53 protein-coding genes and 2 tRNA genes (2 of these 55 only partly in view) are annotated in these 56415 nt (G+C 65.1%); 39 read left to right on the forward strand and 16 right to left on the reverse strand.

Going from position 1 to position 56415, the window contains the following annotated elements; all coding sequences use genetic code 11:
• The 4 genes from fabB to DDE75_RS04030 form a co-directional block, all read right to left on the reverse strand.
• Positions 1-68 carry the beginning of a beta-ketoacyl-ACP synthase I gene (gene fabB, locus DDE75_RS04015; protein WP_108501101.1) on the reverse strand. The gene continues 1162 nt to the left of window position 1, outside the view, so the window shows 68 of its 1230 coding nt (coding positions 1-68); it begins with the start codon at positions 66-68; its stop codon lies beyond the left edge, outside the window.
• Positions 69-94: 26 nt separating this feature from the next.
• Positions 95-604: a bifunctional 3-hydroxydecanoyl-ACP dehydratase/trans-2-decenoyl-ACP isomerase gene (fabA, locus tag DDE75_RS04020; protein ID WP_108501102.1), complete on the reverse strand. Its 510-nt coding sequence runs from the start codon at positions 602-604 to the stop codon at positions 95-97.
• Between the two features lie 106 nt (positions 605-710).
• Positions 711-1586, reverse strand: a complete 876-nt coding sequence (locus tag DDE75_RS04025) for a glycosyltransferase family 2 protein (protein ID WP_108501103.1) — start codon at positions 1584-1586, stop codon at positions 711-713.
• Positions 1586-2269, reverse strand: a complete 684-nt coding sequence (locus DDE75_RS04030) for a hypothetical protein (RefSeq protein ID WP_211659294.1) — start codon at positions 2267-2269, stop codon at positions 1586-1588. Before DDE75_RS04030 ends, DDE75_RS04025 begins: the two co-directional genes overlap by 1 nt.
• Positions 2270-2375: 106 nt before the next feature.
• Between DDE75_RS04030 and infC the strand changes: the two genes are divergently transcribed.
• From infC to DDE75_RS04050, 4 genes are all read left to right on the forward strand, one after another.
• Positions 2376-3017, forward strand: coding sequence for a translation initiation factor IF-3 (infC, locus tag DDE75_RS04035; RefSeq protein WP_245894610.1), 642 nt, complete (start codon positions 2376-2378; stop codon positions 3015-3017).
• Positions 3018-3095: 78 nt separating this feature from the next.
• Positions 3096-3572 (forward strand): dUTP diphosphatase, encoded by a 477-nt coding sequence (gene dut, locus DDE75_RS04040; RefSeq protein ID WP_108501105.1) that lies wholly within the window; start codon positions 3096-3098, stop codon positions 3570-3572.
• On the forward strand, positions 3572-4594 hold the full coding sequence (locus tag DDE75_RS04045) for a HesA/MoeB/ThiF family protein (RefSeq protein WP_108501106.1): 1023 nt from the start codon (positions 3572-3574) through the stop codon (positions 4592-4594). Before dut ends, DDE75_RS04045 begins: the two co-directional genes overlap by 1 nt.
• A 53-nt stretch (positions 4595-4647) precedes the next feature.
• Positions 4648-6672: a M3 family metallopeptidase gene (locus DDE75_RS04050; protein WP_108501107.1), complete on the forward strand. Its 2025-nt coding sequence runs from the start codon at positions 4648-4650 to the stop codon at positions 6670-6672.
• Positions 6673-6760: 88 nt separating this feature from the next.
• Here DDE75_RS04050 and DDE75_RS04055 read toward each other — a convergent pair whose 3' ends face one another.
• The gene (locus tag DDE75_RS04055; protein ID WP_108501108.1) at positions 6761-7321 is read right to left on the reverse strand and encodes an SH3 domain-containing protein; all 561 of its coding nucleotides are present in this window, start codon (positions 7319-7321) and stop codon (positions 6761-6763) included.
• A gap of 166 nt (positions 7322-7487) precedes the next feature.
• Here DDE75_RS04055 and DDE75_RS04060 point away from each other — a divergent pair, with 166 nt between their 5' ends.
• Complete coding sequence (locus DDE75_RS04060; RefSeq protein ID WP_108501109.1) at positions 7488-8492, forward strand: 2-hydroxyacid dehydrogenase; 1005 nt, start codon at positions 7488-7490, stop codon at positions 8490-8492.
• A gap of 3 nt (positions 8493-8495) precedes the next feature.
• Entirely contained in the window at positions 8496-9638 is a 1143-nt protein-coding gene (locus tag DDE75_RS04065) for an MFS transporter (protein WP_108501110.1), read from the forward strand.
• A gap of 7 nt (positions 9639-9645) precedes the next feature.
• Here DDE75_RS04065 and panB read toward each other — a convergent pair whose 3' ends face one another.
• Positions 9646-10455, reverse strand: a complete 810-nt coding sequence (panB, locus tag DDE75_RS04070) for a 3-methyl-2-oxobutanoate hydroxymethyltransferase (protein WP_108501111.1) — start codon at positions 10453-10455, stop codon at positions 9646-9648.
• Between the two features lie 15 nt (positions 10456-10470).
• On the reverse strand, positions 10471-11316 hold the full coding sequence (gene panC / locus DDE75_RS04075; RefSeq protein ID WP_108501112.1) for a pantoate--beta-alanine ligase: 846 nt from the start codon (positions 11314-11316) through the stop codon (positions 10471-10473).
• 175 nt (positions 11317-11491) lie between these two features.
• Here panC and DDE75_RS04080 point away from each other — a divergent pair, with 175 nt between their 5' ends.
• Positions 11492-13984, forward strand: coding sequence for a GcvT family protein (locus DDE75_RS04080; protein WP_108501113.1), 2493 nt, complete (start codon positions 11492-11494; stop codon positions 13982-13984).
• Positions 13985-14079: 95 nt separating this feature from the next.
• Here the strand turns inward: DDE75_RS04080 and DDE75_RS04085 are convergent.
• From DDE75_RS04085 to uvrA, 4 genes are all read right to left on the reverse strand, one after another.
• Positions 14080-14154, reverse strand: a tRNA-Gly gene (locus DDE75_RS04085).
• Between the two features lie 182 nt (positions 14155-14336).
• Positions 14337-14411: transfer RNA gene (locus tag DDE75_RS04090), tRNA-Gly, on the reverse strand.
• Positions 14412-14517: 106 nt separating this feature from the next.
• Positions 14518-14886, reverse strand: a complete 369-nt coding sequence (locus DDE75_RS04095) for a DUF4260 domain-containing protein (RefSeq protein ID WP_108501114.1) — start codon at positions 14884-14886, stop codon at positions 14518-14520.
• A complete protein-coding gene (gene uvrA / locus DDE75_RS04100; RefSeq protein ID WP_108501115.1) occupies positions 14883-17741 on the reverse strand; it encodes an excinuclease ABC subunit UvrA in 2859 nt (952 codons plus the stop codon). Before uvrA ends, DDE75_RS04095 begins: the two co-directional genes overlap by 4 nt.
• A 233-nt stretch (positions 17742-17974) precedes the next feature.
• Between uvrA and DDE75_RS04105 the strand changes: the two genes are divergently transcribed.
• The 25 genes from DDE75_RS04105 (at position 17975) to trmB (ending at position 43095) form a co-directional block, all read left to right on the forward strand.
• Complete coding sequence (locus DDE75_RS04105) at positions 17975-21409, forward strand: pyruvate carboxylase (RefSeq protein WP_108501116.1); 3435 nt, start codon at positions 17975-17977, stop codon at positions 21407-21409.
• A 223-nt stretch (positions 21410-21632) separates the two neighbouring features.
• Positions 21633-21998 carry an NADH-quinone oxidoreductase subunit A gene (locus DDE75_RS04110; RefSeq protein WP_108501117.1) on the forward strand — a complete coding sequence of 122 codons (366 nt, stop codon included), beginning with the start codon at positions 21633-21635 and terminating at the stop codon, positions 21996-21998.
• A complete protein-coding gene (locus DDE75_RS04115) occupies positions 21989-22522 on the forward strand; it encodes a NuoB/complex I 20 kDa subunit family protein (protein ID WP_108501118.1) in 534 nt (177 codons plus the stop codon). The genes DDE75_RS04110 and DDE75_RS04115 overlap by 10 nt, the downstream gene beginning before the upstream one ends.
• A gap of 2 nt (positions 22523-22524) precedes the next feature.
• Positions 22525-23142, forward strand: coding sequence for an NADH-quinone oxidoreductase subunit C (locus tag DDE75_RS04120; protein ID WP_245894611.1), 618 nt, complete (start codon positions 22525-22527; stop codon positions 23140-23142).
• 4 nt (positions 23143-23146) lie between these two features.
• A complete protein-coding gene (locus DDE75_RS04125; RefSeq protein ID WP_108501119.1) occupies positions 23147-24385 on the forward strand; it encodes an NADH-quinone oxidoreductase subunit D in 1239 nt (412 codons plus the stop codon).
• A complete protein-coding gene (nuoE, locus tag DDE75_RS04130; protein WP_108501120.1) occupies positions 24385-25305 on the forward strand; it encodes an NADH-quinone oxidoreductase subunit NuoE in 921 nt (306 codons plus the stop codon). Before DDE75_RS04125 ends, nuoE begins: the two co-directional genes overlap by 1 nt.
• 68 nt (positions 25306-25373) lie before the next feature.
• Complete coding sequence (locus DDE75_RS04135) at positions 25374-25952, forward strand: helix-hairpin-helix domain-containing protein (protein ID WP_335672031.1); 579 nt, start codon at positions 25374-25376, stop codon at positions 25950-25952.
• Positions 25952-26164: a DUF5337 domain-containing protein gene (locus tag DDE75_RS04140; RefSeq protein WP_108501121.1), complete on the forward strand. Its 213-nt coding sequence runs from the start codon at positions 25952-25954 to the stop codon at positions 26162-26164. The genes DDE75_RS04135 and DDE75_RS04140 overlap by 1 nt, the downstream gene beginning before the upstream one ends.
• A gap of 27 nt (positions 26165-26191) precedes the next feature.
• Positions 26192-27487 (forward strand): NADH-quinone oxidoreductase subunit NuoF, encoded by a 1296-nt coding sequence (gene nuoF, locus DDE75_RS04145; RefSeq protein WP_108501122.1) that lies wholly within the window; start codon positions 26192-26194, stop codon positions 27485-27487.
• Between the two features lie 107 nt (positions 27488-27594).
• Positions 27595-28002, forward strand: coding sequence for a DUF5333 domain-containing protein (locus tag DDE75_RS04150; protein WP_245894612.1), 408 nt, complete (start codon positions 27595-27597; stop codon positions 28000-28002).
• Between the two features lie 10 nt (positions 28003-28012).
• The gene (gene nuoG, locus DDE75_RS04155) at positions 28013-30025 is read left to right on the forward strand and encodes an NADH-quinone oxidoreductase subunit NuoG (RefSeq protein WP_108501123.1); all 2013 of its coding nucleotides are present in this window, start codon (positions 28013-28015) and stop codon (positions 30023-30025) included.
• 4 nt (positions 30026-30029) lie between these two features.
• A complete protein-coding gene (locus tag DDE75_RS04160) occupies positions 30030-30803 on the forward strand; it encodes a hypothetical protein (RefSeq protein WP_108501124.1) in 774 nt (257 codons plus the stop codon).
• A gap of 18 nt (positions 30804-30821) precedes the next feature.
• Entirely contained in the window at positions 30822-31853 is a 1032-nt protein-coding gene (gene nuoH / locus DDE75_RS04165) for an NADH-quinone oxidoreductase subunit NuoH (RefSeq protein ID WP_108501125.1), read from the forward strand.
• A 2-nt stretch (positions 31854-31855) separates the two neighbouring features.
• Complete coding sequence (locus DDE75_RS04170) at positions 31856-32041, forward strand: hypothetical protein (protein ID WP_108501126.1); 186 nt, start codon at positions 31856-31858, stop codon at positions 32039-32041.
• Positions 32041-32532 carry an NADH-quinone oxidoreductase subunit NuoI gene (gene nuoI / locus DDE75_RS04175; protein ID WP_108501127.1) on the forward strand — a complete coding sequence of 164 codons (492 nt, stop codon included), beginning with the start codon at positions 32041-32043 and terminating at the stop codon, positions 32530-32532. Before DDE75_RS04170 ends, nuoI begins: the two co-directional genes overlap by 1 nt.
• Entirely contained in the window at positions 32529-32942 is a 414-nt protein-coding gene (locus DDE75_RS04180; RefSeq protein WP_108501128.1) for a carboxymuconolactone decarboxylase family protein, read from the forward strand. Before nuoI ends, DDE75_RS04180 begins: the two co-directional genes overlap by 4 nt.
• On the forward strand, positions 32939-33541 hold the full coding sequence (locus DDE75_RS04185) for an NADH-quinone oxidoreductase subunit J (RefSeq protein WP_108501129.1): 603 nt from the start codon (positions 32939-32941) through the stop codon (positions 33539-33541). Before DDE75_RS04180 ends, DDE75_RS04185 begins: the two co-directional genes overlap by 4 nt.
• A 69-nt stretch (positions 33542-33610) precedes the next feature.
• A complete protein-coding gene (nuoK, locus tag DDE75_RS04190; protein ID WP_042248542.1) occupies positions 33611-33916 on the forward strand; it encodes an NADH-quinone oxidoreductase subunit NuoK in 306 nt (101 codons plus the stop codon).
• A gap of 6 nt (positions 33917-33922) precedes the next feature.
• On the forward strand, positions 33923-36031 hold the full coding sequence (gene nuoL, locus DDE75_RS04195; RefSeq protein WP_108501130.1) for an NADH-quinone oxidoreductase subunit L: 2109 nt from the start codon (positions 33923-33925) through the stop codon (positions 36029-36031).
• A 1-nt stretch (position 36032) separates the two neighbouring features.
• Complete coding sequence (locus DDE75_RS04200) at positions 36033-37586, forward strand: NADH-quinone oxidoreductase subunit M (RefSeq protein WP_108501131.1); 1554 nt, start codon at positions 36033-36035, stop codon at positions 37584-37586.
• Positions 37587-37596: 10 nt separating this feature from the next.
• Positions 37597-39063 carry an NADH-quinone oxidoreductase subunit NuoN gene (gene nuoN, locus DDE75_RS04205; protein WP_108501132.1) on the forward strand — a complete coding sequence of 489 codons (1467 nt, stop codon included), beginning with the start codon at positions 37597-37599 and terminating at the stop codon, positions 39061-39063.
• Complete coding sequence (locus tag DDE75_RS04210; protein WP_108501133.1) at positions 39032-39829, forward strand: biotin--[acetyl-CoA-carboxylase] ligase; 798 nt, start codon at positions 39032-39034, stop codon at positions 39827-39829. The genes nuoN and DDE75_RS04210 overlap by 32 nt, the downstream gene beginning before the upstream one ends.
• 1 nt (position 39830) lies before the next feature.
• The gene (locus DDE75_RS04215) at positions 39831-40610 is read left to right on the forward strand and encodes a type III pantothenate kinase (RefSeq protein WP_108501134.1); all 780 of its coding nucleotides are present in this window, start codon (positions 39831-39833) and stop codon (positions 40608-40610) included.
• The gene (locus DDE75_RS04220) at positions 40603-42282 is read left to right on the forward strand and encodes a ribonuclease J (RefSeq protein WP_108501135.1); all 1680 of its coding nucleotides are present in this window, start codon (positions 40603-40605) and stop codon (positions 42280-42282) included. The genes DDE75_RS04215 and DDE75_RS04220 overlap by 8 nt, the downstream gene beginning before the upstream one ends.
• A gap of 99 nt (positions 42283-42381) precedes the next feature.
• A complete protein-coding gene (gene trmB, locus DDE75_RS04225; protein WP_108501136.1) occupies positions 42382-43095 on the forward strand; it encodes a tRNA (guanosine(46)-N7)-methyltransferase TrmB in 714 nt (237 codons plus the stop codon).
• A gap of 31 nt (positions 43096-43126) precedes the next feature.
• On the opposite strand, the gene glmS is transcribed toward trmB, so the two are convergent.
• Together glmS and glmU are read right to left on the reverse strand one after the other, a co-directional pair.
• A complete protein-coding gene (gene glmS / locus DDE75_RS04230; protein ID WP_108501137.1) occupies positions 43127-44944 on the reverse strand; it encodes a glutamine--fructose-6-phosphate transaminase (isomerizing) in 1818 nt (605 codons plus the stop codon).
• A 1-nt stretch (position 44945) separates the two neighbouring features.
• Positions 44946-46289 (reverse strand): bifunctional UDP-N-acetylglucosamine diphosphorylase/glucosamine-1-phosphate N-acetyltransferase GlmU, encoded by a 1344-nt coding sequence (glmU, locus tag DDE75_RS04235; RefSeq protein WP_108501138.1) that lies wholly within the window; start codon positions 46287-46289, stop codon positions 44946-44948.
• Positions 46290-46404: 115 nt separating this feature from the next.
• Here glmU and DDE75_RS04240 point away from each other — a divergent pair, with 115 nt between their 5' ends.
• The gene (locus tag DDE75_RS04240) at positions 46405-47079 is read left to right on the forward strand and encodes an HAD-IA family hydrolase (protein ID WP_108501139.1); all 675 of its coding nucleotides are present in this window, start codon (positions 46405-46407) and stop codon (positions 47077-47079) included.
• A 15-nt stretch (positions 47080-47094) separates the two neighbouring features.
• Here the strand turns inward: DDE75_RS04240 and bfr are convergent, their stop codons facing one another.
• Both bfr and DDE75_RS04250 read right to left on the reverse strand, forming a co-directional pair.
• On the reverse strand, positions 47095-47592 hold the full coding sequence (gene bfr, locus DDE75_RS04245; RefSeq protein WP_108501140.1) for a bacterioferritin: 498 nt from the start codon (positions 47590-47592) through the stop codon (positions 47095-47097).
• Positions 47540-47833: a (2Fe-2S)-binding protein gene (locus DDE75_RS04250; RefSeq protein WP_108501141.1), complete on the reverse strand. Its 294-nt coding sequence runs from the start codon at positions 47831-47833 to the stop codon at positions 47540-47542. The genes bfr and DDE75_RS04250 overlap by 53 nt, the downstream gene beginning before the upstream one ends.
• Positions 47834-47951: 118 nt before the next feature.
• Between DDE75_RS04250 and queA the strand changes: the two genes are divergently transcribed.
• The 3 genes from queA (at position 47952) to lpdA (ending at position 51837) form a co-directional block, all read left to right on the forward strand.
• Positions 47952-48998, forward strand: coding sequence for a tRNA preQ1(34) S-adenosylmethionine ribosyltransferase-isomerase QueA (gene queA / locus DDE75_RS04255; RefSeq protein WP_108501142.1), 1047 nt, complete (start codon positions 47952-47954; stop codon positions 48996-48998).
• 86 nt (positions 48999-49084) lie between these two features.
• Positions 49085-50377 carry an MFS transporter gene (locus DDE75_RS04260; RefSeq protein ID WP_108501143.1) on the forward strand — a complete coding sequence of 431 codons (1293 nt, stop codon included), beginning with the start codon at positions 49085-49087 and terminating at the stop codon, positions 50375-50377.
• Between the two features lie 65 nt (positions 50378-50442).
• Positions 50443-51837 carry a dihydrolipoyl dehydrogenase gene (gene lpdA, locus DDE75_RS04265; protein ID WP_108501144.1) on the forward strand — a complete coding sequence of 465 codons (1395 nt, stop codon included), beginning with the start codon at positions 50443-50445 and terminating at the stop codon, positions 51835-51837.
• Between the two features lie 56 nt (positions 51838-51893).
• Here lpdA and DDE75_RS04270 read toward each other — a convergent pair whose 3' ends face one another.
• On the reverse strand, positions 51894-54296 hold the full coding sequence (locus DDE75_RS04270; RefSeq protein ID WP_108501145.1) for a penicillin acylase family protein: 2403 nt from the start codon (positions 54294-54296) through the stop codon (positions 51894-51896).
• A 141-nt stretch (positions 54297-54437) separates the two neighbouring features.
• Here DDE75_RS04270 and DDE75_RS04275 point away from each other — a divergent pair, with 141 nt between their 5' ends.
• The 3 genes from DDE75_RS04275 to DDE75_RS04285 form a co-directional block, all read left to right on the forward strand.
• Positions 54438-55301 (forward strand): NAD(P)-dependent oxidoreductase, encoded by an 864-nt coding sequence (locus tag DDE75_RS04275; RefSeq protein ID WP_108501337.1) that lies wholly within the window; start codon positions 54438-54440, stop codon positions 55299-55301.
• Positions 55302-55417: 116 nt separating this feature from the next.
• The gene (locus DDE75_RS04280; protein WP_108501146.1) at positions 55418-55801 is read left to right on the forward strand and encodes a PaaI family thioesterase; all 384 of its coding nucleotides are present in this window, start codon (positions 55418-55420) and stop codon (positions 55799-55801) included.
• Between the two features lie 95 nt (positions 55802-55896).
• On the forward strand, positions 55897-56415 hold the start of the coding sequence (locus DDE75_RS04285; RefSeq protein WP_108501147.1) for a long-chain fatty acid--CoA ligase. It continues 1110 nt past the right edge of the window; only the first 519 of its 1629 coding nucleotides appear in the window; the start codon lies at positions 55897-55899; the stop codon falls past the right edge of the window.

Here is a 56415-nt window from a genome sequence, read left to right on the forward strand (position 1 = left end):
GTCACCTCGTCGGCGTTGTTGCCGATGGGTGAAACGATCCCTAGCCCGGTGATGACGACGCGTCGCATGGGGGCCTCCTTCGATGTGAATGGTGTCAGCTGGCCGACAGGGCCACCTTCATGTCCTTGACCAGATAGATGACCTCGCCATCGGCCTCGACCCGGCCATCGGCCACGCCCATGGTCAGGCGGCGGGTCTGCACAGCCTTGGTGAAATCGACGTGATAGGTCAGCAGCTTGCGGTCGGGGCGGACCATGCCGGTCAGCTTGACCTCGCCCACGCCCAAGGCATAGCCGCGGCCTTCCCAGCCACGCCAGCCAAGGTTGAAGCCGGTCAGCTGCCACAGACCGTCAAGGCCCAGACAGCCGGGCATGATCGGGTTGCCGGGGAAATGGCAGCCGAAGAACCATAGGTCCGGGTCGATGTCGAATTCGGCGGTGATATGGCCCTTGCCATGTTCGCCGCGATCCTCGGACACGTCGGTGATGCGATCCATCATCAGCATCGGCGGTTCGGGCAGCTGCGCATTGCCGGGGCCGAACAGCTCTCCGCGGGCGCAGGCGAGCAGGTCGTCGCGGTCGAAGCTGGTCTTGGTCATCGCCATGCGTATCATGCCTTCCATGTTCGGCCCTTGGGGCCGGTCGTGTTTTCTGGTTGCCGAAGCGTCTATCATCTGGGGTCAAGATGGCGCAAGGGCAAGCAAATTGCCATCAGAACCATTGCCCCGGTTCCATCAGGCCCAGATCCATCAGCTGCTGCCCCCGCCAGTCGAAGCGGTGAGAGTTGCGCCAGGTCATGTTGCGGATGACATCCCGCGACCCCGGATTGGTCGCCAGCGCCTTGGCCACGCGGAAGGATGCGATGGCCGCCGTCAGGTTGTGATGCCATGGACAAGCGTAGGTGTTGTATTCCTCGACCGAGAAGCGGTGATCGTCGGTGATCTTCAGATCGGGGGCCGCGCGGAACAGCGCGATGCGGTCGATGCGGCGGCGGTCGGCGGGCAGGAATTCCTCGTATCGCCAGCGAAGGCCGCCGTGGAAGTCCAGCTGGCGGTCCTTGTCGTGGCCGTCGGACCCCTTGCGGCCAAGGGCGTAATATCCGGTCCGGTCGAACATCGCGTTCTCGGGGTCGACCGCATTGGGCGTGCGCGTCAGGTCCGGCGCATAGAGGTCGATCACATAGGTCAGCATCGCGCTGCGGCGTTCCTCGGTGTGGAAGGCCAGCAGTTCCCCGACGGTGCGGCTTTCGCTGAAGGGATAGAACAGGAACTCGGCGTTGAACCCGTAATAAAGCCATGTCCCCGGCGGCACCGCCTTGATGATCGCGTTCACCCCCGCGACATGGGCATTCGGGCGCAGGGTATCGTAGGACAGCTGCGTGACCTTGGGCAGCTGTTCCTCGGGCAGGTCGATAGCAAGGCGCGACAGCAGCAGGATGTGCCGGAAGCCGGCCTTCAGGTGATGGGTGACGGTGCGCGCGACCTCGACATCGTCTTCGACCAGGATGATGGCGATCGGCCCCTTGGACAGCACGGCAGGCTTGCGGGACAGGAAGGCATCGAAATCCTGGACGGGCAGTACTGTCATCAGCGCATCACCTGCTTGACCTGCTTCAATGCGGCGCGCAGCAGTTGCGGATTGTCGCCGGCGGTCTCGATCAACCGGCGCAGGGTGGCCTTCTGCGTGTCCGGGATTTGGGCCTGATCGATCATCTGCTGAACGCGGGCGGCATCGAAGCCCTGGGGTGTCAGCAGGGATTCGATCTGTGCGGCGACGGCTGCCGCATTCGCGGTTTCGGCGGTCGCCTCGGCCGCATCCTGAGCCGCATCGGCGGCGGTGCTGGCAGCGGCTTGCGGGTCGGTGCTTTCGACAGCGGCGCGTGCGGCGGTATCGGCGGCATCGATGGCGGCCTCTGCCGCATCCTCGGCGGCCTGGGCCGCGTCGCTTGCGGGATCGATGTTGGTCTCCTCCGAGGCGCGGGCGGCTTCGGCCGCGGCATCGGCGGCGATGGCCGCGGCATCGGCTGCGGCGTCGGCGGCCGCCTCGGCTGCGGCACGGCTTTCGTCGGCTGCGGCTTCCTGCGCGGCGGCATCGGCAGCGTCGGCGGCTTGGTCAGCGACCTCTGCTGCCTCGCCCGCAGGGGTTGCAGGGGTTTCGGGCAGGTCGGTCATGGCGGTCCGGTCGGGCACGGGTGTCTGCCCCTGCATCCAGTACCACCCGCCCGCGACGGCCAGCAGAAGAATCACGATGATCGGCAAAAGTTTTCGCATTCCGCACCCTTGAACCGGGAAAGCCGGTCTTTGCCCCTCTATGACACAGGCCCCACGGCCAGAAAAGCCGCAGGGGCCCGCAGGAAGGGGCGTCGGGGCACAAAACATGCCCGATTGCGCGCTTATGGCGTCAATTCCGGTTGTATCGGCGGGGTTGCGCCCTTATTTTCCTGTCACCCTTCGTATTGGCTATAAAAGGAGCACCGCCATAGCCCGTCGACCGCATAATGCACCGCCCACCCGTGACACCGGCCCCCGCGTCAACGATCGCATCCGCGTGGCCGAAATCCGCCTGATTGGCGCTGAGGGAGAGAACGTCGGCGTCGTCACGCCTGCCGTCGGCCTTCAGATGGCCCAGGACGCCGGGCTGGATCTGGTCGAGATTTCGCCGAACGCATCGCCTCCGGTCTGCAAGATCATGGATGTCGGCAAATTCAAATACGAACAGCAAAAGCGTGAAGCCGAAGCGCGCAAGAAGCAGAAGATCATCGAAGTGAAGGAAATCAAGTTCCGTCCCGGAACCGATACCCACGACTATGATGTCAAGATGCGCAGCGTGCTGAAGTTCCTAGAAGGCGGCGACAAGGTCAAGGTGACCCTGCGCTTCCGCGGCCGCGAGATGGCCCACCAGGACTTGGGCCTGGAACTGCTGCACCGTGTGCGTGCCGACGTCGAGGAACTGGGCAAGGTCGAATCCATGCCCAAGCTTGAAGGTCGCCAGATGGTGATGATGATCTTTCCGCGCTGATATTTCGCAGCGACGTGACATGACTGGGGCCGCGTGGGGATTGCCGCGCGGCCTTTGCTTTTGCAAGGTGGCCTCAAGATGACCCAGATACCCCAGATCCAGCTGATGCGGCTGCCCGATGCCGACCCCGCGCTGCCCTTGCCCGCCTATCAAAGCGCGGGTGCTGCGGGGGCCGATCTTTGCGCGAATTTCCCCGAGGCTCTGCGTGATGCGGGGATCACCTTGCCGCCGCTTGGCCGTGCACTGATCCCCACGGGCCTTGCCATGGCCATCCCCCAGGGGTGGGAGGTTCAGCTGCGCCCCCGCTCGGGTCTGGCGCTGAAGCATGGGGTCAGTCTGCTGAACACCCCCGGCACCATCGACAGCGATTATCGCGGCCCCTTGGGCGTCATCCTGATCAACCTCGGCGATCAGCCTTTCACCGTAGCGCATGGCGACCGCATCGCGCAGATGGTCGTGGCACCCGCGCCTCAGGCCCGCTTTGCGCTGGTCGACAGCCTTGACCAGACATCGCGCGGGGCGGGCGGTTTCGGATCGACCGGGGGGCATGGCTGATGCTGGGCCTGTGGATCATCGCGCTGCTGCTGGTCTTCGCACGGATCACGCGTCTGCCCGCACGGGTGGTCTGGGCGATGGTCGGCGGCGTCTGGCTGCTGATGCTGGCGTTGCAACTGGCTGTGCCGGACAGCGGTGCCGCGCGGGTCATGGGCGGCAATGCCGCCGGTTGGCTGGTGCTGGGCGGTCTGGTCGCGCTGGTCTTCGCCTATCGCGCCGGTCTGCGGCGCTTGCGCCAGCGGGCGACGCCCGAGGATACGCCCGCCCCGCAATCCGAGACGATGTCCGAGGCCGAGCTGGACCGCTATGCCCGCCACCTGGTCCTGCATGAAATTGGCGGCGCGGGGCAGATGCGGCTGCGTCAGGCGCGAGTGCTGGTCGTGGGGGCAGGGGGGCTGGGATCGCCCATCTGCCTCTACCTGGCGGCGGCGGGCGTCGGGCATGTCACGCTGGCCGATGACGACACGGTCAGCCTGTCGAACCTGCAACGGCAGGTGATCTTCCGAGACGACCTACGGGGCGAGCCCAAGGCCTATGCCGCCGCCGAGGCGATGCTGCGCCTGAACCCGCATCTGGACGTTACTCCCCTGATCCGCCGCATCACCGAAGCAGATCGCGACCTGATCGCCGAACATGATCTGGTCATCGACGGCACAGACAGCTTCGCGGGCCGCGCGGCTATCAACGCCGCCTGCGTGGCAGCGGGCGTGCCGCTGCTGTCGGGCGCCATCGGCCAGTGGGAGGGGCAGGTGACCCTCTTCGACCCCGCCCGTGGCGGTCCCTGCATGGCCTGCCTGTTCCCGACTGCACCCCAACGCGACGCGCCCTGCGCCGAGGCGGGCGTCGTCGGCGCCCTTCCCGGCGTCATCGGCAGCATGATGGCGCTGGAGGCGATCAAGCATCTGACCGGTGCGGGGCAGGGATTGCGCGGACGCATGATGATCTGGGACGGGCTTTACGGTGAAAGCCGGATGATCGGAACGGTGCGCAATCCCGACTGTCCGGTCTGCGGACAAGGATAGGGCTGGCACGACGGCCAAGCCGCTTCTAGGGTATCGCCAACAAGGAGATCCCCATGAACCCAGAGCTTCTGCAATGGTCCGGTCCCGAGGGCCTGCCGCGCTTCGATCTGATCCAGGACAGCGATTTTGCCCCCGCCTTCGACCAGCAACTTGCGGCGGCCGAAGCTGCCGCCGAAGCCATCGCCGCCAATCCCGAGCCGGCCACCTTCAAGAACACGGTCGCAGCGATGGAAACCGCGGACGAGGGGCTGAACCGCGTGCTGTCCATCTTCTACACGCTGGCCTCGGTTGATTCGAACCCGCTGCGTCAGGAATTGCAGCGCGATTTTGCGCCAAGGCTGGCGGAATACGGCAGCAGGATCAGCATGGACCCGCGGCTTTATGCGCGGGTCAAGGCGGTGGCCGAGAATGTCGCGGGCCTCTCGCCCGAGGATGCTCGCATCACGGAACTGGCGCTGCGCGACCTGACACGCGCGGGGGCCGGGCTGGATGCCGATGCCCGCGCCCGCATGGCGCAGATTCGCAGCCGCATGGCGGTGCTGACCACGCAGTTCACCCAGAACGTGCTGACGGATGAACGCGATTTCGTCATGGCGATCCCCGATGATCGCCTGCAGGGGCTGCCGGACTGGCTGCTGCGCTCGATGCGGGCGGCGGCGAAGGAGCGTGGCATGACAGGGCAGGTGCTGACGCTGAACCGGTCGCTGATCGTGCCATTCCTTGAAAATGCCAGCGACCGCGCCCTGCGGGAAACGGCGTTCCGGGCGTGGACGGCGCGCGGTTCCGGGTCCGGCGCGGGGGGCGAGGCGACCGACAACCTGCCCCTGGTGGCCGAGGTTCTGGCCCTGCGCCACGAACGCGCGCAGCTGCTGGGCCACGCCGATTTCGCCTCGTGGAAGCTGGAGACCCAGATGGCGGGCAATGCCGAGCGCGTCGAGGACCTGCTGTTGCAGGTCTGGACCGCCGCCCGGTCGCGTGCCGATCAGGACGCCGAGAAGCTGACCGCGATGCTGCGCGAGGATGGCGTCAACGGGCCGCTGGCAGCATGGGACTGGCGTCTTTATGCCGAGCGTCTGCGCCGCCGCGACCATCAGATCGATCCCGATCAGGTCGCCCCCTATCTGACGCTGGACGCGATGCTGGGGGCAATCTTCGACGTCGCCTACAAGCTGTTCGGGCTGGAATTCCAGCCGGTGCAGGCACCGCTGTGGGATCCGATGGCACGCGCTTGGCGTGTCACCCGCGACGGCAAGCTGATGGCGATCTTCGTGGGCGATTTCTTCGCGCGTCCGGCCAAGCGGTCGGGGGCCTGGTGTTCGTCGCTTCAGGCCCAGCACAAGCTGGGCGAGGGGCAACGTGCCATCGTGGTGAACGTCTGCAACTTCACCCCGCCCGAGGCGGAAGGGGCGCCCGCCTTCCTGTCGTGGGACGATGCCCATACGCTGTTCCACGAATTCGGGCATGCGACGCATCACATCCTGTCGAATGTGACATGGCCCTCGATCTCGGGGACATCAGTCGCGCAGGATTTCGTCGAACTGCCCAGTCAGCTTTACGAGCACTGGCTGGAGCAGCCCGCCGTGCTGGACGCCCATGCCCGCCACCATGAAACGGGCGAGGCTCTGCCCGCCGATCTGCGCGACCGGATGCTGGCGGCTGGCAAGGCGGATGCGGGCTTTTCCACCGTGGAATATCTTGAAAGTGCGCTGGTCGATCTGGCGTTCCATCGTGGCGCGCCGCCTGCCGATGCGATGGCGAGGCAGGCGCAGGTGCTGGAGGATCTGGGTGGCCCCGAGGCCATCCCGATGCGCCATGCCACGCCGCATTTCGCCCATGTCTTCGCGGGCGACAGCTATGCCAGCGGGTACTACAGCTATATGTGGTCCGAGGTGATGGATGCCGACGCCTTCGCCGCCTTCGAGGAAACGGGCGACATCTTCGACCCCGCGACGGCCCGCAGGCTGGAGGAGACGATCCTGTCGCGTGGCGGGTCGGCCCCGGCGGATCAGCTGTGGATGGCGTTCCGGCAGCGGATGCCGGGGGTCGATGCCCTGCTGAAGGGTCGCGGGTTGGCGTGATGGCAAGGGGGTGTGCCGACCGATGGTCGGCGCGCTGCCGCCCGGGCCGAGGGCGCGCCGCTAACGCGGCGCGCGGGCGGTCCCTGTCCTAGTCGCGCAGTTCCCCCGCATCCACGCCCCAGATCGAGGTCTTGGGCACCCAGCCACGCTGACCGCCGCCCGAGACGCGACACCAGTCCGGTTCGCATTCGTTCAGGCGCAGGATGGCGCCCAGTTCCGCGCGGGCGACCATGTCGGCATCCATATGCGGGCGGGTGCGCAGGGGCAGCATATCCTCGGTCACCAAGGCGGTACGGACGCCCGACAGCAGGGCGTAGTGGACCCAGCCTCCGGCGCCGTCCTTATCCTCGACCCGGCGCCAATGGCCGAATTCGGCGACCACCCGCAGCGGCATGCCGGCGTGGCGGAAAACCCAATCGATCCGATGCGACAGGCTAGGACCGCGGCGGGCGTTGCCCTCGCTTCCCTTCAGGCTGACGTAGCGGGGAAGGGGCAGGTTCGTGACCGCGCCGCGCTGGACCTGCGCATCCTGTTCCGGCAGGGCGGGGGCGCTGCTGTCCTGGGCGATGGCCGGGCCTGCCGCCGCCAATACGATCGCAAGCGCGATGGCGCGCATCGCGCCCCGTCCCATGTCCGTCACTGATGTCATCGCCTGTCCGTTCCTGTCTTCCTTGCGGTGCGGCCTGCCCGATGCCGGGTCGGGTCCTGCACCCTTGTGGGGTCTTGTGCCTGCCCCTCATCGCGGGCAGTTTGCCAAAAGCGATCCGCCATTGGAAGTGCGCCCCTGCCACGACCCCGAGAAAGTGAGGTGACCCATGTCCGTCAGCCCGACCTCTGCCCGCCAGAAGCTGCGCGTGGCCGTGACACGCCGTCTGCCCGAGGCCGTCGAGACGCGGATGTCCGAGCTTTTCGACGTGGTCCTGCGCGAGGATGACAGCCGCCTGTCGCGCGACGAGCTGGTGTCGCTGATGCAGGGCGTCGACGTGCTGGTGCCGACGGTCACCGACCAGATCGACGCCAACATGCTGGCCCGCGCGGGCGAGCGGCTGAAGCTGATCGCCAACTTCGGCGCGGGCGTGGACCATGTCGACGTGCTGTCGGCGCGGCAGCGCGGCGTTCTGGTCAGCAACACGCCCGGCGTCGTGACCGAGGATACCGCCGACATGACGCTGGCGCTGATCCTGGCCGTCACCCGCCGCATACCTGAGGGCATGGCAGAGATGCAGTCGGGCCGCTGGCAGGGCTGGGCGCCCACCGCGCATCTGGGCGGTCGCGTCGGCGGGCGGCGTCTTGGTATCCTGGGCATGGGGCGCATCGGGCAGGCCGTGGCGCGTCGGGCCAATGTCTTTGGCATGCAGGTCCATTACCACAACCGCCGCCGCCTGCGCCCCGAGATCGAGGCCGAGCTGGGTGCGACCTGGTGGGAAAGCCTGGACCAGATGCTGGCGCGCATGGACATCGTCAGCGTGAACGCCCCGCATACGCCATCCACCTTCCATCTGCTGAACGCCCGGCGGCTGAAGCTGATGAAGCCCTCGGCGGTGGTCGTCAACACCTCGCGCGGCGAGGTCATCGACGAGAACGCCCTGACCCGCATGCTGCGCGCCGGAGAGATCGCGGGCGCGGGCCTCGACGTCTTCGAACATGGCCATGAGATCAACCCGCGTCTGCGCGAACTGCCCAATGTGGTCCTGTTGCCCCATATGGGTAGCGCCACGGTCGAGGGTCGCGCCGAGATGGGCGAGAAGGTCATCATCAACATCAAGACATTCGCCGACGGGCACCGGCCGCCGGATCTTGTCGTGCCCTCGATGCTCTGACCGATGCGTCTGTCGTTCCGGGCGGCGGTATCGCTGCTGTTCTTCGTCAACGGCATGACCATCGGCAGCTGGGCGCCAAAGCTGCCGACGCTGATGGCGCGGTTGCAGATCTCGGAATCGGTGGCGGGGCTGATCGTGCTGTGCCTTGGGGCGGGGTCGATGTGCATCATGCCGGTCTTTGGCGCGATGGTGGCGCGACGCGGCTCGGCGCGGGCGGTTGGCATGGCCGCTTGGCTGTCCGCGCCGCTGCTGCTGGTGATCTCGGTTGCGCCGGGGATCTGGACGGTGGCTGCGGCGGTCTTCCTGTTCGGCGGCTTTCTGGGCGGCATGGATGTCGCCATGAACGCCAATGCCGTCGCGGTCGAGCGGGTCCGCAGCCGCGCCATCATGTCATCCTGCCACGGGTTCTGGAGCATGGGTGCCTTCGTCGGCGCGGCGGGCGGCGGCATGGCGATCCAGCATTTCGGGGAGCTGGCGCATGGGGCGATCGTGCTTGCGATCTTTGCGCTGGTGTTGGTGATCGCCCTGCCGGCGCTGGTTCAGGACGCGCCCGCCGATGATGCCCCCCGCGCGCCGCTGCGCCTGCCCAGATCGCCCTTGCCCTATCTGCTGGGCGTGATGGCGCTGACCGCCATGATCCCCGAGGGCGCGATCCTTGATTGGGCCGCAGTGCATCTGCGGCAGGACATGGGCAGTTCGCTGGCCGTGGCGGGTTGGGGCTTTGCGGGTTGTGCGGCGACCATGGCGGTCATGCGGTTTCTGGGCGACGGCATCCGCCAGCGCCTTGGGGCGGTGACGACGATGCGCCTGTCGGCGGTGATTGCGATGGCGGGGCTTGCCCTTGCGGGTCTGGCCGGATCGGCGGGCGTGGCCATCGCGGGCTTTGCGCTGGCGGGCATCGGCATCGCCAACATGGTGCCCATCGCCTTTTCGGCGGCGGGCAACATGCCGGGGCTGGCGGCGGGGATGGGGCTGTCGGTGGTCACGATGATGGGCTATTCCGGCATCCTGCTGGCACCCGGCCTGATCGGCTGGCTGGCCGAGCGGATCGGCCTTGGCCCGATCTATGTCGGGCTGGCGTTGCTGCTGATCGTGCCGCTGGCATTGTCACGCTTGGCCCGCAGCGCCGATTTCGACGCCGGATAGGGCCGCCCTAACGATAGACCTGCCCATCGCCGGGGAAGCTGCGGTCGCGGACGGCGGCGGCGTATTCGGCGATCGCATCCTCGGCCCGCGGCCCAAGATCGCCGAATTTCCGGACAAAGCGCGGCACACGCCCCGAGAGGCCCAGCATGTCGTCCAGCACCAGGATCTGCCCGTCGCAGCGTGCCGATGCGCCGATGCCAATGGTGGGGACGCCGATGGCGTCGGTGATGCGGTCGGCCAAAGGCTCCATCACGCCCTCGACCACCACGGCGAAGGCTCCGGCGGCGGCGACATCGACAGCGTCCTGGATATGGGCGGCCCAGGTGGCCTCGTCCAGGCCTTGGGTCTTGAAGCCGCCCATGACGTTCGTCGATTGCGGGGTCAGGCCGACGTGGCCCATGACGGGGATGCCGCGTTCGACCAGGAAGGCGATGGTGGGGGCCATGCGGGTGCCACCCTCCAGCTTGACGGCGCCGCAGCCGGTTTCGCCGATGACGCGGGCGGCGTTGCGGAAGGCCTGCTGGGGGCTTTCCTCGTAGCTGCCGAAGGGCATGTCCACGACCACCATCGCCCGCTGCGATCCGCGCATGACGGCCTGACCGTGCAGGATCATCATGTCCAGCGTCACCCCGATGGTCGAGGGCAACCCGTGGACCACCATGCCAAGGCTGTCGCCCACCAAGATGAAGTCGGAATGCGCGTCCACCATCGCGGCCATCGGCGCGGTATAGGCGGTCAGCGAGACGATGGGCGTCCCGCCCTTGCGGTCGGCGATCTGCGGGACGGTGATGCGCTTGATGGGGGCTTGGGCGGACATGGGCTGGCCTTCCGGTTACGGGTGGGCGACGCGCTGGTCGATCAGCAGGACATCCCCGAAGCGCACGGCCAGAAGGATGACGACGGGGCGCAGGATGGCGTCTGGCTGGGACAGATCGGCGGCGTCGCGGATGTCGATGCTTTGGGTCCGGGCGCGGGGTTGGGATGCCAGCCGCGCCTGCAATGCGTCGTGGACCGCCTGCAGACCTGCCCCCGCCGCAATCATCGCCTGCGCCTGATCCAATGCCTGCGACAGCACGGTCGCGGCGGCGCGATCCTGGGGCGACAGGCGCTGGTTGCGCGAGGACATGGCAAGGCCATCCGCCTCGCGCATGGTGGGGACGGGCAGGATCTGCACCGGGATGTCCAGATCGGCCACCATCTGCCGGATCAGGGCCAGCTGCTGGTAATCCTTTTCCCCGAAGGCGGCGGCCTGCGGCTGGACGATGTTGAACAGCTTGGTCACGACCGTCGCCACGCCCCGGAAATGGCCCGGGCGCAGCTGTCCCATCAGGATGCCGCCCAGATGCGCCACCTCGACATGGGTCTGGGCGCCGGGGCGATAGATGTCGGCCACCTGCGGCAGAAAGACCGAATCGCAGCCCGCGCCGCGCAGCAGGGCCAGATCGCCCTCCTCGTCGCGGGGGTATTTGTCCAGATCCTCGGTCGGGCCGAATTGCGTCGGGTTCACGAAGATCGAAGTCACGATCCGCCCGCCGCCGTTCCGGTCCAGCCAGTCGCGGGCATGGGCGACCAGCGACAGATGCCCCGCGTGCAGCGCACCCATGGTCGGCACCAGAACCACCTGTCCTGCGTCCTTGCGCCAGTCGCGCATCGCCTGCGTGCTGCGGCAGATCTGCATCTGTGGTCGTCCCCCCGGTGAAATCGTGACGGGCAACCTAGCTTCCGGGGCGCGGGCAGGCAAGTGCCGCGCCGCGGCATGTCGTTTTTCGCCCGCATTGGTCGGGCCGACCTGACGCGACGTTTCGCCGATCATGCATGACTTGGCAAAATGAAGGCCCAGCAGGAGTCGGGGAATGAAGTCGCAGGTCAAGGTTCTGGTCGTCGGAGGCGGTGCGGTCGGTTGCGGCATCGCGCTGCATCTAGCGCGTGCGGGGTGGGATACGCTGCTGGTCGAACGCGACGAACTGACGGCGGGTTCGACCTGGCATGCCGCCGGTCTGCTGCCGCTGTTCAACATGGGCTATGCGACCAGCCATATCCACGATTATTCGGTCAAGCTCTATGCCGGGCTGGAAGAGGCGACGGGCCTGAACGCGGGCTTCACCCGCTGCGGCAACCTGCGCATGGCCCAGACCGATGCGCGGATGGATGAATACATGCTCTATTCCGCCACCGCCGAGACCGTCGGCATCGAACACGAGTTTCTGACCCCTGCGCAGATCCGCGAGCGCTGGCCGCTGGTGCGCACCGACGACCTGAAGGGCGCACTGTTCCATCCCACCGACGGCTACATCAACCCCGCCGACGTGACGCAGGCCATGGCCAAGGGGGCGCGGATGGCCGGCTGCGCGATCGAGCGCAAGATCCAGGTCAACGCCTATGCCTGGACGGGTTCCGAGTGGATCGTCACCTGCGAGCGCATGGTCGACAAGGGGGGCAACCTGATCCCCTCGGGCGAGACGTTCGAGATCCGCGCCGAACATGTCGTCACCGCCACCGGCAACCACGCGCAGCGCACCGCACGCCTGCTGGGCATCCGCATTCCGGCGATCCCGGTCGAACACCAGTTCATCGTGACCGAACCCGACCCCGCGCTGATGAAATGGCGCGCGGAGGGCAACCCCGAACACCCCGTCCTGCGCGACGCCGATGCCAAGTGGTACGTGCGTGAGGAACGCGGCGGCTGGATCCTCGGCCCCTACGAGAAGGGGGCGCCCGCGCGCTTCCCCTATGGCGTGCCCGACAGCTTCCGCGCCGATCTGTTCCCCCTGGATCTGGACCGGATCGAGGAGGAATACATGGCGATGATCCACCGGATCCCGACATCCGAGACGGTGGGCCTCAAGGATGATTTCAACGGTCCGATCTGCTATACCCCCGATGGCAACCCGCTGGTCGGCCCCGCGCCGGGCCTGCGCAACATGTGGCTGGCCGAAGGCTTCAGCTTCGGCATCACCGCGGCGGGCGGCGTCGGCCATTACCTGACGCAGCTGATGACCGAGGGCGAGGCCGAGATCGACATGGCATCGCTGGACCCGCGCCGCTTCGGGTCGTGGATGACCACCGAATACGCGGTGAAGAAGAACGAGGAAGCCTATGACCACGTCTTCATCCTGCATCACCCCGACGAGGAACGCCCCGCTGCGCGTCCGCTGAGAACCTCGCCCGCCTATGACCGTCAGGCCGCCCGCGGTGCGCAGTTCGGCCAGGTGAACGGGTGGGAGCGTCCGAACTATTTCGCGCCCCAGGGCTTCGACGACCATGATGCCCGCAGCTTCCGCCGTGGCGGCTGGTGGCAGTGTGCCAAGGCCGAGGCCGAGGCCATCCGCAACACCGCCGGTCTGATCGACGCCACCGCATTCGCCAAGCACGTCGTGACGGGGCCAAGGGCGACAGCTTTCCTTGATTGGTTCACGACCAACAAGCTGCCCAAGGTCGGTCGCATCAACCTGACCTATACCCTGACCGAGACGGGCACGACGCGCAGCGAATACACCATCGTGCGGCGGGCCGAGGATGACTATTACCTTGTCTCGGCCGGGGCATGGACGGATTACGACGCCGACAACCTGATCAAATCCGCGCAGGACTTCATTGCGGGCGGCGGTGCCCATGTCTCGATCCAGGACGTGACCACGCAATGGGGCGTCTTTGCCATCGCGGGGCCGCAGTCGCGGGCGATCCTGTCCAAGCTGATCCGCGACGCCGAGCCGGAAACCGCGCTGTCGAACAAGCGCTTCCCCTGGCTCTCCTCGCGCCGGATCGAGCTGGGCATGGTGCCGGTGCAGGCGATCCGCGTGGCCTATACGGGCGAATTGGGCTGGGAATTGCATCACCCGATCGAGATGCAGAACCACCTTTTCGACCAGCTGATGGCTGCGGGCGAACCTTTAGGGCTGAAGCTGGTCGGCGCGCGGGCGCAGAACTGGCTGCGGCAAGAGAAATCCTATCGCGCCTTCGGCACCGAACTGGGTCGCGATGCAACGCCGTTGGAGGCAGGCCTGGATCGATTCGTCGATCTGTCGAAGGACTTCAAGGGCAAGGATGCGATGCAGGCCGTGGGCATCCGGTCGCAATGCGTCACGCTGCTGATCGACGGGCCGGATGATGCCGACCCCTGGGGCCGCGAGGGGTTGTTCCTGGATGGCACCCGCGTGGGTCGCCTGACCTCGGGCGGCTATTCGGTGGGCTTCGGCAAGCAGATCGGCATGGGCTATGTCCGCCCCGACCTGGCCGTGCCGGGCACCAAGCTGCAAGTGCGGATGTTCCGTCAGCTGTTCGACGCCGTCGTGGCCGAGGATAGCCCCTTCGATCCCCAGAACGCCCGCATCCGCATCGACGGATGATCGTGGCGCGGCATCCCGTCCGGTGTGCCGCCAATCGTCTGACGGAAGTTCTGAAACGACAAAGGCCGGATCCAAGGATCCGGCCTTTTGTTGTCTGGAGCGGGCGAGGCGATTCGAACGCCCGACCCTAACCTTGGCAAGGTTATGCTCTACCCCTGAGCTACGCCCGCTCCGTTCCGTCTGCGGGTCCGGTTGCCCGTTCCGCTTTCAGTAGGCGGTGATTTACGGAAAGCGTTTGGGGGCTGCAAGGGGGGATGCGCAGAAATTTCGGCCGGATTTCGAACTTTTTGGGGCGATCGGGAAGGGGCCGAAATGACAAAAGCCGGATCTTGCGATCCGGCTTTTTGTAATCTGGAGCGGGCGAGGCGATTCGAACGCCCGACCCTAACCTTGGCAAGGTTATGCTCTACCCCTGAGCTACGCCCGCTCCGTTCCGTCTGCGATCCGGTTTCCCGTCCCGCCTTCGGTAAGCGGTGATTTACGGAAAGCGTCCGGGGGCTGCAAGGGGAAAAATACCTCGGACGTGAATTTTTTCAGCGCTGCCCTCCGATCCGCCCAAGATGGGTGTCGCGAAATGCGCTGTCATGCTTCAGCCCCAGCCCCAGGGCGCGATCTGCCCCCACGTGCAGCAGCCACAGCGCTCCGCAAGCGATCAGCACCGGAAGCCCCGCCACCAACCCCAGCAGTGCCAACAACAGCCCCGCGCCATAGAGATGCGTCAGGTTATAGGTGAAGGCCCCGACGCGCGGCCCCGCCAGATAGCCCAAGGCGCCCAGGTCGGGGGCGAGCAGGGCCAGCGGCCAGACCCAGAGCGGCCAGCCATTCTGGGTCATTACCGCCAAGGGCAGGGCGCCCAAGGCAATCATCACGCCCTCGATCCGCTGCCAGGCGATGGGCGTCATTCGGCGGCGCGGATGCGGGCGGGGGCCAGCATGTCGACCAGATAGCGGCCGGTATGGCTGGCCTCGACCTTGGCGACGTCTTCGGGGGTGCCAGTTGCGACGATGAAGCCGCCGCCATCGCCGCCCTCGGGGCCGATGTCGATCAGCCAGTCGGCGGTCTTGATGACGTCGAGGTTGTGTTCGATCACCACCACCGTGTTGCCCTGTTCGACCAACTCGTGCAGCACCTCCAGCAGCTTGCGCACATCCTCGAAATGCAGGCCGGTGGTGGGTTCGTCCAGGATATAGAGCGTCCGGCCCGTGGAATGGCGCGACAATTCCTTGGACAGCTTGACGCGCTGCGCCTCGCCGCCCGACAGGGTCGTGGCCTGCTGGCCGACCTTGATATAGCCCAGCCCCACCTGCATCAGCGCATCCATCTTGGTCCGGATCGACGGCACGGCGGCAAAGAAGGTCTGCGCATCCTCGACGGTCATGTCCAGCACGTCGGCGATCGACTGACCCTTGAAGGTGACTTCCAGCGTCTCGCGGTTGTAGCGTTTGCCCTTACAAGTCTCGCATTCGACATAGACGTCGGGCAGGAAGTGCATCTCGATCTTGATGACGCCGTCACCCTGGCACGCCTCGCAGCGGCCGCCCTTGACGTTGAAGCTGAAGCGGCCGGGCTTGTAGCCGCGGGCCTTCGCCTCGGGCAGATTCGCGAACCAGTCGCGAATCGGGGTGAAGGCGCCGGTATAGGTCGCCGGGTTCGACCGCGGCGTGCGGCCGATGGGGCGCTGGTCGATGTCGATGACCTTGTCCAGATGCTCCAACCCCTTGATCGTCTCGCAGGGGGCAGGGGTCTGGCGTGCGCCGTTCAGACGAAGGGATGCGGTCTTGAACAGCGTCTCGATGGTCAGGGTGGACTTGCCGCCGCCCGACACGCCGGTCACGCAGACGAATTTGCCAAGCGGGAAATCGGCCGTCACCTTCTTCAGGTTGTTGCCGGTCGCCTTGAGGACACTGACCTTCTTGCCGTTGCCCTTGCGGCGTTTCTCCGGAACCGCGATGGATCTTTCGCCCGAAAGGTACTGCCCCGTCAGGCTGTTTGGATCAGCCGCAACCTGATCCGGCGTGCCATGGCTGACGACCGTGCCGCCGTGAACGCCTGCGCCGGGGCCCATGTCGAAGACGTAATCCGCATGGCGGATCGCATCCTCGTCGTGTTCCACCACCAGAACCGAGTTCCCCTGATCGCGCAGGTTCATCAGCGTGGTCAGAAGGCGGTCGTTGTCGCGCTGATGCAGCCCGATCGAGGGCTCGTCCAGCACGTAGAGCACGCCGGTCAGCCCGCTGCCGATCTGGCTGGCCAAGCGGATGCGCTGGCTTTCGCCCCCCGACAACGTGCCCGCCGCACGCGAAAGCGTCAGGTAATCCAGCCCGACATTGACTAGGAAACCAAGGCGTTCGCGGATTTCCTTCAGGATGGCGGCGGCAATCTCGTTCTTCTGCTTCGACAGGTGGTTCGGGGCATCCTCGACCCAGGCCAAGGCGTCCTTGATGGACAGTTCGACGACCTGCCCGACGTGGTCGCCGGCGATCTTGACGGCCAGCGCCTCGGGCTTCAAGCGATAGCCACTGCAGGCGCCACAGGGGCGGTTGTTCTGATAGCGCTCGAATTCCTCGCGGACCCATTGGCTGTCGGATTCGCGCAGGCGACGCTCCATGTTGGGGATGACACCTTCGAAGACGCGGGCGATCTCATAGACGCGTCCGGCATCGTCGAAGCGGAACTTGATCTCCTCGGCGCCGGACCCATGCAGGAACATCTGACGGGCGTCCTGCGGCAGGTCTTTCCAGGCGGTCTTTTTGTCGAAGCCGTAATGCTTGGCCAGCGCGTTGACGGTCTGGGTCAGATAGGCGGATTTCGACTTTGCCCAAGGCGCGATGGCCCCCTTGTCGACCGACAGCGCCGCATCGGGGACGATCAAGCGTTCGTCGAAGAACAGCTCGACCCCAAGCCCGTCGCAGACCGGGCAGGCACCGAAGGGCGCGTTGAAGGAAAACAGCCGCGGCTCGATCTCGGGGATGGTGAAGCCACTGACGGGGCAGGCGAATTTCTCGGAAAAGGTCAGGCGCTCGGGTTCGCCCTCGGTCGGTGCGGTTTCCAAGTGCGCGATGCCGTCGGCCAGATCCAGCGCGGTGCGCAGGCTGTCGGCCAAGCGCGTTTCCATGCCTTCGCGCACGACGATGCGGTCCACGACCACGTCGATGTTGTGGCGGAACTTCTTGTCCAGCGTCGGCGGTTCGTCCAGGTCGTGGAAATCGCCGTTGACCTTGATGCGCTGGAAACCCTGCTTGCGCAGCTCAAGGAATTCCTTGCGGTATTCGCCCTTCCTGTCGCGCACGATGGGGGCCAGCAGATAGGCCCGCGTGCCTTCGGGCAGCGCCATAATGCGGTCGACCATGTCCTGCACTTGCTGCGCCTCGATCGGCAGGCCGGTCGCGGGGGAATAGGGGGTGCCGGCGCGCGCGAACAACAGGCGCATGTAGTCATAGATCTCGGTCACGGTCCCCACGGTCGAACGCGGGTTCTTGGACGTCGTCTTCTGTTCGATGCTGATGGCTGGGGACAAGCCGCTGATGTGATCCACATCGGGCTTGCCCATCATGTCCAGAAACTGACGCGCATAGGCCGACAGGCTTTCTACATAGCGCCGCTGCCCCTCGGCATAGACAGTGTCGAAGGCCAGCGACGACTTGCCCGACCCCGACAACCCGGTGATCACCACCAGCTGGTCGCGCGGGATGTCCATGTCGACACCCTTGAGGTTATGTTCGCGCGCGCCGCGCACTTCGATAAACTTATGTTCCATGCGGTGTCCCTGATGCCCAAGCGTGTCAGATAGGAATGCACAGCCGTAAAGCAAGTTCACTTTGCGAACATTGCAGGAACATTCAAGCCCCCGCGCAAGATTGCTGGCATTCTTGTGCGACCTGCATCAATGATCGGCACGGATTTTTCTGCAGTGACGTCAGTTATCGCTAACACTTGCGCTGCACTGCGGCGGCGCTAGGATGCTGGCAAATCGATACAAGGGGGTTTCGCATGTTCGAGAAAATTCTGGTTGCGAACCGGGGGGAGATTGCGATCCGCGTCATGCGTGCCGCGAACGAACTGGGCAAACGGACGGTTGCGGTCTATGCCGAGGAGGACAAGCTGGGGCTTCACCGCTTCAAGGCGGATGAGGCATACCGCATCGGCGAAGGTCTGGGGCCGGTGGCGGCCTATCTGTCCATCCCCGAGATCATCCGCGTCGCCAAGGAATGCGGTGCCGATGCGATCCACCCGGGGTACGGCCTGCTGTCCGAAAACCCGGAATTCGTCGATGCCTGCTTCGAAGCCGGGATCACCTTCATCGGTCCCAAGGCCGAAACCATGCGCGCCCTTGGCGACAAGGCCAGCGCGCGCCGCGTCGCGATCGAGGCGGGCGTGCCCGTCATCCCCGCGACCGAAGTCTTGGGCGAAGATTTCGACGCCATCAAGAAGGAAGCGGCCGAGGTCGGCTATCCGCTGATGCTGAAGGCCAGCTGGGGCGGCGGCGGTCGCGGCATGCGGCCCATCAACAGCGAAGCCGAACTGGTCGAGAAGGTCCGTGAGGGTCGCCGCGAGGCCGAGGCCGCCTTCGGCAACGGCGAGGGCTATCTGGAAAAGATGATCCTGCGTGCCCGCCACGTCGAGGTTCAGCTGCTGGGCGACACGCATGGAGGGCTCTATCACCTGTTCGAACGCGATTGCACCGTGCAGCGTCGTAACCAGAAGGTCGTCGAACGCGCCCCCGCCCCCTATCTGACCGAGGAACAGCGCGCCGAGGTCTGCGGCCTTGCGCTGAAGATCGGGCAGGCGGTCGGTTACGAATGCGCGGGCACCGTCGAATTCCTGATGGATATGGACAGCCAGCAGTTCTACTTCATCGAGGTGAACCCGCGCGTCCAGGTCGAGCACACCGTGACCGAGGAAGTCACCGGCATCGACATCGTCCAGTCCCAGATCAAGATTGCCGAGGGCGCGACCCTGGCCGAGGCCACCGGCCACGCGCGGCAAGAGGACATCACCCTCTCGGGCCACGCCTTGCAGTGCCGGGTGACGACCGAGGACCCGCAGAACAACTTCATCCCCGATTACGGCCGCATCACCGCCTATCGCAGCGCGACCGGCATGGGCATTCGCCTGGACGGCGGCACGGCCTATTCCGGCGGCGTCATCACGCGGTATTATGATTCGCTGCTGGTCAAGGTGACGGCTTGGGCGCAGACCCCCGATCAGGCGATCAAGCGCATGGACCGCGCCCTGCGCGAGTTCCGGGTGCGGGGCGTTTCGACGAACATCGACTTCGTCATCAACCTGCTGAAGCATCCGACCTTCCTGGATGACACCTATACCACCAAGTTCATCGACACGACGGACGATCTGTTCACCTTCAAGAAACGTCAGGACCGCGCGACCCGCATCCTGACCTATCTGGCCGACATCAGCGTGAACGGCCACCCCGAGACCTCGGGGCGTGCCCTGCCGCCCGCGCAGGCGCGCCAGCCCGTGGCCCCCGCGCCCGTGGCCGAACCCGCGCCGGGCACCCGTCAGCTGCTGGAAGCCCGAGGCGCGCAGGCCGTGGCCGACTGGATGGCCGCGCAGAAGCAGCTGCTGATCACCGACACCACCATGCGCGACGGGCACCAGTCGCTGCTGGCGACGCGCATGCGCTCGATCGACATGATCCGCGTGGCGCCCAGCTATGCCGCCAATCTGCCGCAGCTGTTCAGCGTCGAATGCTGGGGCGGGGCGACCTTCGACGTGGCCTATCGCTTCCTGCAGGAATGTCCGTGGCAGCGGTTGCGCGACATCCGGGCGCATATGCCCAACCTGATGACGCAGATGCTGCTGCGCGCCAGCAATGGCGTCGGCTATACCAACTATCCCGACAACGTCGTGCAGTCCTTCGTGCGTCAGGCCGCGGAAACCGGCGTCGATGTCTTCCGCGTCTTCGACAGCCTGAACTGGGTCGAAAACATGCGCGTCGCCATGGATGCGGTGATCGAGAGCGGCAAGATCTGCGAGGGCACGGTCTGCTATACCGGCAACATGCTGGACCCGGATCGGGCGAAATACGACCTGGCCTATTACGTCAAGACCGCCAAGGACCTGAAGGCCGCGGGTGCGCATGTGCTGGGCCTAAAGGACATGGCGGGCCTGCTGAAGCCCGCCGCCGCAACCCAGCTGATCAAGGCCCTGAAGGAGGAGGTCGGCCTGCCGATCCACTTCCACACCCATGACACCAGCGGCATGGGCGGCGCGACCATCCTTGCCGCTGCCGAGGCGGGCGTCGATGCCGTCGATTGCGCGATGGACGCGCTGTCGGGCAACACCAGCCAGCCGACCATGGGGTCGGTCGTCGAGGCGCTGGCCCATACCTCCCGCGACACCGGTCTGGACATCGGCCATATCCGCGCCATCAGCAACTACTGGGAACGGGTCCGCGAAAGCTATGCCGCCTTCGAAAGCGGCCTGCAGGCCCCCGCATCCGAGGTCTATCTGCACGAGATGCCGGGCGGCCAGTTCACCAACCTCAAGGCGCAGGCACGTTCGATGGGGCTGGAAGATCGCTGGCACGAGGTCGCGCAGGCCTATGCCGACGTGAACCGCATGTTCGGCGACATCGTCAAGGTGACGCCGTCCTCGAAGGTGGTCGGTGACATGGCGCTGATGATGGTGGCGCAGAACCTGACGCCCGAACAGGTCATGGATCCGTCGGTCGATGTCAGCTTCCCCGACAGCGTCGTTGACATGATGCGCGGCAACCTGGGCCAACCCCCCGGCGGCTGGCCGCAGGCGATCCAGGCCAAGATCCTGAAGGGCGAGGAACCCTTCACCGATCGCCCCGGCGCCCATCTGGAGCCCGTCGACCTGGAGGCCGTCCGCGCGAAGCTGTCCGAAGAGTTGGGTGGCAAGCCCATCGACGATGAGGATCTGAACGGCTACCTGATGTATCCTAAGGTCTTCACCGACTACATGGCGCGTCACGAAACCTATGGTCCCGTCCGCACCTTGCCGACCCGCAACTTCTTCTACGGGATGGAGCCGGGGCAGGAGATCAGCGTCGAGATCGACCCAGGCAAGACCTTGGAGATCCGCCTGCTGACCTTGGGCGAGACCGACGAAAAGGGCGAGATGAAGGTCTTCTTCGAACTGAACGGCCAGCCCCGCCAGGTCCGCATCCCGAACCGCAAGGCCACCGGCACCGCGGCCGCCCGCCCCAAGGCCGACCCGGCGAACGCGGGTCATGTCGGCGCGCCGATGCCGGGCGTGGTCGCATCGGTCGCCGCCGTCGTCGGTGCCAAGGTCAGTCAGGGCGACATGCTGCTGACGATCGAGGCGATGAAGATGGAAACCGGCCTGCACGCCGACCGCGACGGCACCATCAAGGCCGTCCACGTCACCCCCGGTCAGCAGATCGACGCCAAGGACCTGCTGGTCGAAATCGAATAGAATCAAGCCGGGGCAGGGAGGCTCGCCTTATCCTGCCCCGGTCCGGCCCGAGGCCGCCAACAATTCCCGCAGCCCGTGATTTTAGGTCCAGATTGCTGCGATTAGCCGCAGCATCGCCACGTCCGGCCCGTTGACCCCGATGCGTGGCGGGTCTAAACCGCAGACAGCCAACCCGTCGCGAGGTGAGCCAAGATCCCCGCGACCGACAAGGGGATCAAAGCCCGTGGAAAACCTTTTGCAGGATTATCTGCCCATTCTCGTATTCGCGGGGATGGCGTCGGCACTTGCACTGCTTCTGTTGCTGTCCGCCATCCTGATTGCCGTGCGCAATCCCGACCCCGAAAAGGTCAGCGCCTACGAATGCGGCTTCAACGCCTTCGACGACGCGCGCATGAAGTTCGACGTGCGCTTCTATCTGGTGTCGATCCTGTTCATCATCTTCGACCTTGAAGTTGCGTTCCTCTTCCCGTGGGCCGTCAATTTCCAAGGCCTCAGCGATGTGGCATTCTGGTCGATGATGGTCTTCCTGGGGGTTCTGACCGCCGGCTTTGCCTATGAATGGAAGAAGGGGGCGCTGGAATGGGCGTGATGACAGGGGCGAATACCGCCGGTGCTGACCGCGACGTCGCGACCGCCGCGCTGAACAGCGAGCTGCAGGACAAGGGCTTCCTGCTGACCACGACCGAAGACATCATCAACTGGGCGCGCAACGGCTCGCTGCACTGGATGACCTTCGGGCTGGCCTGCTGCGCGGTCGAGATGATGCAGACCTCGATGCCGCGCTATGACCTGGAACGCTTCGGGACCGCACCGCGCGCATCGCCGCGCCAGTCCGACCTGATGATCGTCGCGGGCACGCTGACCAACAAGATGGCGCCCGCGCTGCGCAAGGTCTATGACCAGATGCCCGAACCGCGCTATGTCATCAGCATGGGCAGCTGCGCCAATGGCGGCGGATATTATCACTACAGCTATTCCGTCGTGCGCGGCTGCGACCGCATCGTGCCGGTGGACATCTATGTTCCCGGCTGCCCGCCGACCGCCGAAGCGCTTCTCTACGGCATCCTGCAACTTCAGCGCCGCATCCGGCGCACCGGAACGCTGGTGAGGTAACGATGGCGATCTATCCCGACATGGACGCGCTGGAACAGCTGGCCGAACACATCAAGATGCGTCGCCCCGGCGAGGTTCTGGACGCCACCGTCGCCTTTGGCGAACTGACGGTGACGGCCACGGCCAGCGGCATCCTGGATTTGATCGAGTTCCTGCGCAGCGACAGCAGCTGCCGGTTCTCGACCCTGGTGGACATCACCGCCGTCGACCATCCCGAACGCCAGCAGCGTTTCGACGTGGTCTGGCACTTCCTGTCGATGTACCAGAACCACCGCATCCGCGTGAAGACGGCCATCCGCGAGGATGAGATGCTGCCGACGCTGGTCAAGATCCACCCTGCCGCCAATTGGTTCGAGCGCGAGATCTTCGACATGTTCGGCATCCTGTTCACGGGCCATCCCGACATGCGGCGTCTGCTGACCGACTACGGCTTCTCGGGCCATCCGCTGCGCAAGGATTTCCCGACGACCGGCTATGTCGAGGTTCGCTATGACGAGGCCGAGAAGCGCGTCATCTATGAACCTGTGAATCTGGTGCAGGAATATCGCCAGTTCGATTTCCTCTCTCCGTGGGAGGGCGCGAAATACGTCCTTCCCGGCGACGAAAAGACCAAGGGGTAAGGCCATGGACGGCGATATCCGGACCAACAGCTATGACGACGGCAGCCAGGATCTGCTGACCGGCGAACAGCGCATCCGCAACTTCAACATCAACTTCGGTCCCCAGCACCCGGCAGCACACGGCGTGCTGCGCATGGTGCTGGAACTGGACGGCGAGGTGGTGGAACGCGCCGACCCGCATATCGGTCTGCTGCATCGCGGCACCGAGAAGCTGATGGAAAGCCGCACCTATCTGCAGAACCTGCCGTATTTCGACCGGCTGGATTACGTCTCGCCCATGAACCAGGAACATGCCTGGTGCCTGGCGATCGAGCGTCTGACGGGCACCGTCGTGCCGCGTCGCGCCAGCCTGATCCGTGTTCTGTATTCCGAGATCGGCCGCATCCTGAACCACCTGCTGGGCCTGACCACGGGTGCGCTGGACGTCGGCGCGCTGACGCCGCCGCTTTGGGGCTTCGAGGCCCGCGAACAGCTGATGATCTTCTATGAACGGGCCTGCGGCGCGCGTCTGCACGCGGCCTATTTCCGGCCCGGAGGCGTCCATCAGGACCTGCCGCCCGATCTGCTGAACGACATCGAGGAATGGTGCGAGCATTTCCCGAAGGTGCTGGACGATCTGGACACGCTGCTGACGGAGAACCGCATCTTCAAGCAGCGCCTGGTCGATATCGGCATCGTCACCGAACAGGATGCGCTGGACTGGGGCTTCTCGGGCGTGATGGTGCGCGGCTCGGGCATGGCCTGGGACCTGCGTCGCAGCCAGCCCTACGAATGCTATGATGAGTTTGACTTCAAGATCCCGGTCGGCACCAATGGCGACTGCTACGACCGCTTCCTCTGCCGGATGCAGGAGATGCGCGAATCGACCAGCATCATGAAGCAGGCGATCGCCAAGCTGCGGGCCGAGCCCGCGGGCGACGTGATGGCGCGCGGCAAGCTGACCCCGCCCAAGCGCGGCGACATGAAGCGCGACATGGAAAGCCTGATCCATCACTTCAAGCTTTACACCGAAGGCTTCCGCGTTCCTGCGGGCGAGGTTTATGCCGCCGTCGAAGCGCCCAAGGGCGAATTCGGCGTCTACCTGGTCAGCGACGGGTCGAACAAACCCTATCGCGCCAAGCTGCGCGCGCCGGGCTTCCTTCACCTGCAATCGATGGACTGGATGTCGAAAGGCCACCTGCTGGCCGACGTCCCTGCCTTGATCGCCACCCAAGACATCGTGTTCGGAGAGGTTGACCGCTGATGCTGCGCCGCCTTCACCCCGTCCAGCCGGACAGTTTCACCTTCACGCCTGCGAACCTTGAATGGGCGCAGGCGCAGATCACCAAATACCCGGAAGGTCGCCAGCAGTCGGCGATCATCCCGCTGTTGTGGCGCGCGCAGGAACAGGAAGGCTGGCTGACCCGCCCGGCCATCGAATATGTCGCCGAATTCCTGGGCATGGCCTATATCCGGGCGCTGGAGGTCGCGACCTTCTACTTCATGTTCCAACTGCAACCCGTTGGCACCGTGGCCAATATCCAGATCTGCGGCACCACGACCTGCATGATCTGCGGCGCCGAGGATCTGATCGAGGTCTGCAAGCGCAAGATTGCGCCGACCCCGCATACGCCCTCGGCCGATGGCAAGTTCAGCTGGGAAGAGGTCGAATGCCTGGGTGCCTGCGCCAACGCGCCGATGGCCCAGATCGGCAAGGATTATTACGAAGATCTGACGCCTGCGTCACTGGAAGCCCTGATCGACCGCATGTCGGCAGGCGAGGTTCCGCAGCCGGGGTCCCAGACCGGGCGCTTCGCCTCGGAACCCGCGTCCGGGCTGACCAGCCTGGAAGATGCCAAGGGTGGCCATGATCACAATGCCAGCGTACAGCTGGCCAATGAACTGGGCGAAACCCTGAAGCGCATCGACGGGACCGAGGTGCCGATCCTGACCAAATGGCGTCGCGATCAGCCGAAGGCCGCCGTGGACGACCAGTCGGGTCACGACATGACCCCCGAGGACGAACCGCGTCCCGCCGATGGCGAACCCGCCGACAAGACCGGCGTGACCGAGCAGGAGGCGCAGGCCAGCTCGGCCGCGCGTCCGGTTTCGGATCGCGAACCCGCCGGCGTTCGCGGTGAGGAAAAACAGGCACAGGAAGAGAGCGACAGCAAGAAGGACTGATCGTCAGAACGGCCCGGGGGCCGATGGACAGCAGAAAGGTGACCGTCACGATGCAAAGCTTGAGCCGCATGACCGCGTTGGGAACATTCGTTCTGGTGACCGTCGCGCTTGGGATTACCGGAGCGACGGGCTGGCTGGCCGCGATCTTCATCGGGCTGGTCTTCGCGGCCTTCCTGGGCGCGGTGATCTTCTGGCTGGCCGAGATGGGAACGCAGGCGATGGTCGCGTCGGACATGGATGCCGCAATCCCGTCCGATCTGCCCGGCAGCGCACCCATGGCCGAGGCGCTTTCGACCCCCGAGGTCGCCGCCGAGGTGACCGAGGAGATCGCGCCATCGGGCGACGCGCAGTTCGACACCGAACGTGAAAGCATGGCCGAAGGACGCAGCATCTATGGCGACTTGCAGGCGACCGATGCCGCTGATCGAGAGCCTGACGACCTGCAGGCAATCAAGGGCGTCGGTGTCAAGATCGCTGAGGCTCTGCACGAGAACGGTGTGACCCGTTTCGAACAGATCGCCGCATGGGACGAGGCGGCGATCGACGACTTCGCCAGCCGGATCGGGCGCGGGGCCGCGCGGATCCGTGGTGATGACTGGGTCGGACAGGCCAGGGAACTGGCAAAAGAATCCCGGGGCGTTGCCTGATGGCCGCGCCTGCGGACAAGGATGCCAAGCAGATGCGGCTGGTCGCCATCGTGATCGCCGCCGCAATGCTTGTCTGGCTGGCCATTCAGGCCATCGGCCAGGAATATGAGTGGGCGGGACGATGGGCCTATCTGGCCGATCTGGCCGCCATCGGCGCTTTTGTCTGGTCGCTGATCGTGACCTGGCGTATCTGGCGGCGCAGGAATGCCTGACGCGCGGATGAGAGGATCGAGGAACGGATGCTGAAAGACCAGGATCGCATTTTCACCAACCTCTATGGGATGGGTGACCGCAGCCTGAAGGGCGCGCAATCGCGGGGCCATTGGGACAACACGTCCGAGATCATCGGCCGTGGACGCGAGAAGATCATCGAGCAGATGAAGGCATCCGGCCTTCGCGGACGCGGTGGCGCGGGCTTCCCGACGGGCCTGAAATGGTCCTTCATGCCCAAGGAATCGGATGGGCGTCCGTCCTATCTGGTGATCAACGCGGACGAATCCGAACCCGCGACCTGCAAGGACCGCGAGATCATGCGCCATGATCCGCACACCCTGATCGAGGGTGCGCTGATCGCCAGCTTCGCGATGAACGCGCATGCCTGCTATATCTACCTGCGCGGCGAATACATCCGCGAGAAGGAGGCCCTGCAGGCCGCCATCGACGAATGCTATGACGCGGGCATGCTGGGCGCGAATGCCGCCGGCTCGGGCTGGGATTTCGACCTCTATCTGCACCACGGTGCGGGCGCCTATATCTGCGGCGAGGAAACCGCTCTTCTGGAAAGCCTGGAAGGCAAGAAGGGCATGCCCCGGATGAAGCCGCCCTTCCCGGCGGGCGCGGGTCTCTATGGTTGCCCGACCACGGTGAACAACGTCGAATCCATCGCCGTCGTCCCGACGATCCTGCGTCGCGGACCGGAATGGTTCGCGGGCTTCGGTCGTCCGAACAATGCGGGCATCAAGCTGTTCGGTCTGACGGGCCACCTGAACACGCCCTGCGTGGTCGAAGAAGCCATGTCGATCCCCATGCGCGAGCTGATCGAAAAGCATGGCGGCGGCGTGCGCGGCGGCTGGAAGAACCTGAAGGCCGTGATCCCCGGTGGCGCCTCCTGTCCGATCCTGACGGCCGAGCAATGCGAAAACGCCATCATGGATTACGACGGCATGCGCGATCTGAAGTCCAGCTTCGGCACCGCCTGCATGATCGTGATGGATCAGGACACCGACGTCATCAAAGCCGTCTGGCGCCTGTCCAAGTTCTTCAAGCACGAAAGCTGCGGGCAGTGCACGCCTTGCCGCGAAGGCACCGGCTGGATGATGCGCGTCATGAGCCGCCTGGTCTCGGGCGAGGCCGAGGTCGAGGAGATCGACATGCTGCTGGACGTCACCAAGCAGGTCGAGGGGCACACGATCTGCGCGCTTGGCGATGCCGCCGCATGGCCGATCCAGGGTCTGATCCGCAACTTCCGCGGTGAGATCGAGGACCGGCTGAAGGCCAAGAAGACCGGACGCATGGGGGCGATGGCTGCGGAATGATGGGGTCGGGACGCCATGACGCTCACGCGCGGAACACGGGGGTTTGTCGAACCTTCCGCGGCGACGATGATTATGTGGGGACACATCATCATCGCAAGGAGCGTTTCATGACCCGTCCCATCTTTGCCGCCATGGCCATCGCCGCATCGCTGATCACAGGCCCCGCCGCCGCGCTGGAGCCGCTGTCCAGCGAGGCCTATGTCAATGATCGCCTGGTGCAGGCGCGCGTGGCCGACATGCTGCGCCGTGGCTGCCCCAGCATCGACGCCCGCCTGATCCGGGCCTTCTCCGAGGCGCGGGCGCTCAAGCGCTATGCCTTGGACAAGGGCTACAGCGACGACCAGATCGATGCGTTTCTGGACAGCAAGGAAGACCGCAAGCGCATCTATGCCGCGGCCGACCGCTATATGGTAGAAAACGGCGTCGTGAACGGACAGCCGGAAACATTTTGCCGCCTCGGGCGGGACGAAATCGCACGGCAGACGGTCGCTGGATCGCTGCTGAGTGCCAGGTAAGGAAGAAATCATGGCCGACCTGCGGACAATCAAGATCGACGGCAACGAGATCGATGTCGATCCCAACATGACCCTCATCCAGGCTTGCGAGCAGGCCGGGATCGAGATCCCGCGCTTCTGCTATCACGAGCGGCTGTCGATCGCCGGCAACTGCCGCATGTGTCTGGTCGAAGTTGTGGGCGGTCCGCCCAAGCCCGCCGCAAGCTGCGCCATGCAGGTCAAGGATCTGCGGCCGGGGCCCGAAGGCGCCCCGTCCGAGATCCGCACCAACAGCCCGATGGTCAAGAAGGCCCGCGAGGGCGTGATGGAATTCCTGCTGATCAACCACCCGCTGGATTGCCCGATCTGCGACCAGGGCGGCGAATGCGACCTGCAGGACCAGGCCATGGCCTATGGCGTCGATTTCAGCCGTTACCGCGAACCCAAGCGCGCCTCCGAGGAATTGAACCTCGGCCCGCTGGTCGAAACCCACATGACGCGCTGCATCAGTTGCACGCGCTGCGTGCGCTTCACCAGCGAGGTCGCGGGCATCACCCAGATGGGCCAGACCGGTCGCGGCGAGGACAGCGAGATCACCAGCTATCTGAACGAGACGCTGGCCTCGAACATGCAGGGCAACATCATCGATCTGTGCCCGGTGGGTGCGCTGGTCAGCAAGCCCTATGCCTTCACCGCCCGCCCGTGGGAACTGACCAAGACCGAGACGATCGACGTCATGGACGCACTTGGCAGCGCCATTCGCGTGGACACCAAGGGTCGCGAAGTCATGCGCATCCTGCCGCGCAACAATGACGACGTGAATGAGGAATGGATTAGCGACAAGACCCGCTTTGTCTGGGACGGGCTGCGTCGTCAGCGTCTGGACAAGCCCTATATCCGTGAAAACGGCAAGCTGCGCCCCGCCACCTGGCCCGAGGCGCTGGCGGCCACTGCCCGTGCCATGACCGGCAAGAAGGTCGCGGGCCTGGTCGGCGATCTGGCCCCGGTCGAGGCGGCCTTCAGCCTCAAGACCCTGATCGAGGGTCTGGGCGGCAACGTCGAATGCCGCACCGATGGCGCGAAACTGCCTGCGGGCAACCGTTCGGGCTATGTCGGGAATGCCACGATCGCGGACCTGGACAGGGCATCCTCGATCCTGCTGGTCGGGACGAACCCGCGCGAGGAAGCGCCGGTCCTGAATTCGCGCATCCGCAAGAACTGGGTGCGTGGCGCGGATGTCACGCTGGTGGGGCAGGCCGTCGATCTGACCTTCGATTACACCCATGCAGGCACCGACCGCGCGGCCTTGTCCAAGCTGTTGGACAAGGCCACCGCCGCCGAGGAACCGGGCGTGATCATCGTGGGGCAGGGCGCCCTGCGCGAAGCCGATGGCGAGGCCGTGTTGGCCACCGTCATGGCCTTGGCCGAGGCGATGAACGCCCGCGTCATGGTGCTGCACACCGCCGCATCGCGGGTCGGTGCGATGGACGTGGGTGCCGTCACGCAGGGCGGTCTGAATGCCGCCATCGAGGGGGCGCAGGTCATCTTTAATCTGGGCGCCGATGAGGTCGAGATCGCCGAAGGTGCGACGGTGATCTATCAGGGCAGCCACGGCGACCGCGGTGCGCATCGCGCCGACATCATCCTGCCCGCCGCCTGCTATACCGAGGAGATGGGCCTGTTCGTGAACACCGAAGGCCGTCCCCAGTTGGCCATGCGCGCCAATTTCGCACCGGGCGAGGCCAAGGAGAACTGGGCGATCCTGCGGGCGCTGTCGGCCGAACTGGGCCAGACGCTGCCTTGGGACAGTATCGCGCAGCTGCGTCGCAAGCTGATCGAGGCCGTGCCGCATCTGGGCCAGATCGGGGCGGTCGTGGAAAGCGACTGGCAGCCGCTGCCGCAGAAGGATCTGGGGCGCGCCGACTTCGTGAACCCGATCAAGGACTTCTATCTGACCAACCCGATCGCGCGCTGTTCGCCCCTGATGGGGGAATTGTCGCGCATGGCGGCGGCCCGGCAGGCCTCTGCCGTCGCAGCGGAGTAGGCCCATGCAGCATGTCCCCGGAACCATTCGTTCGACGGCCCTTGCCGTGCTTGGCGTGATCGGACTGGCCGGTTGTCAGATGATCGACGGCAAGGACGACGGACGCCCCCGCGCCAAGCCCGCCGAGATGAGCGCGCGCGTCGTCGCGCCCGGCCAGAAGGCCGGGGACAACACGCTGACGCAGGCGCGGATTTCCACGAAATCGGGCGAAATCCTGATTCTGGAGGAGGACGGCAGCGTCACGACGATGGATCTGGACAGCCCCGCAGGGCAGGACGCCTTCACCATCAGCGAAGCCGACCTGGCCGCGCTGAACGCGAACCTGGATCTGGATTTCGGCGGTCTGGTCGCGGCCAGCCTGCCCAAGAAAAAGACCGCGCAGGAAAAGGCGCTGGAAGCTTTCGCCGCCCGCAGTCAGCCCGCCCTGCCAACCCTGTCCGAGACGCAGACCATCGCGCCCGAACAGTTCATCGCTGCCAAGGTCGAGCCGATGAACCGCGGCCGCGCCACCGATCTGGTCGAGGTGACGGCAAATCTGCGCGAAGGGGTAGACGCGGATATCGCCTTTTCGTATGCCACCTGCGCGCTTGCCGGGTGGGCCAAGGAAAACGGCACCCCCTACGGGCGCCACATCCGCACCCTGCAGGCCGAACGGAACGGCAAGCTGCTGATCGGATCCGCCTTCATCTTGTCCCAGGACAAGCCGATGGGGCTGCGGGTCATGGAAACGAACGAGACCTTGCGGGAATGCAAGGCGCGCGGCATCCCCGCGGCATAAGGAAGAGGAACAGGCATCATGGCTGATTTTTGGACATCTTCCTGGGGCATCGCGATCATCCTGCTGGCGCAGGGTCTGGCGGTCATCGCATTCGTGATGCTGTCGCTGGTCTACATGGTCTATGGCGACCGCAAGATCTGGGCCGCCGTGCAGATGCGGCGCGGCCCGAACGTGGTCGGCCCCTGGGGCATCCTGCAGACATTCGCGGATGCGTTGAAATTCGTGGTCAAGGAAATCGTCATTCCGGCGGGTTCGGACAAATTCGTCTTCTTCCTTGCGCCCTTCCTGTCGATGATGCTGGCCCTGCTGGCCTTCGTGGCGATCCCCTTCGCGCCGGGATGGGTGATGGCCGACATCAACGTCGGTATCCTCTTCATCTTCGCGGTCTCCTCGCTCGAGGTTTACGGCGTGATCATGGGGGGCTGGGCCTCGAACTCGAAGTATCCCTTCCTGGGGTCGCTTCGTTCGGCGGCGCAGATGATCTCCTACGAGGTCAGCCTGGGTCTGATCATCATCGGGGTGATCATCTCGACCGGCTCGATGAACCTGACCGCCATCGTCGAGGCGCAGCGCGGCGCGGGACTGCTGTCCTGGTACTGGCTGCCCCACCTGCCGATGGTCGTGCTGTTCTTCGTCAGCGCCCTGGCCGAAACCAACCGCCCGCCCTTCGACCTGCCCGAGGCGGAATCGGAACTGGTCGCGGGCTTCATGGTCGAATATTCCTCGACGCCCTACCTGCTGTTCATGGCCGGTGAATACATCGCCATGTGGCTGATGTGCGCGCTGATCAGCCTGCTGTTCTTCGGTGGCTGGCTGTCGCCCATCCCCGGCATTCCGGACGGTGCGCTGTGGATGTTCCTGAAGATGGTCTTCTGGTTCTTCATGTTCGCGATGGTGAAGGCACTGGTCCCGCGCTATCGCTATGACCAGCTGATGCGGATCGGTTGGAAGGTCTTCCTGCCGCTGTCGCTGGCCTGGGTCGTGATCGTCGCCTTCCTGGCACGGTTCGAGGTTCTGGGTGGTTTCTGGGCCCGTTGGGCAGGGATGTGATCATGGCCAATTCCAACAAGATCGCCGACATGCTGGCTCGCGCCAGCGAACAGGACAAGGCAGAGTTCGCCCATTTCCTGGCCAACAATCTGGACACGGCCGAACAGGCCCATGACAGCGCCAGGGTGCGCGATTACGTGGCGGCCTTCGACCGCTTCGCCGCACCCAAGCAAGGAGAGCAGTTCTGATGGCTTTCGACATCGCACGCGCCACCAAGTATTTCCTGATGGTGGACTTCCTGAAGGGCTTCGGTCTTGGCATGCGCTATTTCTTCGCGCCCAAGGCGACGTTGAACTATCCGCATGAAAAGGGCCCGCTGTCGCCGCGGTTCCGCGGTGAACACGCCCTGCGCCGCTATCCCAACGGCGAGGAACGCTGCATCGCCTGCAAGCTGTGCGAGGCCGTCTGCCCCGCGCAGGCCATCACCATCGATGCCGAACCGCGCGACGACGGTTCGCGGCGCACGACGCGCTATGACATCGACATGACCAAGTGCATCTATTGCGGCTTCTGCCAAGAGGCCTGCCCCGTGGACGCCATCGTGGAGGGTCCGAACTTCGAGTTCGCGACCGAAACCCGCGAAGAGCTGTTCTACGACAAGGAAAAGCTGCTGGACAACGGCGCCCGTTGGGAAGCCGAGATTGCCCGCAACCTTGCCATGGATGCACCCTACCGATGACCGACGCATTCCAGAAGATGTTCCAGCAGATGATGTCCCAAGGGCAGGAAATGGCGCGGGCCTTCAACCCCGCGGTGGAGCATTTCAATCCCAAGGCATTCGAGAAGATGTTCCCGACCATGCCTGCGGACATGCTGGAGATGTGGTTCGGCAAGACCTTCAACCGTGACGGTCTGGATGCCAAGACGCGGATGCTTGTCACCATCGCCGCCATGACCGTGCAGGGCGCGTTGGCCGAGCCGCAGCTGCGCCTGACCATCCGCCACGCGATGGAGGCCGGCGCCACCCCGCGCGAGATCGCCGAGGTGATCTATCAGATGGGGATGTTCGGCGGCCTCCCCGCGATGCAGAAGGCGCTGGAGATCGCCCAGGGCGTCTTTACCGAATCCGAAGGGAGCAGCCCGGAATGATGACCTTTGCCTTTTACCTTTTCGCCATCTCGGTCTGCACCGCGGGCTTCATGGTGGTGCTGTCGCGCAACCCGGTCCATTCGGTCCTGTGGCTGATCCTGGCCTTCCTGTCGGCGGCGGGTCTGTTCATCCTGCTGGGCGCCGAATTCGTCGCGATGCTGCTGATCATCGTCTATGTCGGCGCGGTCGCGGTGCTGTTCCTTTTCGTCGTGATGATGCTGGACGTCGACTTCGCCGAACTGAAGGGCGAGCTGGCCCGATACCTGCCGCTGGCCGGTCTGATCGCGCTGGTGCTTCTGGCGCAGCTGGCCGTGGCTTTCGGTGGCTGGGAAAGCGCTGATCAATCGGCCCTTCTGCGCGCCGTTCCGATCGAGGGTGCGCCCAAGAACACCAATCTGATCGGCACGGTCATGTACGACCGCTACCTGCTGCCGTTCCAGATCTCGGGGTTGATCCTGCTGGTCGCCATGATCGGCGCAATCACGTTGACGATGCGTCACCGCCGCGACATCAAGCGTCAGAACGTGATCCACCAGATGCATCGCGATCCTGCCAAGGCGATGCAGCTGCGCGACGTCAAGCCCGGTCAGGGGCTGTAAGTTGGGGGCGCATCGCGCCCCCGGCCAAGGGAATTTCAACGGGTGCGAGAACCCGGAGGGACTGAAAAGATGATCGGATTGACACATTACCTTGTCGTGGGGGCGATCTTGTTCGTCGCCGGGATCTTCGGCATCTTCGTGAACCGCAAGAATGTCATCGTCATCCTGATGTCGATCGAGCTGATGCTGCTGGCGGTCAATATCAACTTCGTCGCCTTCTCGGCCCATCTGGGCGATCTTGGCGGCCAGATCTTCACCATGTTCATCCTGACCGTCGCCGCAGCCGAGGCTGCCATCGGTCTGGCGATCCTGGTCGTCTTCTTCCGCAACCGCGGCACGATCGCGGTGGAAGATGTCAACGTGATGAAGGGATAAGGGAACATGCCGCAATTCATCCTCTTTGCGCCCTTTCTGGGTGCGCTGATCGCGGGCTTCGGCTGGCGCCTGATCGGCGAACGCGGGGCGCAGGTCCTGACGACCGGCATCCTTTTCGCCGCTGCCGCCCTCAGCTGGGTCGTCTTCCTGACCTTCGACGGCCAGTTGCAGCATCTTCCGGTCATGGACTGGATCGTCTCGGGCGATTTCACCAGCCAATGGGGCATCCGCCTGGACCGCCTGACGGCGATCATGCTGATCGTGATCACCTCAGTCTCGGCGCTGGTTCACCTCTACAGTTTCGGCTACATGGCCCATGACGAGAATTTCAGCGACGACGAGCCTTATCGCGCCCGCTTCTTCGCCTATCTCTCGTTCTTCACCTTCGCCATGCTGATGCTGGTGACCTCGGACAACCTGCTGCAGATGTTCTTCGGGTGGGAGGGCGTGGGCGTCGCCTCCTATCTGCTGATCGGTTTCTACTTCAAGAAGCAGTCGGCCGGTGCCGCCGCCATGAAGGCCTTCATCGTCAACCGCGTCGGCGATTTCGGCTTCCTGCTGGGCATCTTCGGCCTGTGGTGGATGACCGGCACGATCCAGTTCGACGAGCTGTTCGCCCAGGTGCCGATGCTGGCCGAAAGCCAGATCACCTTCCTGTGGACCGAGTGGAATGCCGCGAACCTGCTGGCCGTCCTGCTGTTCATCGGCGCGATGGGCAAATCGGCCCAGCTGTTCCTGCACACCTGGCTGCCCGACGCGATGGAAGGGCCGACGCCCGTGTCGGCCCTGATCCACGCCGCAACCATGGTCACCGCCGGTGTCTTCCTGGTCTGCCGCATGTCGCCGCTTTATGAATTCGCGCCCGAGGCCAAGATGTTCATCGTGATCATCGGCGCCTCGACTGCCTTCTTTGCCGCGACGGTGGGTCTGGTCCAGAACGACATCAAGCGCGTCATCGCCTATTCGACCTGTTCGCAGCTGGGCTACATGTTCGTGGCGGCGGGCGTCGGCGTCTATTCGGTCGCCATGTTCCACCTGCTGACCCATGCCTTCTTCAAGGCCATGCTGTTCCTGGGCGCCGGTTCGGTCATCCACGCGATGCACCACGAACAGGACATGCGCAATTACGGCGGGTTGCGGAAGAAGATCCCGCTGACCTTCTGGGCGATGATGATCGGCACGATGGCGATCACCGGCGTCGGCATTCCGCTGACCCATATCGGCTTCGCGGGCTTCCTGTCCAAGGATGCCGTGATTGAGAGCGCCTATGCTTCGGGCTCGGGCTATGCCTTCTGGATGCTGGTCATCGCCGCCGCCTTCACCAGCTTCTACAGCTGGCGCCTGATGTTCCTGACCTTCTTCGGCAAGCCGCGCGGCGATCATCATGCGCATGACCACGCCCATGAAAGCCCGCGGGTCATGACCATCCCGCTTGGCGTTCTGGCGCTTGGCGCGATCTTCTCGGGGATGGTTTGGTACAACAGCTTCTTCGAGACCGAGGGCGTCCAGAAGTTCTTCGGGATGCCCGAAGTGGCCGCAAGCCACGGCGGCGGTCATGGCGAGGTCGAGGCCGGCCATGCCGAGCCCGAGGATCACGCCGCCGCCGACGACCATGCCGCTCCCGAGGGCGAGGAGCATGCGACCGTCGTCGATCCCGCAACCGTGGGGCAGGGGGCGATCTACATGCATCCCGACAACCACGTGATGCACGAGGCGCACGGCGTTCCGGCATGGGTCAAGGTTTCGCCCTTCATCGCCATGCTGGCCGGTCTGGGTCTTGCTTGGCTGATGTATATCCGCAACCCCGGCGCGCCTGCCAAGCTGGCCGCACAGCAGTCGGGGCTGTATCAGTTCCTGCTGAACAAGTGGTATTTCGACGAAATCTACAACGCCGTCTTCGTCCGTCCGGCCCGCTGGATCGGTGCCAAGCTGTGGACGGCGGGTGACGGAGCCGTTATCGACGGCGCCATCAACGGGGTCGCCATGGGAATCATTCCCCGGATGACCCGCTTCGCCGGGCGCGTTCAGTCCGGCTATCTGTTCCACTATGCCTTCGCGATGGTCATCGGCATCGTGGGCTTGCTGATCTGGGTGATGCTGCGGGGCGCGCAATAACATGACGAACCTTCTTTCAATCATCACCTTCCTGCCGATCGTCGCAGCGGGGATCCTGGCGCTGTTCCTGCGGGGCGACGACGCCGCCGCGCAGAAGAATGCCAAGTGGCTGGCCCTGATCGCGACCAGCGCCACCTTCCTGGTGTCACTGTTCCTTCTGGCGGGCTTCAACCCGGCTGACACGGGCTTCCAGTTCGTCGAGGATCACGCCTGGATCATGGGCCTGCGCTACAAGATGGGCGTGGACGGCATCTCGATCCTTTTCGTGATGCTGACGACCTTCCTGATGCCGCTGACGATCCTCTCGACCTGGGAAGTGAACACCCGCGTCAAGGAATACATGATCGCCTTCCTGGTGCTGGAGGGGCTGATGATCGGCGTCTTCACGGCGCTTGACCTGATCCTGTTCTACCTGTTCTTCGAGGCGGGCCTGATCCCGATGTTCCTGATCATCGGCATCTGGGGCGGCGCCAACCGCATCTATGCGGCGTTCAAGTTCTTCCTCTATACCTTCATCGGCTCGGTCCTGATGCTGGTGGCGATGATCGCCATGGCGCGCATGGCGGGAACCACCGACATCGTACAGCTGCTGGCCTTCGACTTCCCGTCCGAGACCACCCGCGTCCTGGGCTTTACCGTCGTGGGTGGCGTGCAAACGCTGCTGTTCCTGGCCTTCTTCGCCAGCTTTGCAGTCAAGATGCCGATGTGGCCGGTCCACACTTGGCTGCCCGATGCGCACGTGCAGGCGCCGACCGCTGGTTCGGTCGTGCTGGCCGCGGTGCTGCTGAAGATGGGCGGCTATGGCTTCCTGCGCTTCAGCCTGCCGATGTTCCCGGTCGCGGCCGATCAGCTGCAGGGTCTGGTCCTGTGGATGTCCGCCATCGCCATCGTCTATACCTCGCTGGTGGCGCTGGCGCAGTCGGACATGAAGAAGCTGATCGCCTATTCGTCCGTCGCGCATATGGGTTACGTGACCATGGGCATCTTCGCGGCGAACCAGCAGGGTGTCGATGGCGCGATCTTCCAGATGCTGTCGCACGGCTTCATTTCGGGCGCACTGTTCCTGGGCGTAGGCGTGATCTACGACCGCATGCACACGCGTGAGATCGACGCCTATGGCGGGCTGGTCAACCGGATGCCGGTCTATGCGCTGATCTTCATGTTCTTCACCATGGCGAACGTCGGCCTGCCGGGAACCTCGGGCTTCGTGGGCGAATTCCTGACGCTGATGGGTGCCTTCCACGCGAACACCTGGGTGGCCTTCGTCGCCGCGACCGGCGTCATCCTGTCGGCGGCCTATGCGCTGTGGCTTTATCGCCGCGTCACTATGGGCGCGCTGATCAAGGAAAGCTTGCGGATGATCACCGACATGACCCCGCGCGAGAAGTGGATCTTCGCACCGTTGATCGCCATGACCCTGATCCTGGGCGTCTATCCGCGCCTTGTGACCGACATCACCGGACCTGCGGTCCAGGCGATGCTGGTGAATGTAAACGACGCGCTGCCCGAAGAGGCGGCCACCGACGACATGGCTTCGGCCACCGTCAGCCATTGAGGAAAGCCAGATGAACGCGCTCGATATCTCGACCATCCTGCCCGAACTCTGGCTTGCCATCTATGCGCTGGCGGCGCTGATGGCGGGGGCCTATTTCGGACAGGACAAGATCGCCCGACCGATCCTCTGGGCCAGCGTGCTGGCCCTGCTGGTGGCCGGTCTTTTCGTCGGCATGGCCGACCGGCCCGAACAGACGGCATTCTTCGGAATGTTCATCGACGACGCCTTCGCGCGCTTTGCGAAGGTCACGATCCTGCTGTCCGGTGCCGCCGTCCTGGCGATGAGCGCCGACTACATGGATCGCCATGGGCTGATGCGTTTCGAGTACCCCATCCTGATCGTGCTGGCGACCGTCGGCATGATGGTGATGGTCTCGGCGGGCGATCTTCTGTCGCTCTACATGGGGCTGGAGCTGCAATCGCTGGCGCTTTACGTCGTCGCCGCCATGCGCCGCGAAAGCGTCAAGTCGTCCGAGGCGGGGCTCAAGTATTTCGTGCTGGGCGCGCTCAGCTCGGGCCTGCTGCTTTACGGCACCTCGCTGGTCTATGGCTTTGCCGGGACAACCGGTTTCGCGGGCATCATCCAGGCGGTGAACGCGGACGTCATGCCGATGGGGCTGCTGTTCGGTCTGGTCTTCCTGCTGGTGGGTCTGGCGTTCAAGGTTTCGGCCGTGCCCTTCCACATGTGGACGCCCGACGTCTATGAAGGCTCGCCCTCGCCGGTCACGGCCTTCTTCGCCACCGCGCCCAAGGTTGCTGCCATGGCGCTGATCGGCCGCCTGGTCTTCGACGCCTTCGGCAATGTCATCACCGACTGGAGCCAGATCATCGCGGTCCTTGCGGTTCTGTCGATGCTGCTCGGCTCGATCGCCGGCATCGGTCAGACGAACATCAAGCGCCTGATGGCCTATTCCTCGATCGCGCATATGGGCTTTGCCCTTGTCGGTTTGGCTGCGGGGACGGCCTATGGCGTTCAGGCGATGCTGCTTTATATGGCGATCTATGCGCTGATGAACGTGGGGACCTTCGCCTTCATCCTGTCGCTGGAACGTGACGGTCAGCCGATCACCGACATGCAGAGCCTGAACCGCTTTGCCCAGGCCGAGCCGCTGAAAAGCTTTGCCGTGCTGTTCCTGATGTTCAGCCTGGCCGGCGTGCCGCCCTTCCTGGGCTTCTTTGCCAAATACGGCGTTCTGACGGCGGCAGTCGATGGCGGCATGTCCTGGCTGGCCGTGATCGGTGTGATCGCCTCGGTTGTCGGTGCCTTCTACTACCTGCGGATCGTCTATTACATGTTCTTCGGCTCCGAGGTCGAACCGGTGACCAGCCGGATGGGCATGGTGCAGTATGCGGCCCTGGTGGTTCCGGCGGCGGCGCTGCTGCTGGGCGCGGTGACGATGCTGGGCATCGACGAGGCTGCCGCCACGGCGGCGCAATCGCTGGTCAATGACACGGTCGCCCCCATTGCGGGTCAATAATGACGAACCGGCCAACTGGCCGCAGGGCGTGGCGCGCCACGTCCTGGACCGTGTTGACAGCACCAATGCCGAAGCGTTCCGGCTGGCCCCCTCACTCAGCGGGCCGGCCTGGATCTTTGCCCACAGGCAAGAGGCGGGGCGGGGCCGTCGCGGTCGCGCCTGGACCGATCCCCCGGGGAATTTCGCCGCGACCCTGGCGCTGCGCCCCGAAGGTGGACCTGCCGATGCGGCGCGTTTGTCCTTCGTGGCGGCGCTCTCGGTCCATGACGCGCTGCGCGATCTGTGCGGGCCGTCGCTGAACGTGGCGCTGAAATGGCCCAATGACGTGCTGCTCAACGGTGGCAAACTGTCGGGCATCCTGCTGGAAAGCAGTGGCGCGGCAGGGCAGGTGGCGACCCTGGCCATCGGGATCGGCATCAATCTGGCGGCGGCACCCGATCCGGCCCAGGTCGAACCGACCGCCACCCGCCCCGTCAGCCTGCTGGGCGAGACCGGGCTGGAGGTCACCCCCGAGGATGTCCTGAACGCCTTGGCCTGCCAGTTCGACGCCTGGCATCGCCAGTTGCGGACCTTTGGCTTTGCCCCGATCCGCAACGCCTGGATGGCCCGCGCCGCCAAGCTGGGCGAGACGATCGTCGCCCGCACCGGCGCCACCGAAACCACCGGCCGTTTCGACGGCATCGACGACACCGGCGCGCTGATCCTGACCGGCCCCCGAGGCCGTCACGTGATCCCGGCCGCCGACATCTATTTCAGCGGGTCCTGACATGCTGTTGTGCATCGACACGGGCAATACCAACACGGTCTTCTCGATCTGGGACGGCGGCAAGTTCCTAGCGCATTGGCGCATCCGGACCGATCACCGGCGGACGGCGGATGAATATTTCGTCTGGCTCTCGACGTTGATCTCGGTCCAGAAATTCGACCTGCGGATCGATGCCTGCATCATCAGCGCGACGGCGCCGCGGGTGGTCTTCAACCTGCGCGTCCTGTGCAACCGCTATTTCGACACGCGCCCGCTGGTGGTGGGCAAGCCCGACTGCCTGCTGCGCGTGCCGCCGCGCGTGGATCATGGCACGACGGTCGGTCCCGACCGGCTGGTCAACACGGTGGGCGCCTATGACCGCCACGGTCCCGACCTGATCGTGGTGGATTTCGGAACCGCGACCACCTTCGATGTCGTTGATGTCGACGGGGCCTATATCGGCGGGGTCATCGCGCCCGGCGTCAATCTGTCGCTTGAAGCCCTGCATATGGGTGCGGCATCATTGCCTCATGTCGATGTGACGATGCCAGCGAAGGTCATCGGCACGAATACGGTTGCATGTATACAGTCGGGCGTGTTCTGGGGTTACGTAGGATTGGTCGAAGGTATCGTGCGCCAGATACGCGCCGAACGTGACCGGCCGATGAAAGTAATAGCGACCGGCGGGCTTGCGCCGCTGTTCGATCAGGGTTTCGACCTGTTCGATGCAATAGAAGACGACCTCACGATGCATGGATTGCGTCTTATTCACGATTACAACAAGGAGATGGGCAATGGCTGAGCGCCTGATCTATCTGCCGCTGGGCGGCGCGGGCGAAATCGGCATGAACGCCTATGTTTATGGCTATGGTGCGCCCGGCAAGGAACGACTGATCCTGGTCGATCTGGGCGTCACCTTCGGTGACATGGACGGAAGCCCGGGTATCGACCTGATCATGCCGGATCTGACGTGGCTGGAACAGAACAAGGACCGGCTTGACGCGATCTTCGTGACCCACGGACACGAGGATCACATCGGTGCGCTTGGGCACCTCTGGGGGCGTCTGCAGACCCCGATCTATGCGCGCCGCTTCACCGGCACGCTGGTCCGCCTGAAGATGGAGGAGATGGGGCTGCCCGCCTCCGAGGCGGTGAACATCGTCGACGTGCGTCCCGCCAAGACCGAAGTCGGTCCCTTCACGGTGCAATTCGCGCCGATCAGCCACTCGATCCCCGAAAGCAGCGGGCTGATCATCGACACGCCCGCGGGCCGTATCGTCCATACGGGCGACTTCAAGGTCGATGTGACTCCGGTGGTGGGCGATGCCTTCGATCCGGTCATGTGGAAGCAGGTCGCGACCGAGAACGGTCCGATCAAGGTTCTGGCCTGCGACAGCACCAACATCTTCTCGACCCACCCGGGCCGGTCCGAGGCCGTTCTCGCCACGCCGATCATGGAATGGGTCGGCGCGCAGAAAAACATGGTGGTCGCCACGACCTTCGCCAGCAACATCGCGCGCCTGAAGACGCTGGCCGATGCCGCCATCGCCTCGGGTCGCAAGGTTTGCCTGCTGGGTCGTGCGATGCGTCGCATGGTCAGCGTCGGTTTCGACAGCGGCATCCTGACGGATTTCCCCGAAACCATCGGCCCGGACGAGGCATCCAAGCTGCCGCGCAACCAGGTCATGCTGATCGTCACCGGCAGCCAGGGCGAACGCCGCGCCGCCAGTGCGCAGCTGTCTCGGGGCCGCTACCTGGGCCTGTCGCTGAAAGAAGGCGACAGCTTCCTCTTCAGCTCGAAGACCATCCCCGGCAATGAAAAGTCGGTCGGTCGCATCATGAACGCGCTGTCCGAGACCGGGGTCGAGGTCTATGACGCGGATGACGGGCTCTATCACGTCTCGGGTCACGCGAACCGTCCCGACATCGAGGTGATGCACGACATCCTCAAGCCGCAGAGCGTCATTCCGATGCATGGCGAACACCTGCACCTGCGCGAACACATGATGCTGGCCCGCGCCAAGGGCATGCGTTCGGAGGTGGTGGTGAACGGCCAGATGATGGAGCTGTCGGGCGACAAGCTGCGCGTCGTGGACCAGGTCCAGACCGGTCGCCTGTATCTGGACGGCAACATCCTGATCGGGGCGATGGACGGGGTCGTGCGCGACCGCATCCGCATGGCGCTGAACGGCCATGCCATCGTCAGCGTCATCGTGGACGAGGACGACAACGTCCTGCCCGATGCCTGGGTCGAGCTGATGGGTCTGAACCAGACCACCCGCGGCGGCACCGACCTGGCCCGCCATATCGAGGGTGAGATCGCCGAGTTCCTGGAACGCGCTGATGCCCGCACCGTCCGCAGCGATGAGAAGATGGACGAGGCGATCCGCAAGATCGCGCGTCAGGTCTCGATGGAGGAAATCGGCAAGAAGCCCGAGGTCACCGTTATCATCAGCCGCCTGACGGCCGACTGATCCCGAAGGGGCGCGCGGGCAACCGCGCGCCCTTTTTTCCGCGGGCTGGCCTCGCGGCGGGGCTTGACCGGAACGCAGGCTTGCGGCACTTGCCCCTGCATGAGCGACAAACCCACATCCGATTTCGACCCGAACCCGCCGCGCCGCAATTTCTATGGCCGCCGGAACGGCAAGACGCTGCGCCACAGCCAGAAGGGCTATCTGTCCGAGGATCTGGGCGATCTGCGTCCGCGCAACGTGACCTTCAAGGAAAACCCGGACCGCACGCCGATCGACCCGCATGCGATCTTCGGCAACGACCGCCCCATCTGGCTGGAGGTCGGCTTCGGCGGGGGTGAGCATATGGTCCACATGGCCAGGACCTATCCCGACATCAACATCATCGGCTGCGAGCCCTTCATCAACGGCGTCGCCATGCTGCTGGGCAAGATCCGCGAGGCGGGCGTCACCAATGTCAGCGTCCATCCCGGCGATGCGCGCGACCTGATGGATGTGCTGCCCGATGCCTGCATCGAGCGGGCCTTCCTGATGTATCCCGACCCCTGGCCCAAGGCGCGTCACCACCGCCGCCGCTTCGTGACGCCGGAACACATGATCCCGCTGGCGCGCGTGATGCGTCCGGGCGGCATCTTCCGCGTGGCCAGCGACATCCCAGATTACATCCGCCAGACGCGCGAGGAAGTGCCCCCTGCCGGTTTCGAGATGATCGCCGATACGGATCAGGCTTGGGATGACTGGATCAGCACGCGTTACGAACAAAAGGCGCTGCGCGAAGGTCGTCCCCCGCATTACGTCACCTTCCGCCGCATGTGAAAAAGACCCGCCATCACGGCGGGCCTTTCGCTTATTCCACCGTGACCGACTTCGCGAGGTTGCGGGGCTGGTCCACGTCGGTCCCCTTGGCGACCGCCGTGTGATAGGCCAGATACTGCATCGGCACCGCATAGAGCATCGGCTGGAACACCCCGCCGCCCGTGGGCAGGGTCAGCGACGCCGTGACGCCTTCGCCCGCCGCCTTGATGCCTTCCGCGTCCGAGACCAGCAGGATTTGGCCGTGGCGGGCCATCACCTCCTGCATGTTGGAAATGGTCTTGTCGAAGAGCGCGTCATAAGGTGCCAGCACCACCACCGGCACGTCGCCGTCGATCAGCGCGATTGGGCCGTGCTTGAGTTCACCCGAGGCATAACCCTCGGCGTGGATATAGCTCAGCTCCTTCAGCTTCAGCGCGCCTTCCAGCGCCACCGGGTAAAGCGAACCGCGCCCCAGATAGAGCACGTCGCGCGCCTGGCTCAGCCATTCGGCCTGCGTCCGGCATTCGTCGGACATCTGCAGCGCTTGGCTCATCAGACCCGGGATGGAGCGCAGGTCGCGCAGATGGGCGGCAAAGCCTGCGTCGTCGATCCGGCCCCGGTCATGTGCCGCCTTCAGGGCCAGCACGCCCAGAACCGCCAGCTGGCAGGTGAAGGCCTTGGATGAGGCCACGCTGACCTCGATCCCCGCAAGGGTCGGCAGGGCGAAATCGCTGTCGCGCGCGATGGCCGAGGTGCCGACGTTCACCAGCCCGATGGTCTGGCTGACATGGGGCTTGGCGTAATGCAGCGCCGCCAGCGTGTCGGCGGTTTCGCCCGACTGGCTGATGGCAATGAACCAGCTGTTGAGGGCCAGCGGCGGTTCGCGATACCGGAACTCGGACGCGACATCGATATCGACCGGCAGGCCGGCCAGTTGTTCGAACCAGTATTTCGCCACATGACCCGCCAGATGCGCCGTGCCGCAACCGACCAGCGAGATGCGGTCGATGTTCGCGAAATCCAGCCCCTCGGGCAGCACGATCCGGTCGCCCTTGACGTAATGGTTCAGCACGTCGCCGATGACGACGGGCTGTTCGGCAATTTCCTTGGCCATGAAGTGGCGATAGCCGCCCTTGTCGATGGCCGTGGCACCCACATCGATGCGCGATTGCGGGCGCTGCGTCTGGTTGCCGTCCACGTCGAATATCTGCGCCCCTGCGCGGGTCAGGACGGCATGGTCGCCATCCTCGAGGTAGGTGATGCGGTCGGTATAGGGGGCCAGCGCCACCGCATCCGAGCCGACGAACATTTGGCCGTCGCCGTGACCCACGGCCAGCGGGCTGCCCTTGCGCGCGGCGACCATCAGATCGCCCTCTCCGTCGAACAGGAAGGCCAGCGCGAAGGCGCCCTGCAGGCGGGCCAGCGTGGCACGGGCGGCTTCGATGGGCGACATGCCCTGATCCATGCAATGGGCCGTCCACAAAGCCACGGTTTCCGTATCGGTCTGGGATTGCGGCTGAATGCCCAGTTCGGCCAGATCGGCGCGCAGGTCGCGGAAATTCTCGATGATGCCGTTGTGGACGACGGCGACGCGGCCCGACTGGTGGGGGTGGGCGTTTTCCTCGGTCGCGGCGCCATGGGTGGCCCAACGGGTGTGGCCGATGCCGGAATGGCCGGTCAGGGGTTCATGGACCAGCTTGTCCGACAGGTTGACCAGCTTGCCCACCGCGCGGCGGCGATCCAGCCGTCCATTGGCGTCGACCGTGGCGACCCCCGCGCTGTCATAGCCGCGATATTCCAGACGGCGCAGACCGTCCACCAGCTGGGGCGAAACCTCGTTCAGCCCAAGGATACCGATGATTCCGCACATGTTACTTGGCCTCTTTCTTGGCGCGCAGGGCGGCCATCAGGCGGGTTGCAAGACCGGGCTTGTTGGCCTGACGCGCACGCGCGATGGCCAGTGCGCCGTCCGGCACGTCCTGCGTGATGACCGAACCCGACCCGGTCATGGCATCATCGCCGACGCGCACCGGCGCGACCAGCATCGTGTCGCTGCCGATGAAGGCGCGGGCGCCGATTTCGGTCCGGTGCTTCATCACGCCGTCATAGTTGCAGGTGATGGTGCCCGCGCCGATGTTCGTGGCCTCACCCACATGGGCATCGCCCAGATAGGTCAGGTGGCCGACCTTGACGCCTTCGTCCAAGACCGCGTTCTTGATCTCGACGAAGTTGCCGACATGCACGTCGCCTCCCAGTTCCGCGCCGGGGCGTAGGCGGGCGAAGGGACCGACCGTGGCGCCGGACGACACATGGCAGCCTTCCAGATGACAGAAGGGCAGGACTTCGGCCTCGGATTCGATGGTGACGCCGGGGCCGAAGACGACGTTCGGGCCGATGATCGCGTCGCGTCCGATGAAGGTGTCCAGCGCGAACCAGACGCTGTCGGGATCGGTCAGGGTGACGCCATCCTCCAGCGCGCGGGCGCGGGCACGGGCCTGGAAGGTCTGCTCGGCCTGCGCCAGCTCGGCGCGGGTGTTGATGCCCAAGGTCTCTTCCTCGTCGCAGATGACGACATCGGCGCGGCGGCCCTCGGCACGGGCCAGCGCCACCAGGTCGGTCAGGTAGTATTCCCCCGAGGCGTTTTCATTGGACAGCTTGCCGATCAACTGGCGCAGTAGGCTGGCATCCAGCGCCATGACTCCGGAATTGCACAGCGCGATCTGGCGCGTCGCATCGTCGGCATCCTTGAACTCGACGATCCGCTCCAGCCCCTTGTCGGTGACGATAAGGCGGCCATAGCGGCCCGGATCGGCCGCTTCGAAACCCAGCACGACCAGATCGCTGGTGTGGCTGGCAATGGCGGCCAAGGTGTCTTCGCCGATGAAGGGGGTGTCGCCGTAAAGCACGACCACCTTGCCCTCGAAGCCCTCCAGCTCGGGCAGGGTCTGGCGGACGGCATGGCCGGTGCCCAGCTGTTCTTCCTGCAGGACGGTGCGGGCTTCGGGGTCCAGCTTGGTCAGCGCCTTGGTGACGCGGTCGCTGCCGTGGCCAGTGACGACGATGACCTGTTCGGGCTCGAGGCTGCGGGCGGCGGCCAGCGCATGGCCGAACAGCGGGACGCCGCCAAGGCGGTGCAGGACCTTGGGCAGGTCCGATTGCATCCGGCTGCCCTGACCCGCGGCCAGGATCACCACCGCTACTGCATTTTCCGCCATTCCGCCCTCATCGACTGTTTGCATTCGTTCCCCGGCGTTCTAATCGGGTGGGGGCGCGCTGGAAAGGCCCGGCGCATTCACCTTTGTTTTCGGAACATTTCGTAAGGGGATAGGCATGACGGGCACGGTGGTCTTCGATCTGGACGGGACTTTGGCGGATACCTCGGGGGATCTGATCGCGGCGGCGAATGCCTGTTTCCGCGCAAGGGGTCTGGGCGATCTGCTGCATCCGGTCAATGACGCGCTGATCGCCTTCCACGGCGGCAAGGCAATGCTGCGGGCCGGTTACGACCGCATGCCTGCCGATACCCTGCTGCCGCCGGGGGCCGAGGATCAGGATTACCACAGCCTGCTGGGCCATTACGGCGACAGCATCGCGGTGCATACCAAGCTGTATCCCGGTGTTCTGGATGCGTTGGACCGGTTGGACGATCAGGGCTTCCGGCTGGCGATCTGCACCAACAAGCCGGGCGCCCTGGCCGAGAGCCTGCTGCGGGAACTGGGCATCCGCGACCGTTTTGGTGCCATGATCGCCGCCGATACGCTGCCGGTGCGCAAGCCCGATCCGCGTCCCTATCAGGCGGCCGTCGAAGGGGCAGGGGGCCAGGTCGCGGCATCCTTCCTGGTGGGGGACACGGAAACCGATCGCAAGACGGCAGCGGCTGCGGGCGTCAAGGTCGCGCTGGTCAGTTTCGGCCCCGAGGGCGAGGCGATCTCCCGCCTGGCCCCCGAGGCTCTGCTGGCCCATTTCGACGATCTGCCGGATCTGGCCCGCGACTGGCTGGCGTAAGGGGGCAGGCGCCCCTTATTCGGCGTGGGTTTCGGCGTCGGGCGCGGGTTTCGCGTTCAGCATGCCGTAATTCTGCGCGCCAATAGTGTCATAGAGCGACAGCTGGGTTTCCAAGAAGTCGATATGGCCTTCCTCATCCGCGATCAGTTCCTCGAACAGGACCTTGCTGACGTAATCGCCGACGCTGTCGCAATGATCGCGTGCCTCGATATAGAGCGTGCGGGCATCATGTTCGGCGGCCAGATCCGATTCCAGCGTCTCTTTCAGGTCCTGACCGATGCGCAGCGGGTCCAGTTTCTGCAGGTTCGGGTGGCCTTCCAGAAAGATGATCCGCTGGATCAGGCGATCGGCGTGGTTCATCTCCTCGATCGACTCGGCGCGCGACTTGTCGGCAATGCGACCGAAGCCCCAATCCTCTTGCAGGCGATAGTGCAGCCAGTATTGGCTGACTGCCGTCAGTTCAGACCGCAGCGCGGCGTTCAGATATTCGATGACCTTGGCGTCGCCCTTCATCGGGAAGTTCCTTCTTGCTGACTGTTCTGGCACGCAAAATCGGCGGTGCGACCCCTACCTTATCGCAGGCGCGCATGGTGTCCAGAAACAGCGGCATGCAACCCCCGCAATCGGCGCGTTTGCCCAAGGCGTGATAGATCTTGCCCGGCGTGATGATCGTTTCGGGGTCCGCGCTGCGCATCCAGTCGATGGCAGCGATGATGTCGCGGTCTGAAATTCCGGTGCATTGGCAAACGATCATGCGGACCTCCTGTCAGGCGGTAATCTGACCGAAAAAGTTGGTCATGTAAAGTCCGACATTTTTCGTGGGGTATCACGGGTGCTTGACGGATGGCACGCGTCGTCGCAGAAGCCGTCGCATGAAACTGTCCGATTTCGACTTCGACCTGCCCGAGCATCTGATCGCCACGCGGCCCGCCAAGCCGCGCAGTTCCGCACGCCTGCTGCTGGCCAAGGGTGACGACATCGCCGACCGCCGCGTCAGCGACCTGCCCGACATCCTGGGGCCGGGCGACGTGCTGGTGCTGAACGACACCAAGGTCATTCCCGCCCGGCTGACTGGCGCGCGCCATCGCACCACCCCGCAGGGCGATGTGACCGCCAAGATCGAGGTGACGCTGCTGGAGCCTGCATCCGAAGGCTGGCGTGCCCTTGCCAAACCCCTGCGCAAGCTGCAAGTGGGCGAGGTGATCCGCTTCGGCGACGATCTGTCCGCGACGGTCGCTGAGATTGCCGATGGCGGGCTGCGGCTGGTCTTCGACGCCACGGGCGATGCCTTCGATGCGGCGCTGGCGCGGGTGGGGGCGATGCCGCTGCCGCCCTATATCGCATCGCTTCGGGCACCGGATGCGCAGGATCATCAGGATTACCAGACCGTCTGGGCCGCCAACAGCGGTGCGGTCGCGGCACCCACCGCCAGCCTGCATTTCGACGACGAATTGCTTACGGCACTGCGGGCGCGCGGCGTGGAATTCGTCCATGTCACCCTGCATGTCGGCGCAGGCACCTTCCTGCCCGTCAAGGTCGAGGACGTCACCACCCACCGCATGCACGCCGAATGGGGCGAGGTCAGCGCCGAGGCCGCCAATGCCATCACCCGCGCCAAATCCGAAGGCCGCCGCGTCATCCCGGTGGGTACCACGGCGCTGCGACTGATCGAATCGGCGGCGACGGCGGATGGGGTCGTGGCCCCGTTTCAGGGCACGACCGACATCTTCATCTATCCCGGCCATCACTTCCGGGTGACCGATGCGCTGATGACGAACTTCCATCTGCCGAAATCGACGCTGATGATGCTGGTCTCGGCCTTGATGGGGCCGGAAAAAATCATGGCGATCTATGGACATGCGGTCGGGCAGGGGTATCGTTTCTTCAGTTACGGCGATGCGTCGCTGCTGATCCCCTGAGGTCGCTTTCCTGCTGGCATCATGGGCCTTTGCACAATAGGGCAGCGTTTCCGGACCTGTCCCACCCCTGACGAACGAGACCCGTGATGATTTCGGTGTTGCGCACCACATGGCCCCTGCTTCTGGGCATCCTGTTGCTGATGGTCGGCAACGGCATGCAGGGAACGCTGCTGGGTATCCGAGGCGGCATCGAGGGCATCCCGACCTTCCTGATGTCGGTCGTCATGGCGGGTTACTATGGCGGCTTCCTGCTGGGCAGCCTGACGGTGCCCGCGCTGATCAAGAACGTGGGCCACGTGCGGGTCTTCGCGGCGCTGGGATCGCTGATCTCGGCGGCGCTGGTGCTTTACGCGGTCGAGCCGCATTGGATCAGCTGGACGCTGCTGCGCTTCCTGCTGGGTTATTGCTTCTGCGGCGTCTATGTCTCGGCGGAAAGCTGGCTGAACGCCGGTTCCAGCAACGAAAACCGCGGGCAGGCGCTGTCGCTCTACATGATCGTGCAACTGCTGGGCATCGTGGTCGCGCAGGCGCTGCTGAACGTCGGCGATCCGGCGGGCTACCTGCTGTTCATCATCCCCTCGGTGCTGGTCTCGCTGGCCTTCACGCCGATCCTGCTGTCGGCCCAGCCCGCGCCCCAGTTCGAGACGATCAAGCGCATGTCCTTCGGCGACCTTTATCGGGCATCGCCGCTGGGCTGCGTGGGCATCTTCCTGATGGGCGGCGTGCTGGCCTCGCTGTCGGGCATGTCCTCGGTCTGGGGGGCGGTGATCGGGCTGTCGGTGGCGCAGATCTCGATCTTCGTGGCGGCGATCTATGCAGGCGGGCTGGTGCTGCAATATCCCATCGGCTGGATCTCCGACCGCTACGACCGGCGTCGGCTGGTGCTGATGCTGGCGGCGGCAGGCGGCCTTGTGTCGCTGGTGGTCGTGGCCATGCAGCCGGGAACGCTGGGGCTGATCGTGGCGGGGGCCGCGATGGGCGGCATGGCAAACCCGATCTATGCGCTGCTGCTGGCCTATACCAACGACTACCTTGATCAGTCGGACATGGCGGCAGCCTCGGCGGGGCTGCTGTTCATCTATGGCTTGGGATCGATGGGCGGCCCCGTCATCACGGGTTGGCTGATGGGCGTCATGGGGCCGGACGGTTACTGGATCTACATGGGCGTTCTGTTGCTGGCCCTGACCGTCTATGCCGGCTGGCGTTCGACGCAGCGCCGCGCTCTGACCCCCGAGGAACAGGGCAGCTATGCCGTCATCAGCACCACCGCCACGACCATCGCGGTCGAGGCGGTCCTCGACGAGGCGCAATCCGACAGCGACGGCGCCGGGGATTACGACGAGGATGTCGGCCCGCAGGTGCCGCGCGACGGGGGCTGACCCCGCCGCTTGCCGCCTTGCGGCAAATGGTTTAACGCTGAACTATTCTTAGTCAGCCGGGGGACATGATGGCCCAGAATTTCGATATGGTGGTGATTGGCGCCGGACCGGGCGGTTATGTCGCCGCGATCCGCGGCGCCCAGCTTGGTCTGAAGGTGGCCTGCGTCGAGCGTGAGCATCTGGGCGGCATCTGCCTCAACTGGGGATGCATCCCCACCAAGGCCATGCTGCGCAGCGCCGAGGTCTTCCACCTGATGGAGCGTGCCAAGGATTTCGGCCTGTCCGCCGACAAGATCGGCTATGACCTGCCCGCCGTGGTCAAGCGGTCGCGCGGCGTCGCCAAGCAGCTGTCGGGCGGCATCGGGCACCTGTTCAAGAAGAACAAGGTCACCACGATCATGGGCGAGGCGACCCTGTCGGGCAAAGGCAAGGTCACCGTCAAGACCGACAAGGGCACCGAGGAACTGACCGCCAAGTCGATCATCCTGGCCACCGGCGCGCGCGCCCGTGAACTGCCCGGGCTGGAACCGGATGGCAAGCTGGTCTGGAACTACAAGCACGCGCTGAACCCGCCGCATATGCCCAAGAAGCTGCTGGTCATCGGTTCGGGCGCCATCGGCATCGAATTCGCCAGCTTCTTCAACACGCTTGGCGCCGATACCACCGTGGTCGAGGTCATGGACCGCGTCCTGCCGGTCGAGGACGCCGAGATCAGCGCCTTCGCCAAGAAGCAGTTCGTCAAGCAGGGCATGACGATCATGGAAAAGGCGACCGTCAAGAAGCTGGATCGCAAGGGTGACAAGGTCACCGCCCATATCGAGACGGGCGGCAAGACCGAGACGATGGAGTTCGACACGGTGATCTCGGCCGTGGGCATCGTCGGCAACACCGAGGGTCTGGGGCTGGAAGAGGCCGGGATCAAGGTCGACCGCACCCATGTCGTCACCGACGAATACTGCCGCACCGGGGTCGAGGGCGTCTATGCCATCGGCGATCTGGCCGGCGCGCCTTGGCTTGCCCACAAGGCCAGCCACGAAGGCGTCATGGTGGCCGAACTGGTCGCGGGCAAGCATCCCCATCCGATCAAGCCGGGCAGCATCGCGGGCTGCACCTATTGCAACCCGCAGGTCGCATCGGTGGGTCTGACCGAGGCGAAGGCCAAGGAAGCCGGTCTGGACATCAAGGTCGGACGCTTCCCCTTCATCGGCAACGGCAAGGCCATCGCGCTTGGCGAACCCGAAGGCATGGTCAAGACCATCTTCGACGCCAAGACGGGCGAGCTGCTGGGCGCGCATATGGTCGGTGCCGAAGTGACGGAACTGATTCAGGGCTATGTCATCGGCCGCCAGCTGGAAACGACCGAGCAGGACCTGATGGAAACCGTCTTCCCGCATCCGACCCTGTCCGAGATGATGCATGAATCGGTGCTGGACGCCTATGGGCGGGCCATCCACTTCTGATCCCTGTCGGGGTCACGTGATGCGGACGGGGGGCCGGTGGCCCCCCGTTTCGCATTTCAGGGTTTGGGTGTCAGATGGGTCACGCCCGCCGCCGCCGCGCGTGCCAGTTGGGGGTCCAGCGACATGCCGATGTATTCACCCCGCCGCCACAGGCCCGACAGGTCGTCGTAATGGCGCGACAGCGGATGACCCGATTGCCCGGTCGAGACGATGAAGACCGAGCTGTCGGGATCGGCCAGGTCATAGACCCCGCGGAAGCCCGCCCCGCCGTTCGCGCGGAACGGATCGTCGCCATCTCCCAGCAGACCGCTTTGCGCGACAGTGAAATCCCCGCCCGAGATGGTCTGGCGGATGTTCATGATCCAGCCGAGCGCGGGCAGATCGCCCAGACCGGGGTGGACATGGACCGCCTCATGCAGGTCACCCCAACGCCAGCTTTCCACATCGGGGCCGAAACGCTCGGTCAGGTCCAGAAGGGCGCGGTCCAGTGCCTGACGGGCGATGGTGGTGCAATCCTCGGTCGCGGCGCTTTGGGCGATGTCGCACCAGCGCGAGGCACCGTTGCGGTTGCGGAAGACAGCCTCGATGAAGCCGGGCTGGATGCGGGTGATGTCATCGGTCAGCGGCCCGACCTGATCGCGGATCAGCCGGTCCTGCAGGGCGGCCATCCAGGCGGTATAGATCACCGGCTCGGGCAGATGCTCGCTCATGGCGCCATCCCATTCGGCCAGCAGCGACAGGGCGTCCTGGCGCTGGCGTTCGGGGGTGCCGGGGGCTGCGGGATCGCCGGTGAACCACAGATCGGCCCCGACCAGCGGCAGCAGGCGGCGCGCGGCGGGGCTGACGATGTCCAGTTGCGCGGCGATGAAGCTGTCGCGGGAATGCACCTCGCGGTCGTCCAGCAGGCGTTCCAGACGGGTCAGGCGCATCTGGTCGCCGGGGGTTTCCTCGGTCGTGAAGGACACGCCGGTATCGGGTTCGCGTGCCTGCCCCGCCAACGAGGTCGCCCCCTGCCACGCCGTTTCGGGCAACCAGCCGGGGCTGGGCATGGCGCCTCCCGTCGGATGATCCGCGCTGCGCGTGGGCAGGGCGCCCGCCGTTACATGAGACACATGGCCCTGATCGGCCAGCGTCACGTTGATGGCGGGGGCCACTACGGCGGACAGGGCGCGCGCCGCCTGATCGGGGGTCTGCGACCGCATCATTCCCATCAGCGCCGACATGGTCGTGTCCTGCCGCGACAGGCCCGTCCAGCGCAGAGCGGGGACATGCCCGATGGGCGTCACGTCGCGCAAGCCCCCGTCCAGCGCCGGGACCACGGGGCCGTTCTGCGTGTCGCGCAGCGTAATGGTACGGGCGGGGGCGTCCAGCACGCGGATGACCTCGGTCCGGGTGCGGAAGCCGGTCCAGCCCTGGGGACCGCGATAGCGATCGGCATTGCCGGGCTGGACCTCCTCGATGGCGATATCGGCGTCGTCGATGGCGGCGGGCGTCATGGCCCAGGACAGCTTGGACGACCGGCCCGACAGGATCAGCGGCATGCCGGGGATGGTCGCGCCGATGACCCCGCCCGAGGACAGCTGCACCCGCGCCAGGTAATAGAGCGAGGGCGCCGTCAGCCCCGCATGCAGGTCATTGGCCAGCAGCGTCCCACCAGCCGCCGTGCGGTCGGGGGCGGCCGCGAAGGCATTGCCGCCCAGAACCATGCCCGGACGCAGGAAGCCAAGCGGATGGTCCGCCCCACTGCGCCGACGCCGTTCCGGTGTGCCAAGCCGCGCACCGGGAAACAGCGAGGCATAGGCGGGCAGCGGATCGGCCGAGACGACCTCGGGTCCGTGATCGGGCCAGGCCAGCGACAGGCGGGCGCGCAGGATCTCGGATTGGGCGGCGTCGCTGCTGGCGGCGGCGATCAGCTTCAGGATGGCCAGCGAATCGGCGGGCTGCCAGAAGGCGATGGTATCGGGGAACAGGAAGAACTCGGGCGCGCCACGGCCCATGGCGCCCTCGTTGACGATGCGGATCCACTGGTTGACCCCCGCCGCATAGGCCGAGAGCGCCGCCTTGGTCGCATCGTCTTGCGACTGCAGCGATGCCTGCGCATTGCGATAGAGTCCCAAACGGCGCACCAGATCGTCGGCGGCGATGGCGCGGGTGCCGTGCACCTCGGCCAGACGCCCCTGGGCCGCGCGGCGCAGCAGCGTCATCTGGAACAGCCGGTCCTGCGCATGGGCCAAGCCCAGGGCAAAGAACACGTCCTCATCGGTTTCGCCGAAGATATGGGGCACATCCTCGGTCGATCGGATGATCTCGACAGGGGCCGAGATGCCCTCGACCCGGTAAGTGGCATCGTAATCGGGCAGCGACCGGATGGCGAAATACCAGATCAGGGTGACGGCCAGCACCAGCAATACGATCAGCGCGACGGTCAGCCTGAGAAGCCAGCGGAACATGGTCAGCATGCGGGGGCGGTTCCTTGGGCAGGGCGGCGCGGCACGGGTTGACCCCGGCGCGCGCGGGTGATGGTGTGCTGCATAAGACAGGTCGGCGGCCAGTTCAACGCGCCGAGGCCTTCGGAAATTCGCGACAGGCAGGAGGACAGCGTGGCACGAACGGCGTTTCTGGGATTGGGCGTGATGGGATACCCGATGGCGGGCCATCTTGCAGGTGCGGGACATGAGGTGACGGTCTTCAACCGCACGGCTGCCAAGGCGGCAGCATGGGCGGATGAACATCAGGGTCAGCATTTCGCCACCCCGCGCGAGGCGGCCGAGGGTGCCGAATTCGTGATGGCCTGCGTGGGCAATGACGACGACCTGCGGCAGGTCTGCCTTGGCCCCGACGGCGCGTTCGCGGGCATGTCCAAGGGCGCGATCTTCGTCGATCACACCACGGTTTCAGCGCAGGTGACGCGTGAACTGGCCGAAAAGGCCGCCGAGGCGGGCATCGGATATGTCGATGCGCCGGTCTCGGGCGGGCAGGCGGGCGCTGAAAACGGCCAGCTGTCGGTGATGTGCGGCGGCGCGCAGGACGACTTCGACCGCGCCGCGCCGGTGATCGACGCCTATGCCAAGATCTGCCGCCTGATGGGCGAGGTCGGCGCGGGTCAGATGACCAAGATGTGCAACCAGATCGCCATTGCCGGGCTGGTGCAGGGCCTCTCGGAATCGCTGGCCTTCGCGCAGAAGGCCGGTCTGGACGTGGCGCAGGTGGTCGAGGTCATCAGCCAGGGCGCCGCGGGCAGCTGGCAGATGGTCAACCGCCACCAGACGATGGACCGGGGCGAATTCGACCACGGCTTTGCCGTCGACTGGATGCGCAAGGATCTGGGGATCTGCCTGGCGACGGGGGATCAGATCGGGGCATCGTTGCCGGTGACGGCGCTTGTCGATCAGTTCTACAAGGATATCCAGAAGATGGGCGGCGGCAGGTGGGACACCTCGGCGCTGATCGCGCGCCTGGGCTGATACAACCGGAACACCCTGCAAGGCGCGGAATTTCGCGGCGAAGGGGTGGACCGATCGGGCGGTGGGGAACGTTGGGTTTCCGAAAGGCCGCAAGGTCCCGACAAAGGAGAGCCGCCATGGCAGAGCGCAGCCTATCAGGACAGATCCAGTTCGACATCATCGGTGTCAGCGATACCGAGGCGGAAGGCGAGATGCAGGTCCAGCCGGGCATCCTGAATCCGTTCGGCACCATCCATGCGGGCGCGCTGATCTGGTTCGCCGATGTCATCGCCACCAACCTCGTGCTGGGCGGCGAACAGATCCACGAGGGGATGGACAGCTTCCCCGTCGCCGTCACCCTGAACGGTCAGCTGCTGGCCAACCGCCGCGACGGCGTGCTGACCGCCACGGCACGATGGGTGAAACGTGGTCGTCGCCTGTCCACCGTGCGCACCGAGGTTCGCGATCAGGAGGACCGGCTGCTGCTGGACCTGACCTCGACCCATATCAGCGCGGCGTGATGCGCGACTGACCCTGCGGCAAACCCGCTTTGGCGGGTTGCGCCGCGCCTCATTCCCGCCATCATGCACCCCAAGGGACGAAGGAGGAGAGGCCCATGGATGGCATGATGATGAACCGCCCGCTGCTGCAAAGCGGCCTGCTGGATTTCGCCGCAGAGAGCTTTCCCGGATCGGAGATCGTCTCGCGCCGGGTGGAGGGCGATCTGCATCGTCAAGGCTGGGCCGATACGCGGGCGCGTGCCGTGCAGCTGTCGCTGGCCCTGCAGGACATGGGCGTGGGCCTGGGCGACCGGGTGGCGACCTTGGCGTGGAACGGCCACCGCCATCTTGAGATCTATCACGCCGTTCCGGCCATCGGGGCCGTCTGCCACACGATCAACCCGCGGCTGTCGCCCGAACAGATGTGCTTCATCGCCCATCACGCGGGCGACGGGATGCTGTTCACCGATCTGACCTTCGTGCCGCTGCTGGAAAAGCTGAAGGATCAGCTGCCGCCGATGCGCTATGTCATCATGACCGATCGCGCGCATATGCCGGAAAACATCCTCGATGCGCTCTGCTACGAGGAATTGCTGGAGGGGCGGGCCACCGACCGCGAATGGCCCGAGTTTCCG

This window comes from Paracoccus indicus (assembly GCF_003056335.1).
In the GTDB taxonomy this organism is placed as follows: domain Bacteria; phylum Pseudomonadota; class Alphaproteobacteria; order Rhodobacterales; family Rhodobacteraceae; genus Paracoccus; species Paracoccus indicus.

Coding starts and splice junctions, on each gene's coding strand:
- fabA (WP_108501102.1), bottom strand. CDS start 604: ATGGCGATGACCAAGACCAGCTTCGACCGCGACGACCTGCTCGCCTGC.
- DDE75_RS04025 (WP_108501103.1), bottom strand. CDS start 1,586: ATGACAGTACTGCCCGTCCAGGATTTCGATGCCTTCCTGTCCCGCAAG.
- DDE75_RS04030 (WP_211659294.1), bottom strand. CDS start 2,269: ATGCGAAAACTTTTGCCGATCATCGTGATTCTTCTGCTGGCCGTCGCG.
- infC (WP_245894610.1), top strand. CDS start 2,376: ATGCCCGATTGCGCGCTTATGGCGTCAATTCCGGTTGTATCGGCGGGG.
- dut (WP_108501105.1), top strand. CDS start 3,096: ATGACCCAGATACCCCAGATCCAGCTGATGCGGCTGCCCGATGCCGAC.
- DDE75_RS04045 (WP_108501106.1), top strand. CDS start 3,572: ATGCTGGGCCTGTGGATCATCGCGCTGCTGCTGGTCTTCGCACGGATC.
- DDE75_RS04050 (WP_108501107.1), top strand. CDS start 4,648: ATGAACCCAGAGCTTCTGCAATGGTCCGGTCCCGAGGGCCTGCCGCGC.
- DDE75_RS04055 (WP_108501108.1), bottom strand. CDS start 7,321: ATGACATCAGTGACGGACATGGGACGGGGCGCGATGCGCGCCATCGCG.
- DDE75_RS04060 (WP_108501109.1), top strand. CDS start 7,488: ATGTCCGTCAGCCCGACCTCTGCCCGCCAGAAGCTGCGCGTGGCCGTG.
- DDE75_RS04065 (WP_108501110.1), top strand. CDS start 8,496: ATGCGTCTGTCGTTCCGGGCGGCGGTATCGCTGCTGTTCTTCGTCAAC.
- panB (WP_108501111.1), bottom strand. CDS start 10,455: ATGTCCGCCCAAGCCCCCATCAAGCGCATCACCGTCCCGCAGATCGCC.
- panC (WP_108501112.1), bottom strand. CDS start 11,316: ATGCAGATCTGCCGCAGCACGCAGGCGATGCGCGACTGGCGCAAGGAC.
- DDE75_RS04080 (WP_108501113.1), top strand. CDS start 11,492: ATGAAGTCGCAGGTCAAGGTTCTGGTCGTCGGAGGCGGTGCGGTCGGT.
- DDE75_RS04095 (WP_108501114.1), bottom strand. CDS start 14,886: ATGACGCCCATCGCCTGGCAGCGGATCGAGGGCGTGATGATTGCCTTG.
- uvrA (WP_108501115.1), bottom strand. CDS start 17,741: ATGGAACATAAGTTTATCGAAGTGCGCGGCGCGCGCGAACATAACCTC.
- DDE75_RS04105 (WP_108501116.1), top strand. CDS start 17,975: ATGTTCGAGAAAATTCTGGTTGCGAACCGGGGGGAGATTGCGATCCGC.
- DDE75_RS04115 (WP_108501118.1), top strand. CDS start 21,989: ATGGGCGTGATGACAGGGGCGAATACCGCCGGTGCTGACCGCGACGTC.
- DDE75_RS04120 (WP_245894611.1), top strand. CDS start 22,525: ATGGCGATCTATCCCGACATGGACGCGCTGGAACAGCTGGCCGAACAC.
- DDE75_RS04125 (WP_108501119.1), top strand. CDS start 23,147: ATGGACGGCGATATCCGGACCAACAGCTATGACGACGGCAGCCAGGAT.
- nuoE (WP_108501120.1), top strand. CDS start 24,385: ATGCTGCGCCGCCTTCACCCCGTCCAGCCGGACAGTTTCACCTTCACG.
- DDE75_RS04135 (WP_335672031.1), top strand. CDS start 25,374: ATGACCGCGTTGGGAACATTCGTTCTGGTGACCGTCGCGCTTGGGATT.
- DDE75_RS04140 (WP_108501121.1), top strand. CDS start 25,952: ATGGCCGCGCCTGCGGACAAGGATGCCAAGCAGATGCGGCTGGTCGCC.
- nuoF (WP_108501122.1), top strand. CDS start 26,192: ATGCTGAAAGACCAGGATCGCATTTTCACCAACCTCTATGGGATGGGT.
- DDE75_RS04150 (WP_245894612.1), top strand. CDS start 27,595: ATGACCCGTCCCATCTTTGCCGCCATGGCCATCGCCGCATCGCTGATC.
- nuoG (WP_108501123.1), top strand. CDS start 28,013: ATGGCCGACCTGCGGACAATCAAGATCGACGGCAACGAGATCGATGTC.
- DDE75_RS04160 (WP_108501124.1), top strand. CDS start 30,030: ATGCAGCATGTCCCCGGAACCATTCGTTCGACGGCCCTTGCCGTGCTT.
- nuoH (WP_108501125.1), top strand. CDS start 30,822: ATGGCTGATTTTTGGACATCTTCCTGGGGCATCGCGATCATCCTGCTG.
- DDE75_RS04170 (WP_108501126.1), top strand. CDS start 31,856: ATGGCCAATTCCAACAAGATCGCCGACATGCTGGCTCGCGCCAGCGAA.
- nuoI (WP_108501127.1), top strand. CDS start 32,041: ATGGCTTTCGACATCGCACGCGCCACCAAGTATTTCCTGATGGTGGAC.
- DDE75_RS04180 (WP_108501128.1), top strand. CDS start 32,529: ATGACCGACGCATTCCAGAAGATGTTCCAGCAGATGATGTCCCAAGGG.
- DDE75_RS04185 (WP_108501129.1), top strand. CDS start 32,939: ATGATGACCTTTGCCTTTTACCTTTTCGCCATCTCGGTCTGCACCGCG.
- nuoK (WP_042248542.1), top strand. CDS start 33,611: ATGATCGGATTGACACATTACCTTGTCGTGGGGGCGATCTTGTTCGTC.
- nuoL (WP_108501130.1), top strand. CDS start 33,923: ATGCCGCAATTCATCCTCTTTGCGCCCTTTCTGGGTGCGCTGATCGCG.
- DDE75_RS04200 (WP_108501131.1), top strand. CDS start 36,033: ATGACGAACCTTCTTTCAATCATCACCTTCCTGCCGATCGTCGCAGCG.
- nuoN (WP_108501132.1), top strand. CDS start 37,597: ATGAACGCGCTCGATATCTCGACCATCCTGCCCGAACTCTGGCTTGCC.
- DDE75_RS04210 (WP_108501133.1), top strand. CDS start 39,032: ATGACACGGTCGCCCCCATTGCGGGTCAATAATGACGAACCGGCCAAC.
- DDE75_RS04215 (WP_108501134.1), top strand. CDS start 39,831: ATGCTGTTGTGCATCGACACGGGCAATACCAACACGGTCTTCTCGATC.
- DDE75_RS04220 (WP_108501135.1), top strand. CDS start 40,603: ATGGCTGAGCGCCTGATCTATCTGCCGCTGGGCGGCGCGGGCGAAATC.
- trmB (WP_108501136.1), top strand. CDS start 42,382: ATGAGCGACAAACCCACATCCGATTTCGACCCGAACCCGCCGCGCCGC.
- glmS (WP_108501137.1), bottom strand. CDS start 44,944: ATGTGCGGAATCATCGGTATCCTTGGGCTGAACGAGGTTTCGCCCCAG.
- glmU (WP_108501138.1), bottom strand. CDS start 46,289: ATGGCGGAAAATGCAGTAGCGGTGGTGATCCTGGCCGCGGGTCAGGGC.
- DDE75_RS04240 (WP_108501139.1), top strand. CDS start 46,405: ATGACGGGCACGGTGGTCTTCGATCTGGACGGGACTTTGGCGGATACC.
- bfr (WP_108501140.1), bottom strand. CDS start 47,592: ATGAAGGGCGACGCCAAGGTCATCGAATATCTGAACGCCGCGCTGCGG.
- DDE75_RS04250 (WP_108501141.1), bottom strand. CDS start 47,833: ATGATCGTTTGCCAATGCACCGGAATTTCAGACCGCGACATCATCGCT.
- queA (WP_108501142.1), top strand. CDS start 47,952: ATGAAACTGTCCGATTTCGACTTCGACCTGCCCGAGCATCTGATCGCC.
- DDE75_RS04260 (WP_108501143.1), top strand. CDS start 49,085: ATGATTTCGGTGTTGCGCACCACATGGCCCCTGCTTCTGGGCATCCTG.
- lpdA (WP_108501144.1), top strand. CDS start 50,443: ATGATGGCCCAGAATTTCGATATGGTGGTGATTGGCGCCGGACCGGGC.
- DDE75_RS04270 (WP_108501145.1), bottom strand. CDS start 54,296: ATGCTGACCATGTTCCGCTGGCTTCTCAGGCTGACCGTCGCGCTGATC.
- DDE75_RS04280 (WP_108501146.1), top strand. CDS start 55,418: ATGGCAGAGCGCAGCCTATCAGGACAGATCCAGTTCGACATCATCGGT.